General features: G+C 39.3%; 46 protein-coding genes and 4 tRNA genes (1 of these 50 running past the window's edge). 34 read left to right on the top strand and 16 right to left on the bottom strand.

From position 1 onward, the window contains the following. Window positions 1–587: the start of a FecR family protein gene (locus AAW12_RS25275; RefSeq protein WP_156167501.1), read on the bottom strand. The gene continues 604 nt to the left of window position 1, outside the view; the window shows 587 of its 1191 coding nt (coding positions 1–587); the start codon lies at window positions 585–587; its stop codon lies off the left edge, out of view. A 79-nt stretch (window positions 588–666) separates the two neighbouring features. Continuing rightward, entirely contained in the window at window positions 667–1272 is a 606-nt protein-coding gene (locus AAW12_RS01605) for an RNA polymerase sigma factor (RefSeq protein WP_046671877.1), read from the bottom strand. Between the two features lie 268 nt (window positions 1273–1540). Between AAW12_RS01605 and AAW12_RS01600 the strand changes: the two genes are divergently transcribed. Further along, window positions 1541–2611, top strand: a complete 1071-nt coding sequence (locus tag AAW12_RS01600; protein ID WP_156167500.1) for a hypothetical protein — start codon at window positions 1541–1543, stop codon at window positions 2609–2611. A gap of 11 nt (window positions 2612–2622) precedes the next feature. On the opposite strand, the gene AAW12_RS01595 is transcribed toward AAW12_RS01600, so the two are convergent. Both AAW12_RS01595 and AAW12_RS01590 read right to left on the bottom strand, forming a co-directional pair. Next, entirely contained in the window at window positions 2623–4548 is a 1926-nt protein-coding gene (locus tag AAW12_RS01595; protein ID WP_046671875.1) for an LTA synthase family protein, read from the bottom strand. Window positions 4549–4552: 4 nt separating this feature from the next. Further along, window positions 4553–6433 (bottom strand): LTA synthase family protein, encoded by a 1881-nt coding sequence (locus AAW12_RS01590; RefSeq protein WP_046671874.1) that lies wholly within the window; start codon window positions 6431–6433, stop codon window positions 4553–4555. Between the two features lie 287 nt (window positions 6434–6720). On the opposite strand from AAW12_RS01590, the gene AAW12_RS01585 reads away from it, so the two are divergent. The 7 genes from AAW12_RS01585 to AAW12_RS01555 all read left to right on the top strand — a co-directional run bounded on the left by AAW12_RS01585 (window position 6721) and on the right by AAW12_RS01555 (window position 20569). Beyond that, complete coding sequence (locus tag AAW12_RS01585) at window positions 6721–9357, top strand: valine--tRNA ligase (RefSeq protein WP_046671873.1); 2637 nt, start codon at window positions 6721–6723, stop codon at window positions 9355–9357. A 435-nt stretch (window positions 9358–9792) separates the two neighbouring features. Next, entirely contained in the window at window positions 9793–10134 is a 342-nt protein-coding gene (locus tag AAW12_RS01580) for a DUF4342 domain-containing protein (RefSeq protein ID WP_231585181.1), read from the top strand. 19 nt (window positions 10135–10153) lie between these two features. Next, on the top strand, window positions 10154–10528 hold the full coding sequence (locus tag AAW12_RS01575; protein WP_046671871.1) for a DoxX family protein: 375 nt from the start codon (window positions 10154–10156) through the stop codon (window positions 10526–10528). 377 nt (window positions 10529–10905) lie between these two features. Next, window positions 10906–16191, top strand: coding sequence for a translocation/assembly module TamB (locus tag AAW12_RS01570; protein WP_046671870.1), 5286 nt, complete (start codon window positions 10906–10908; stop codon window positions 16189–16191). Then, on the top strand, window positions 16163–18487 hold the full coding sequence (locus tag AAW12_RS01565) for a BamA/TamA family outer membrane protein (RefSeq protein WP_231585180.1): 2325 nt from the start codon (window positions 16163–16165) through the stop codon (window positions 18485–18487). The genes AAW12_RS01570 and AAW12_RS01565 overlap by 29 nt, the downstream gene beginning before the upstream one ends. Before the next feature lie 374 nt (window positions 18488–18861). Continuing rightward, window positions 18862–19800, top strand: coding sequence for a malate dehydrogenase (locus AAW12_RS01560; RefSeq protein WP_046671868.1), 939 nt, complete (start codon window positions 18862–18864; stop codon window positions 19798–19800). 325 nt (window positions 19801–20125) lie between these two features. Next, the gene (locus tag AAW12_RS01555) at window positions 20126–20569 is read left to right on the top strand and encodes a retropepsin-like aspartic protease (RefSeq protein WP_046671883.1); all 444 of its coding nucleotides are present in this window, start codon (window positions 20126–20128) and stop codon (window positions 20567–20569) included. On the opposite strand, the gene AAW12_RS01550 is transcribed toward AAW12_RS01555, so the two are convergent. Then, window positions 20555–21775, bottom strand: a complete 1221-nt coding sequence (locus AAW12_RS01550; protein WP_046671867.1) for an MFS transporter — start codon at window positions 21773–21775, stop codon at window positions 20555–20557. The genes AAW12_RS01555 and AAW12_RS01550 overlap by 15 nt on opposite strands. Before the next feature lie 181 nt (window positions 21776–21956). Here AAW12_RS01550 and fsa point away from each other — a divergent pair, with 181 nt between their 5' ends. The 3 genes from fsa to rnr all read left to right on the top strand — a co-directional run bounded on the left by fsa (window position 21957) and on the right by rnr (window position 25701). After that, window positions 21957–22616, top strand: coding sequence for a fructose-6-phosphate aldolase (fsa, locus tag AAW12_RS01545; RefSeq protein WP_046671866.1), 660 nt, complete (start codon window positions 21957–21959; stop codon window positions 22614–22616). 266 nt (window positions 22617–22882) lie between these two features. Then, entirely contained in the window at window positions 22883–23311 is a 429-nt protein-coding gene (locus AAW12_RS01540; RefSeq protein WP_046671865.1) for a Fur family transcriptional regulator, read from the top strand. A 257-nt stretch (window positions 23312–23568) separates the two neighbouring features. Beyond that, complete coding sequence (gene rnr, locus AAW12_RS01535) at window positions 23569–25701, top strand: ribonuclease R (RefSeq protein WP_046671864.1); 2133 nt, start codon at window positions 23569–23571, stop codon at window positions 25699–25701. A 121-nt stretch (window positions 25702–25822) separates the two neighbouring features. On the opposite strand, the gene AAW12_RS01530 is transcribed toward rnr, so the two are convergent. Next, window positions 25823–26239 carry a GntP family permease gene (locus AAW12_RS01530; RefSeq protein WP_231585178.1) on the bottom strand — a complete coding sequence of 139 codons (417 nt, stop codon included), beginning with the start codon at window positions 26237–26239 and terminating at the stop codon, window positions 25823–25825. A gap of 586 nt (window positions 26240–26825) precedes the next feature. Between AAW12_RS01530 and rpsL the strand changes: the two genes are divergently transcribed. From rpsL to rpsJ, 4 genes are all read left to right on the top strand, one after another. Continuing rightward, the gene (gene rpsL / locus AAW12_RS01525; protein WP_002993550.1) at window positions 26826–27239 is read left to right on the top strand and encodes a 30S ribosomal protein S12; all 414 of its coding nucleotides are present in this window, start codon (window positions 26826–26828) and stop codon (window positions 27237–27239) included. Window positions 27240–27258: 19 nt separating this feature from the next. Beyond that, entirely contained in the window at window positions 27259–27726 is a 468-nt protein-coding gene (gene rpsG, locus AAW12_RS01520; protein ID WP_046671863.1) for a 30S ribosomal protein S7, read from the top strand. 131 nt (window positions 27727–27857) lie between these two features. Continuing rightward, window positions 27858–29981 (top strand): elongation factor G, encoded by a 2124-nt coding sequence (fusA, locus tag AAW12_RS01515; RefSeq protein WP_046671862.1) that lies wholly within the window; start codon window positions 27858–27860, stop codon window positions 29979–29981. A 78-nt stretch (window positions 29982–30059) separates the two neighbouring features. Beyond that, a complete protein-coding gene (gene rpsJ / locus AAW12_RS01510; RefSeq protein ID WP_028070501.1) occupies window positions 30060–30365 on the top strand; it encodes a 30S ribosomal protein S10 in 306 nt (101 codons plus the stop codon). Window positions 30366–30375: 10 nt separating this feature from the next. Here rpsJ and AAW12_RS01505 read toward each other — a convergent pair whose 3' ends face one another. From AAW12_RS01505 to AAW12_RS01495, 3 genes are all read right to left on the bottom strand, one after another. Further along, the gene (locus AAW12_RS01505; RefSeq protein WP_084823038.1) at window positions 30376–30867 is read right to left on the bottom strand and encodes an outer membrane beta-barrel protein; all 492 of its coding nucleotides are present in this window, start codon (window positions 30865–30867) and stop codon (window positions 30376–30378) included. A gap of 263 nt (window positions 30868–31130) precedes the next feature. Beyond that, window positions 31131–32267 (bottom strand): AI-2E family transporter, encoded by a 1137-nt coding sequence (locus AAW12_RS01500; RefSeq protein ID WP_046671861.1) that lies wholly within the window; start codon window positions 32265–32267, stop codon window positions 31131–31133. 116 nt (window positions 32268–32383) lie between these two features. Beyond that, a complete protein-coding gene (locus tag AAW12_RS01495; protein WP_046671860.1) occupies window positions 32384–32992 on the bottom strand; it encodes a porin family protein in 609 nt (202 codons plus the stop codon). 448 nt (window positions 32993–33440) lie between these two features. Between AAW12_RS01495 and AAW12_RS01490 the strand changes: the two genes are divergently transcribed. Next, window positions 33441–33511, top strand: a tRNA-Cys gene (locus AAW12_RS01490). A gap of 33 nt (window positions 33512–33544) precedes the next feature. Then, a complete protein-coding gene (locus tag AAW12_RS01485; RefSeq protein WP_046671880.1) occupies window positions 33545–33724 on the top strand; it encodes a hypothetical protein in 180 nt (59 codons plus the stop codon). Between the two features lie 33 nt (window positions 33725–33757). Here AAW12_RS01485 and AAW12_RS01480 read toward each other — a convergent pair whose 3' ends face one another. Beyond that, window positions 33758–34504 carry a copper homeostasis protein CutC gene (locus AAW12_RS01480; RefSeq protein WP_046671859.1) on the bottom strand — a complete coding sequence of 249 codons (747 nt, stop codon included), beginning with the start codon at window positions 34502–34504 and terminating at the stop codon, window positions 33758–33760. A 249-nt stretch (window positions 34505–34753) separates the two neighbouring features. On the opposite strand from AAW12_RS01480, the gene AAW12_RS01475 reads away from it, so the two are divergent. Together AAW12_RS01475 and AAW12_RS01470 are read left to right on the top strand one after the other, a co-directional pair. Further along, entirely contained in the window at window positions 34754–35152 is a 399-nt protein-coding gene (locus AAW12_RS01475; protein WP_197083956.1) for a hypothetical protein, read from the top strand. Between the two features lie 45 nt (window positions 35153–35197). Further along, the gene (locus AAW12_RS01470; protein ID WP_046671857.1) at window positions 35198–35491 is read left to right on the top strand and encodes a Smr/MutS family protein; all 294 of its coding nucleotides are present in this window, start codon (window positions 35198–35200) and stop codon (window positions 35489–35491) included. 40 nt (window positions 35492–35531) lie between these two features. Here AAW12_RS01470 and AAW12_RS01465 read toward each other — a convergent pair whose 3' ends face one another. From AAW12_RS01465 to AAW12_RS01455, 3 genes are all read right to left on the bottom strand, one after another. Then, the gene (locus AAW12_RS01465; RefSeq protein WP_046671856.1) at window positions 35532–36512 is read right to left on the bottom strand and encodes a DUF1080 domain-containing protein; all 981 of its coding nucleotides are present in this window, start codon (window positions 36510–36512) and stop codon (window positions 35532–35534) included. A gap of 167 nt (window positions 36513–36679) precedes the next feature. Next, a tRNA-Pro gene (locus tag AAW12_RS01460) sits at window positions 36680–36753 on the bottom strand. Window positions 36754–37085: 332 nt separating this feature from the next. Continuing rightward, window positions 37086–37159 (bottom strand) — tRNA-Pro (locus tag AAW12_RS01455). A gap of 439 nt (window positions 37160–37598) precedes the next feature. On the opposite strand from AAW12_RS01455, the gene AAW12_RS01450 reads away from it, so the two are divergent. Next, the gene (locus AAW12_RS01450) at window positions 37599–39974 is read left to right on the top strand and encodes an ABC transporter permease (protein WP_046671855.1); all 2376 of its coding nucleotides are present in this window, start codon (window positions 37599–37601) and stop codon (window positions 39972–39974) included. A gap of 46 nt (window positions 39975–40020) precedes the next feature. Here AAW12_RS01450 and AAW12_RS01445 read toward each other — a convergent pair. Next, window positions 40021–40094, bottom strand: a tRNA-Pro gene (locus AAW12_RS01445). A gap of 342 nt (window positions 40095–40436) precedes the next feature. Here AAW12_RS01445 and rplS point away from each other — a divergent pair. The 5 genes from rplS to AAW12_RS01420 all read left to right on the top strand — a co-directional run bounded on the left by rplS (window position 40437) and on the right by AAW12_RS01420 (window position 46668). Further along, window positions 40437–40784: a 50S ribosomal protein L19 gene (gene rplS, locus AAW12_RS01440; protein WP_046671854.1), complete on the top strand. Its 348-nt coding sequence runs from the start codon at window positions 40437–40439 to the stop codon at window positions 40782–40784. A gap of 294 nt (window positions 40785–41078) precedes the next feature. After that, a complete protein-coding gene (locus AAW12_RS01435; RefSeq protein WP_046671853.1) occupies window positions 41079–42164 on the top strand; it encodes a carbohydrate-binding family 9-like protein in 1086 nt (361 codons plus the stop codon). A 123-nt stretch (window positions 42165–42287) separates the two neighbouring features. Beyond that, window positions 42288–43898 (top strand): CTP synthase, encoded by a 1611-nt coding sequence (locus AAW12_RS01430; RefSeq protein WP_046671852.1) that lies wholly within the window; start codon window positions 42288–42290, stop codon window positions 43896–43898. Window positions 43899–43937: 39 nt separating this feature from the next. Continuing rightward, complete coding sequence (yidC, locus tag AAW12_RS01425; protein WP_046671851.1) at window positions 43938–45764, top strand: membrane protein insertase YidC; 1827 nt, start codon at window positions 43938–43940, stop codon at window positions 45762–45764. A 118-nt stretch (window positions 45765–45882) separates the two neighbouring features. Continuing rightward, a complete protein-coding gene (locus AAW12_RS01420) occupies window positions 45883–46668 on the top strand; it encodes an META domain-containing protein (protein WP_046671850.1) in 786 nt (261 codons plus the stop codon). Between the two features lie 115 nt (window positions 46669–46783). On the opposite strand, the gene AAW12_RS01415 is transcribed toward AAW12_RS01420, so the two are convergent. Then, window positions 46784–48133 (bottom strand): acyl-CoA dehydrogenase family protein, encoded by a 1350-nt coding sequence (locus AAW12_RS01415; RefSeq protein ID WP_197083955.1) that lies wholly within the window; start codon window positions 48131–48133, stop codon window positions 46784–46786. Window positions 48134–48460: 327 nt separating this feature from the next. Here AAW12_RS01415 and AAW12_RS01410 point away from each other — a divergent pair, with 327 nt between their 5' ends. The 4 genes from AAW12_RS01410 to AAW12_RS01395 all read left to right on the top strand — a co-directional run bounded on the left by AAW12_RS01410 (window position 48461) and on the right by AAW12_RS01395 (window position 51159). Further along, complete coding sequence (locus AAW12_RS01410; RefSeq protein WP_046671848.1) at window positions 48461–48685, top strand: hypothetical protein; 225 nt, start codon at window positions 48461–48463, stop codon at window positions 48683–48685. 147 nt (window positions 48686–48832) lie between these two features. After that, window positions 48833–49057, top strand: coding sequence for a hypothetical protein (locus tag AAW12_RS01405; RefSeq protein ID WP_046671847.1), 225 nt, complete (start codon window positions 48833–48835; stop codon window positions 49055–49057). A 125-nt stretch (window positions 49058–49182) separates the two neighbouring features. Then, the gene (purB, locus tag AAW12_RS01400; protein ID WP_046671846.1) at window positions 49183–50532 is read left to right on the top strand and encodes an adenylosuccinate lyase; all 1350 of its coding nucleotides are present in this window, start codon (window positions 49183–49185) and stop codon (window positions 50530–50532) included. A 72-nt stretch (window positions 50533–50604) separates the two neighbouring features. Next, on the top strand, window positions 50605–51159 hold the full coding sequence (locus tag AAW12_RS01395) for a NifU family protein (protein WP_046671845.1): 555 nt from the start codon (window positions 50605–50607) through the stop codon (window positions 51157–51159). Window positions 51160–51281: 122 nt separating this feature from the next. On the opposite strand, the gene AAW12_RS01390 is transcribed toward AAW12_RS01395, so the two are convergent. Then, the gene (locus AAW12_RS01390) at window positions 51282–53699 is read right to left on the bottom strand and encodes a glycoside hydrolase family 3 N-terminal domain-containing protein (RefSeq protein ID WP_084823037.1); all 2418 of its coding nucleotides are present in this window, start codon (window positions 53697–53699) and stop codon (window positions 51282–51284) included. 169 nt (window positions 53700–53868) lie between these two features. Between AAW12_RS01390 and AAW12_RS01385 the strand changes: the two genes are divergently transcribed. From AAW12_RS01385 to AAW12_RS01365, 5 genes are read left to right on the top strand one after another with little or no spacing between them, the layout of a single operon-like run. Then, window positions 53869–54717: a transketolase gene (locus tag AAW12_RS01385; RefSeq protein WP_046671843.1), complete on the top strand. Its 849-nt coding sequence runs from the start codon at window positions 53869–53871 to the stop codon at window positions 54715–54717. Window position 54718: 1 nt separating this feature from the next. Further along, entirely contained in the window at window positions 54719–55672 is a 954-nt protein-coding gene (locus AAW12_RS01380) for a transketolase family protein (protein ID WP_046671842.1), read from the top strand. 21 nt (window positions 55673–55693) lie between these two features. Further along, window positions 55694–56239, top strand: coding sequence for an RNA polymerase sigma factor (locus AAW12_RS01375; RefSeq protein WP_046671841.1), 546 nt, complete (start codon window positions 55694–55696; stop codon window positions 56237–56239). 33 nt (window positions 56240–56272) lie between these two features. Beyond that, window positions 56273–57229, top strand: a complete 957-nt coding sequence (locus AAW12_RS01370) for a hypothetical protein (RefSeq protein WP_046671840.1) — start codon at window positions 56273–56275, stop codon at window positions 57227–57229. Further along, complete coding sequence (locus tag AAW12_RS01365) at window positions 57229–57648, top strand: hypothetical protein (protein ID WP_231585177.1); 420 nt, start codon at window positions 57229–57231, stop codon at window positions 57646–57648. The genes AAW12_RS01370 and AAW12_RS01365 overlap by 1 nt, the downstream gene beginning before the upstream one ends. The last annotated feature ends 23 nt before the right edge of the window (window positions 57649–57671 follow it).

The following is a 57671-nucleotide window of genomic DNA, read 5'->3' as shown; positions in this document are numbered from 1 at the left end:
TGATATTGTCCGCCTCTTGGAATGCTGATAACAATCTTTTGAGCCACGCTGGGGGAAAGTGCGGATATACGCGTGCCATCCGCATAGCTCAGGTTTACGTCGTTGATAAATAGCCCATTTTTAGCAGAGTCGAGCCTGATCTCTTGACCACCGATTCTAACTATTGCTTTCTCATTGCCAGGCGAAATTCTATTTGGATCCATTAAAACAATCTCACGAGTATGTTGGAAACTGTTCCTTTTAAGCAATAATCCGGCGATTGTACAAAAAAAGAGAAAACACGCAGCAACCGCTGCCCATTTTCTGAATGGATATTTTTTTGATCGTGGCAATATTGCCGAATTCGAATATCTTTCATCTTCATCTATTGCATGATTTAGCTGCTGATGAATAGTTTCTAGCTTAAGTTTTTGGATTGCTGTCAAACTTGGTGGATCAATCAGTGCACTCGCCTGATCGAATAATTCCGCCAAATCATGATCATCCATTGCACCCATTTGATCCAATAACCAATTAAATTCGCTTTTCGAAATAGTATTATTGAAATAGCTAACCAATAAACTTAATAGCGCAGTCTTGTTTGCCAATTTTATAGTTGATTATGGTACATCTTTGTCTTTTATCAGTGCTATATACGAACGACAAGCATAAACACACTAGTAGATTCTATATTTTTCTAGCTACATAACTTAACATACAGATAATCAAATACATAAATTTATCATCGGAGTAATGTTTTTTCAAAGCCAGCTTAACTTCTTTGACAGCTAATACCAAATGATTGCTAACTGTCGAAACAGATAAGCCCATTTGTTCAGCAACTTCCTTGTAACTCCTATCCTCCAGCTTGCATTTCACAAATATCTCCCTTTGGCGTGGCGTTAATTGCGCAAGCGTTTCTTCAATGATATTTCTTTGTTCACGTTGATCCAGTATTTGGTCTAACTCTTCATAGTGCGAATTCAACTGATACCATAGCTCCGTCCTCATTTTACCGTCTTTGATTGTTTTACGAAAGACATCAATGGCAAGATTATCTGTTATTCGTAAGAGGAAGGTTTTAAAGCCTTTGGAATGATCTATCTCTGATCGCATCAGCCAGATTTTTAAAAATACATCCTGTAGGAGCTCCTCGGCAACTCGAGAATCTTTTAAAAATTGTAACAGACGACTATAAATAATAGGAGAATATTTTAAATAAAGTACATCAAAAGCCTTCCGATTTCCTCTTTTAAGATCTAAAAGGATCTCGATATCATCAGAATAATTCATAGATTGCAGTAATTGGTCAAAAACGTCGCGTTAAATTAAGCACTTTTTTCTAATTTACCGTTCTTCGTAAGCGTATTGGAAATTTACGAATATTTATCCATTGATTCGACTTTCCCTTGCAGAAGGCTATCTGACAGTGGTTTTGAAGGTTTGCAGCGGCAAATTTAAATCAGGATTTTTTTTCTTCTATTTAATTCATATTTTCAATTCAATTCCGCTAGATTATGGATAAATGGGGATTAATGGAATTTTTACGAAAAATACGGTTATGAAAACCAAAATAACAGGTCTATCAATTATTCTTTTATTCTTCGTGCAAATGGTCGCTGCCAACATGGCAAATCCAATGAGCCCCCATAGCATAACAGGGCAGCTCGTTCCCGCAGGGAAAGTGAGAGTTACCAGCGAACGTATTGACATTCGTCTTTTGGCGGACACTTCGGATGATCATGCGGACTATCGTAGTCACTTCAGCATTGTCTATAACATCCATACAGAAGAGGCAATTGAATTGCCGCTTGTATTCCTTGCTTTAAATATGAACGGACTGGATCGCGTCCTTGTCAATCAGAACGAAATTGAAGGAAAAAAAATGGATCAACCCGGTTCAAAATTCCCCTTTTTACGTTTAAAGGATGGCTATTATGAGATCAGTTACGACAGCGATGAATGGAAGCGTATTTCGCTGAATGATGCCTTTTATTTTACCGCGAAGCTTCACAAAGGTGATAACAGCATTCAGGTTCAATACAGCGCTTATATGGGCTATGACCGACGGGATATTCGGACCAGATACAAAATTGATTATCTCTTATTCCCCTCCAGATACTGGTCGTTCTTTGGCCCGATTGAACTGTATCTGCACCTCGATGGGAAGATGGAGGTACTTACACAGGATCTAGGAACCGCCAAATTACAGACAGATTCCATTGTTCACTGGAGAATTGATCAGGTAGAAAAGAAAGAGCGTTTTCATATTGAAGTTGTCTTAAAAACCTCCTTGTTAGCGAAAGTAATTCTTTGGATAAGTCCAGATGTACTTGCGCTGATCGGATCATTATTTTTGCTATACCTACATATCCGGTATATTTATCTAAAATACAAAACTGGCAAATACCGATATGCACTGCTGATCGGGAATCTAGTCATTCCAAGCTCTTTCTACTTCTTCATTTGGTTTTGGTCCAGTCTGGCCAACTATTTTGTCAATGGACTCTTTGACGAAAAATCCCGTGGTTTTATCCTGTTGGTCATCTTCACCTTACCCTTGATCTATCTCGTCTATGATTTGGTTTTACTTATTATCGATAGAAGCATTCGCGCTAGATTAAGCAGGTAGAAAACCGGCTGTTATTTTTTATAGGTCAGCTTGTTTTCAATCATACGATTGTTATATTGCTGGATAAAAGCTTTCATCTTGGTTTCCATCGTATCCAATACCGCTGGATGCTGTTTTAAAAGGTCCTGTTTCATCAAGCGGTCCTTCTTAAGATCATAAAATGAGGTCACTTTCAGTCCATCATAAGACATCATATAATCTTTATAATAGAGGTTGTAGCTCCCTGAATTATTATTGAGCACAAAATTATCCTTGCCCGGTTTAAAGGCATCTGAACCAAAGGCGAAATAAGGCTCATCATAGTGCAGATAATTCAGCACTGTCGGCATGATATCTATTTGCTGCACCAATTTATCCGCTTTGCCCACCAGATTATCACCAGGTGCATAAAATATAATAGGGATTTCAAATGCTCCTGCTGTGGTTTGATATTCCGGCAGGTAGCTTACAGTAGCATGGTCGGCACAGATAACAAATACGGTATTCTTGTACCAAGGCATTTTGGACGCTGTAGCAAAAAATTCACGCAAGGCATTATCGGTATATCCAATAGGCTCCTGCACGGGCAAAGGTCCCTTAGGGAATTTCCCCTGATACTTTTCAGGCACCTTAAATGGATGATGTGATGATAAAGAGAAGAAACTAGCAAAAAATGGCTGATGAAAGGTATTGATCTTGTTTGCTACAAATTGCAAAAATGGTTCATCCCAGATTCCCCATATCCCGTCGAAATCAGCATCATTGTTATACTCATTTTTACCAAAATAATGTTGGATACCTGCCAATTTCATATAGGCAGAGAAGCCCATGCTCCCATTTGGTGCGCCATGAAAAAAAGCAGTCTCATATCCCTTTTTCCCTAAGAGCTTCGCCAAGCTGGTGGTTTCATTTCCAGAATAGATGGAAAGCACAAAAGGCTCACCTATCGAAGGAATGCCCGTAATGACCGACGGTAGCGCATCAATTGATTTACGGCCGTTGGCATAAGTATCTGTAAAGGTGTAAGCATTGCGGATCAAGGAATCCAAAAAAGGCGTATAACCTTTGTATTTTCCACCTTGGATATCTTTATTCAATTCTCCAAAATGTTCTTTTGCAAAACTCTCCAAAATCAGAACAACGACATTTTTCTTTGTAAAGGGCTTGTCTGATTGCGGTACATGAATGGGATTGTATAACTGTTCAAGCTCTGTTTCGGAAAAATAATGAACGGGTTTGAGGCTCACGGCCTTTAATGTTTTCAATATACTGAATGGCGTATTGAGCACAATATTCATTTCTTCCGGTGTCTCCACATAATCACCCGCATTGCTCAATGTTATGGGACGGGTGCTATGCGCCCAACCGCCACGCACTCCACCAATAAAAAGGAAGGCTGTCAGTAAAAACAAAGGCAATTGGATCAAAAATGACTTCCAGCTATATTTCGAGTTTTTTTCAATCTGAATAAGTTTATAGGATTTAATCAACCCATAGACAATCAGCACCAATAGTATAATGAGATACCAATAATCCAAACAGAAATCAAAGGTCAGCTTGATCAAGTTAGATTCATTGGAGAACTGGTCAATTACCGTTCCAGTGGTCCTTTTGAGGGTAAATGGGTAGTAGGCAAAATCAATCAAATTTAACGCTATGCCAATTGAATTGGTCACGATGAAGATCCATTTCGCAACATTTTGATAGGGTTTATTCAATTTAAATGGTCCTGGAATAGTCTGCATAACAATATACAGGATATTTAAATAGAGGAGTGCCACAATGTCAAAGCGTACGCCACCGGCAAACATAACCAGAAGCTTACCGGCATCGACATGGGGGAATAAGGAAGCATTTATGCCATAAAAACCCAATCGCAATAGTGCGTAGATGAGCAGAAGAAAGACAAAACGAATTGCGACAGCAAAATAAGGTGCAAATACTCCTTTTAATTTCATAGCCCTAATATTTTAAAAATTCACGGTATACGTCTTGATAGTACGCTTTGGCAATATTCAATAAGCTATCTGTTTTGCCAACCGGATATTCCTTATTGGCTCTATAGTTAATGATCCTTCCAACGTTATCAAATGAAACGGCTTGTTTTGGTGTAATTACACCGAAGGCGTCTTTAGAATTATAGAATGCTATTTGTGGTGTTGTGGGATTAAACAGATCACGGCTCCAGTGATAATGATCTGTCGGAAGCTTCAATTGTGTCAATAAAGTTGCCGCCAGATCCGTTTGGTTACCGATTCTATTGAATATTTTGCCGCGATATTCAGGTTTGATCACATCGCCGAAAAAGATCAGCGGAATATGAAAGCGATTGGGGTGAAACAGCTCCCATTTTTCTGAAGGAAGGCGATGTCCATGGTCAGCCACTATAACGAAAAGGGTATTTTTATACCAAGCTTCCTTTTTGGCTTTATTAATAAAATCAAAAACAGCCGAATCTGTATAATTTGCCGTACTTCGGAATTTATCTGCATTGGTAGCATTCCCAAATTTATAGCCGTGTTTTAATTCAAATGGTTCGTGATTAATTAAAGTAAAGATCGTCGAAAAGAAAGGTTGTTTTTCTTTTTTAAAATCCTTGATCATCTGATTAAAGACGACATGGTCATAGACACCCCATGAGGCACGTTCCGCATCTAAGCCAAAATTGGCATTATCCACCACCCTAGATATCCCGTGTGTCAGCATATACGATTTAAAATTGTAAAACTCGCTCTGACCACCGTGATAAAATGATGTTTCGTAGCCGGCATGATCGAACTCCTGTCCAATGGCAGGCATATTTTCATGCTTGTCGATATATTTGATAATACTCTCGGGCCCCTGCGCCGGAAAACCGCTCAGCACCGCTACCATGCCTTTGTCGGACCGATCAGCTGCAGAATAAATATGGTCAAACAAAATACCACCCTTAATCAATTCTTCCATGTGTGGCGTAATTCCCTTTTCCCCTCCGAGAGACTGAATGAGATCGCCAACAAAGCTTTCCAGCATAATAATAACAACATTTGGACGAGTGGTTGACAGGACCTCAACAGCAGAATCAGGCTGACTTTGAAAGGCGGGCCGTAGCTTGTCCTGAATGTCCTTCTGATCACCATAATAAGTATAGGGATTTTTAAGCTTGGTGCTTTTAGCAAAAAAATCCCGCAAAAGCGACCATTGTGTATTGACTGCTGCGTGGTTGTAAAATGTTTCCTCGGAATAATAGGCTTTACTAGGGTTTAACGTTGCTCTTCCGTAACCACCACGGATAAACGTGAAGAGTACAAATACTCCAATTGCCAGTTTGAGAAAATTACTGACAGGAGACTTGAGATTGAAAAAAGAGACTTTTTTAAACATCCAACGGTACAGAAAATAACCGCAGAATATACCGATCAACATCCCAACGATGGGGAGAAACACCGGCGTGGATTCAGCCGAAGCGACGGCACCCGAAGGCGAAGCAAAAAATGCATCAATGGCACGTTTAGAAATCTTGTCGCCCCACTCCCGATAAATATTGACATTGATAAAACTTGTCACAAAGAACAATACCAGGACGATAATGGTATAAATATCGAGGATCTGTCTTTTGGGTTTCAGTTTTGGAAAGAAACTTAATAGGCAATACACCAGAAATGGTAATGCACAGATATAGGAGACTGCAGAAAAATCCAGATTCAGACCATGGTAATAAATCCTGAAAATTTCTGTGAAATTAGAAAAACCTATCTTTTCAAAAAAAGCAATAACAAAAATCAATCTATCTATAAAACAGATAATTAACCAGAACAGAAAATACTGTGTTAAAGCTCTAAGCTCATTAGCAAATCGTTGCATCCCTTCGTGTAAAAATAAAACAGGCAAATTTACATTAATTTACATGAAATAAGGGCTAATTACTTAGTAATATGAAGAAAAGATTAAAAAAGTATAAATCCTGCGTTATGCTTTACCTCACTGCAATAACCGCCACTTCTGCTAAGGAGGATCCTCATTAAACTTATTGCTTAGCCATTAATCATAACTTCTTTTTGTTTGAGAACAAGATCAATGGATTACTAAGGAAAATAACATAGAATTCCTTACTTTTGTGTTCCTTAAAAGTTTGAATACAAAAATTTAAAATGAGCATAGCGAAAACTTACAATCCAAAAGAAGCTGAAGAAAAATGGTACAGCTATTGGAAAGCGAATGGATTTTTCCGTTCCACCCCGGACGAACGTGAACCTTACACGATTGTGATGCCCCCTCCGAATGTCACGGGAGTATTGCACATGGGGCATATGCTGAATAATACCATTCAAGACGTTTTGATTCGCCGGGCACGTATGCAAGGAAAAAACGCTTGTTGGGTACCGGGGACCGATCACGCCTCCATTGCCACTGAAGCTAAGGTCGTCGCTATGTTGAAAGAACAAGGAATTGATAAACGATCTTTATCTCGTGAAGATTTCTTAAAACATGCTTGGGAATGGAAGGAAAAATACGGTGGTATTATTCTAAAACAACTCGAAAAACTTGGCGCTTCCTGTGACTGGGATCGTACACGTTTTACCATGGATCCAGAATTATACCAATCTGTTATCCGTGTATTCGTCGATCTATACCATAAAGGATTAATCTATCGTGGTTACCGCATGGTCAACTGGGATCCTGAAGCAAAAACAAATATCTCAGACGAAGAGGTTATTTATAAAGAGAAAAACGGCAAATTATACCACTTGAAATATCAGGTTGATGGAACAGATCAATACATTGTTGTGGCGACTACCCGTCCTGAAACCATCTTTGGTGACACAGCCGTGTGTATCAATCCCAATGATGAACGCTATACCTGGTTAAAAGGAAAGCAAGTCATCGTTCCAATCGTTGGCAGAAAGGTGAACATCATCGAAGATGAATATGTCGATTTGGAGTTTGGTACTGGATGCCTTAAAGTTACTCCAGCACACGATGTGAACGACTACGCACTAGGTAAAAAGCACAACCTGGAGTTTGTCGACATCTTTACCGACGAAGCGAAACTAAACGACAATGGCCTGCATTACGCGGGTATGGACCGTTTTAAAGTACGTAAAGAAATCGAGAAAGAGCTTGAGGAAAAAGGATTATTGGAGCAAGTGGAAAACTACACCAATAATGTGGGAACTTCGGAGCGAACTGGTGCTGTTATTGAGCCAAAAATCTCCAATCAATGGTTCCTAAAGATGGAAGATCTTGCAAAACCGGCCTTGGATAATGTGATGGATGATACCATTAAATTTCATCCGACAAAATTCAAAAATATCTACCGCAACTGGATGGAGAATGTTACCGATTGGAACATTTCAAGACAATTGTGGTGGGGACATCAGATACCGGCGTATTTCTATGGCGACGGAAACGAAGACTTTGTGGTTGCACAAACGGTTGAAGAAGCCCTTGTTCTAGCGCAAGAAAAATCAGGTAATACAGCGCTTCAATTGACAGATCTACGTCAAGATGAGGATGTGCTTGACACATGGTTTTCAGCTTGGCTATGGCCAATTTCGGTATTCAATGGCATCAACGAACCAGAAAATGCAGAAATTAACTACTATTACCCTACGCAAGATTTAGTCACTGCCCCAGATATCATTTTCTTTTGGGTAGCACGCATGATCGTTTCAGGATATGAATTCCGTGGACAATTGCCTTTTGAAAACGTTTATTTCACAGGTATAGTACGCGACAAACTGGGACGCAAAATGTCTAAATCACTGGGCAACTCTCCTGATCCGATAGATTTGATGAACGAATATGGTGCAGATGCAACGCGAATGGGTATGTTATTGACTGCTCCAGCAGGTAACGACCTTCCATTTGATGTAGAACTTTGTGTGCAGGGCCGTAATTTTGCCAATAAGATCTGGAATGCCTTCCGCTTGGTTAAAGGCTGGGAAATTACAGCTACTCCGGCTTCAGATTCAGATAAGATTTCAGCATCTTGGTTTGAGGCAAGGTTAAATCAAGCCTTGGTCGATATCGAAGAAAACTTCAAACACTATCGTTTATCAGATGCATTGATGACAACCTACAAATTGGTATGGGATGACTTCTGTGCTTGGTACCTTGAATTAGTGAAACCAGCTTATGGCTCCCCTATTTCTAGCGAAACCTTAGAGACAGTAAAATCTTTTTTCCAACGTATACTCACTTTAGTACACCCTTTCATGCCTTTCTTGACAGAAGAATTGTGGCACGACGAACTGTTCGGTGTGAAAGACGAGAAAGATTGCATTATCGTAGCCGCTTATCCGACGGCGAATGCTTTTGACGAGCAGCTTATCAAAGATTTCGCTGTCGCTCAACAAATTATTTCGGAAGTCCGCAATATTCGCAATTCCAAAGGTATCTCACCTAAGGTGGCATTGCCATTAGCAATTAACCAACAATCGGATATCAATCTGGAACAGTATATTGACATCATTACCAAAATTGCAAACTTGGAAGGCGTAACTTTTGTTTCTGAGAAAGTAGCCGGAGCCGCAAGTTTCCTTGCTGGCAAAGACGAATGTTATGTTACTTTGGAGAACAATATTGATGCAGATGCTGAACGTGAGCGTATTGAAAAAGAATTAGCATACTTGACGGGCTTCTTAGTTTCAGTAGACAAAAAACTGTCCAATGAACGGTTTGTCCAAAATGCAAAACCTGAAATTGTCGAAAACGAAAAAAGCAAAAAAGCGGACGCAGAAGCTAAGATTAAAATTCTTCAAGAAAGCTTAACAGCATTGGGTTAAGATCTATGCTATAGAGCTAATAAATTTTGTAAAAAGTCCAGTGCCCTGCGCGGGACTTTTTTTATGTTTCAAGATGATCAAATTCGGAGATCATTCGGTGCTTCTTCGGTGCTTGTTCGGTACTTCTTCGGAGCTTATTCGGTCGCAACCGAATAAGCTCCGTCCTATATCCGTATCATTTACGTTAAATAACCGTGTAAATGACGAAGTCAGTTCTAGCTTTTACACATCGAAAATCGGTTTCTGCGAAATGCTAAACAGGCGGTTCAAAAGAATTTCGGTTCGCCATTCACAGGTAACCTATATGTTAAGGATGCACGATATAAACTTGTAAAGTAAAAATGCAACAGGAAGTTCTCCCGTTTTAAACAGTGCACTTTATAATTGCTCAGCAACAAACAATGCAATTAACTTTATACGGATTCCTGTAAAAAAATGAATAACTTTATAAGAGCGAACTTAAATTATAGCATTATGGGATTCAAAGAAACATTTCAGATTAACGGTGAAAACCTTTTACAGAAAATCAAGGAAATCATTGCCGAGGGCAATGTGAGCAAAATCAGCATTGCGGACAAACATGGTAAAGAAATCATGAGTTTTCCGGTGACTATCGGCGCAATAGGCTTGATCTTAGCACCTGTTTTTGCAGCAATTGGTGCTGTCGCAGCATTGCTTACAGAATGTACCATCACTGTAGAACGAAATACAAACAAGGAAGAAAAAAATGAAGAGGATAACAGTACTGATCCGCCAACAACGATAACAGTAAAATAATAAACTAAAATTGACCGTTATGAAGATTTTTAAAAATATACTTTGCATTTTATTTGCCTTGCTTTTCATCAATGCGGGGCTAGATAAGCTTTTTCATTATATGCCTACGCCACCTATGGATATGGACATGAAAAAAGTATTTGAGGCTTTTGCCACAATAAAATGGTTAATGCCACTGGTTGGAATCATCGAACTTCTGGGCGGCTTGTTGTTCATTTTCCCAAAAACAAGAACGCTGGGGGCATTGGTCATCTTCCCGATACTCATTGGCATTTTTACCCACAATATGATTTTTTATAGCCAACAGGGATTAATTATTTGGGCTGTACTCTTCATTATATGGTTATGGGTAGTATTTGAAAACTGGGGCAAGTATAAAAAACTGATGGAATAATTACCTCGTTCTTCCAGTGATGAACATTCAGCAAGATACGGCGGCTATTAAATACCTATTTTTTTGACAAATTAATAGGTATTTAATGCTTTTATTAACATAAAATTAAAAAACAAAAAACTTTGTACGGCTAGAATGGTTTGGTCAATTATTTGATGTGTTTTTATAACATTCCCCAGATAAAATGACTATATATAAGGGAAATGAAGAATAGTCTACTATTTGCTAGTAGGTATAATACATAAATTGGGCTTGCATTTACAGGCAAATTTATCTTAGTTTGCTGAAATAGTGGCGATATATGTTAATATATGAAAACTCAGCAAACTTTTTTCCGTTTTAATTTTTATTAATAGATACTTAAATCAAATTATACGTTGAACAGATTTACCCGAATTGCTTTCAAAACAATATTGTGGATTATTGGAGTCATCCTTGCGCTGGCTATTCTAATCGTATTTCTAATCAGATTACCATCCGTTCAGAATTATATTGCCGGAAAAGTAACGCAATATGTGGAAAACAAGATTGGTACTCCCGTTAAAATTGGCTACATTAATATTGATTTTCCTAAAAAACTGGTGTTGGAGGACATCTATCTAGCAGACCAAAGTAAAGATACCTTAGTTGCGGGAAAAAGCATAACTGTTGATATCAATATGCTCAAACTGCTTAAAAACACAGTTGAAATACAGCGTCTTGAAGCAGAAGGTATTACCGCAAAAATTCACCGGACACTCCCCGACAGTTCGTTTAACTTTGATTATATTGTCAAAGCGTTCGCCTCTCAAAAAGAAAGCAAACCGACTGCAGATAGTAGCTCCGCCCTCTTATTTAACCTCGATAAAGTCAAATTTGACAAATTTCATATTGTTTATGCCGATGATGTTATCGGAACAAGCGCCGACGTTTATCTGAACAGCCTAAATACCAACATCAAGAAGTTCGACCTTACAAAAAACATGGCCTTCAATCTACCTAAAGTGAAGATAGATGGTCTGAGCGCCACAGTGAAACAATGGCGGCCGGTGGTTGAGGGCACTGCACCTTCGGTGAAAGATTTTGGTATCACCGATAAAACCGCACAAACAACCACCCTGCTCCCTGAGGTTGGTATACAACTGGCTGATCTGACCAACATCTTAGTGCGGTACGAGGATCAATCCAGCCTGTTGAATACCAAGTTTTATATCAAAAACCTTCATGCGGACATTAACAAGATCGACCTTAACAAAGAGCTTGTCGATATTCAGACGATCAATCTTGACGGTTCAGACAATACTGTGCTCTTTGGAAAGATCCCGAAAAAAGTAAACGCAGCAGCGAAAAACACCGCGGATACCACCAAAATAAACTGGGTTGTCTCTGCCAAAGAAATCCAAATCAATAAGACAAGCTTAGCGTATAGAGACGATAATCAGGCCCGTATGAAAGGCTTTGATTACTTCAACATTAAGATCCCTGGGATGAAAACCAGTTTAAATGATCTTTACTACAGTGCCGATTCCATCAGTGGATCACTAAAAGAGCTTGTAGCCGCCGATCAATCGGGGTTTGTGATCAAGCAATTGAGGGGGGATTTTAAGTATACAAATACCGGCGCGGAGATCAAAAATCTATATGCAGAGACGCCACGCACCCTGCTGCGTGATTACTTAAAAATAACTTATCCCTCTTTGGATATTATCGCTAAAAAACCGGAACTGATCTACGTCAATGCAACGATCAAAAAGAGCCGCGTGGATATGCGTGACATCTACTATTTTGCTCCATTTTTGGATACTATGCAGGTGATGAAACCACTGATGGATAAAAAATTTACGATTGATGGTCGCGTTGTCGGTAAGCTAAATGACCTTAATATTCCGGCAATTGATTTTCAGACCCTGTCCAATACGCGCGTCGTTGCAAGTCTACATTTAAAGGGACTTCCCAATGTCGACAAAATGTCCATGGATCTTAATTTAAAGAAATTGACTACCGGGCGCTCGGATATCGAAAAGCTGGTTTCAAAAAAAATGTTGCCGAGCGGAATAGAATTGCCCAATACGATCGGACTCACCGGAACTTTTAAAGGTGGAATGAATGCCTTTAACACCAATCTTTCGCTGGTAACCGAAAAGGGAACGGCCAAGTTTAATGGTAAGGTGGGCATGATAGGCCGCGACACGACCTACGATGCTTATGTGAGTATTCGTGATTTTGACATTGGTAAAATCATGAAAATGGACAGTACCTTAGGTATACTTTCATTTGAGGGGAAAATTAAGGGCCATGGAACCGATCCCAAGAAGCTTGTCGCCAACTTTGATGGCAAAGTAAACCGGATGGACGCCATGGGCTATCGCTACCAAAATATTGATATGAATCTTACGGCAGACAAAGGGGACATAAAAGCCGCTGTTGTTAGCCCTGATCCAAACATCCAATTGAGGTTAAATGCGACAGCCAATATGAAATCCAAGTACCCACAGGTGGATTTTGAGCTGATGGTAGATACCATTAATCTTAAAAATTTAAAGTTGATGGATGACGAGTTCAAATACCACGGTAAACTCGTCGGAAATTTCAGTTCAGCCGATCCAAATTTTTTGAACGGAGAGGCACATATTACCAATTCATCCATTCTTTACAATGATGCATATTACTCTTTAGACAGTATTTCCCTTGTTGCAAAGGCCGACACAAGTCGCAATTTACTGCTATTAAAATCGGACTTTTTAAACGCCCATTTGGTCGGAAAATACAAAATTTTAGAGTTGCAGAATGCTATTCAAGATATCCTACAGGTATACTACCAGCCGGGAAAAGCTGTTAAAGTGTCCAAATACGAGCCGCAGAACATCGAGTTTTCGGCCCAATTGACCCGAACGAAGTTTATCAAAGATTTCTTGCCAGAACTGACAGAGATGTCGGATATCACGTTGGATGGTATGTTCAACAGTCAATCAAAAACGATTCTCGCCAAGCTGGATGCACCGAAAATAATCTATAATGGCACTGAAATAAATAACGTTACCCTAGATATCAACACCCTCGACAGTACACTGTATTACTCGGCATTGATCAATAAAATCAAGGTAAGCAATATCGAACTGGTGAATACCGTATTCAGTGGTAAAGTCATCCAAAACAATTTGGATTTTGGCCTCTGGATAAAAGATAAGAAAGAGCAAGAGCAATATCATTTGGGCGCCAATATGCGCGTTGATAATGGTGCATTCGTTTTTAGCCTCCTTCAGGACGGCTTAATGCTGAACTACGACAAGTGGACGATAAATCCAAAAAACGTACTCAAATTTGGGAGCACGGGTATTCAGGCCAATGATTTTATTTTGAGTAATAAAGGACAGGAACTGAGTATATCATCGCAGGACAGTGTACTCAATTCGCCGCTCAACATTGCATTTAAGAATTTCCGCATTGAAACCTTAAGTAGAATGCTTGAAAGTGAAACCATAGATCTTGGCGGTGGCATTAATGGCCAGGCAACGATATCACGCCTGGAGAGCAGCCCTGTATTTGTCTCCGACCTTGTCGTTGATAAATTCTATATTGGGAAAGATACCGTTGGTAACGTCAACATACAAGTGAATAATCAAAAAGAAAACACCTATAACGCGAATATTAGTATCAGTGAAAATGGCAATAATGTCGTATTAAGTGGTGATTTTATCAGTCCTCCTAAAGGAGAATCAAGCCTTGATTTCACCTTGGATATTGCGCCACTCTCGATGCAGACCGTGCAGGCATTCAGTCTGGGGTATCTAAAGGACTCGAAGGGAAATCTTGAAGGCCAGTTAAAAATAACAGGATCGCCATCAAAACCACGCATTAACGGAGATGTTAAGTTTAAAGATGCCCAGTTCAATATTGCTATGTTGAATGCACTTTTCAAAGCTAAAGATGAAACTATCCACTTGGATGAAAGAGGCATTACTTTCCCAAAATTTGCATTGGAAGACAAAAAAGGAAATATTGCCAAAGTAACGGGATCCATAGAAACCAAAACGTATACTGATTTTGATTTCAACCTCAATGTCAATACAGACAATTTTGAGGTGCTCAATTCAACACAGAGCGACAACGACATGTTTTATGGTAAAATGTACCTCACGTCTAACCTGCGCATTCGGGGGAATCTCGATAAGCCTATCGTTGATGGCACAATCAAGGTGTTAGATGATACGGACTTTACCTTTGTCATGCCAAATGAGGATCCCGGGATGGCCGACCGGAAAGGGGTTGTCGAATTCGTTGATAAGAGTGATACAACAAGAGCCAATGTATTTGCAAAATTAGATTCTATGACTGTTACCCGATTGACGGGAATCGACGTAGATCTGAATCTGCAAACCGATAAGGATGCTAAATTTAAGATCCTCTTGGATGCTGGTTCACAGGATGCACTGAATATCCAGGGTGAAGCGGAACTGAACGCAGGTATTGATGCAAGTAGCAAAATTACCTTGTCGGGTACATTTACCGTAGACAAAGGAAGTTACTCCTTCAGTTTTGGTCCCGTAAAAAAAGATTTTACATTCCGAAAAGGAAGTACGATCACTTGGAATGGAGATCCCCTGGATGCGCAGCTTAATATCACGGCAGCATACACAACCAAAGCACCGACCCTCGAACTTGTAGCGACGCAGCTGGGGTCGGAAAACGCTAATTTGTACAAGCAGCGGATTCCTTTCAATGTCTTACTGAAGATCACAGACAAACTGTTCCAACCGCAACTAAATTTTGATATCGACTTGGACGAAAACAACTCGGTTGTTTCGCAAGATGTGATTAGCAAAGTCAACAATGCCTTAACCACCTTGCGTGAAAATCCATCTGAGCTGAACAAACAGGTCTTTTCACTCATCGTTTTGGGACGCTTTATGTCGACCAATCCATTTGAGAGTTTATCCGGTGGCGGGGGTACGGAAGCCATTGTCAGAAATAGCATCAGTTCATTCCTGAGCGGTCAATTGAACCGCCTTGCCTCCGAGCTTATCAGCGGAGTAGAGCTGGATTTCAACTTAACTTCGGAAGAAGATTACGCAACTGGAGCAGGCCAGACCCGAACAGATCTGAATATCGGTGTGTCTAAAATGCTTTTAAATGACCGCCTAAAAATTACTGTTGGCTCTAATTTTGAAGTTGAAGGAAATACACGTCCGGGAGAAACGGCCAACAACATTGCTGGTGATATCCAATTGGATTATCAACTTTCGCAAGATGGCCGCTATTTTGCGCGGGTATATCGTAAAAATCAATATCAGGTTACACTCCAAGGTCAATATGTAGAAACGGGTATCGGATTTATCATCAATATGGATTACAACCGATTTAAGGAGATCTGGATGAGTTCGAAAAAACTCAAAGAGTATTACGACACCAATAGTAAGGGTTTCAGAAAACGTTTCGATGTAGAACGTATGGAAACCGATTCAGTCTATCGCGACAGTGTACGCACCGTCATCCGAGATAGTTTGATGACCCATAGTCCTGAATACAGAAAGCGTATGGAGGAAAGAGAAAAAGAGAGACGTAAGCAACAGCTGGACTCAACGAAACGTACGCCGAAAAGCGATAGTCCAAAATCAACTATAGATACCATCAGAACGACAGCTATAAAAAATGAAGATGAGGAAAGGAATTACCATGCAAACTAAACTAAAGTATATTGTGGGAATAGTTTCATGCGCTGCATTCATAGCATCCTGCTCTTCCACCAAGAATCTAAAAGAAGGGGAAAGCTTATATGTCAAGGGCAATGTGATAGTCGATTCGGACACGATTTCCAAAGAAAATAAGGAAAAGATTGCGACTCATTTAGAAGCTGCACTGATGCCAAAGCCCAACAAACGTTTGGCCGGCGTGCCATTCAAGCTCTATTTCAACAATATGGCCGGGGACTCTGCGGGGAATAACATCATTAAAAAATTCCTCAAGAAGATCGGTGAAGAACCAGTACTATTGAGCGACGTCAATCGCGAATATAATGAAAACCTATTGCGCAATCGTCTGGAGAATTTCGGATTCTTCAATGCGGAAGTGAAATCGGACACCTTAGTTGAAGACAAAAAAGCAACCATTAATTATACAGCCAAGCCTAATCTGATCTACCGAATCAGATCTGTTCAATTCGACATCGACAGCACAACACAGTTGGGTAAAGATATCCGTTCGAGCTCCGATAAAAGCCTCTTGCAAGTGGGTAAGAATTACAGTTTAGATGTTATCCTCAATGAGCGCGACCGCATCGACAATGATCTCAAAAATAAAGGGTATTATTATTTCAGTCCCGATTACATCCTAGTTCAGGTAGACAGTTCGCATCGGAACAACAAAGTCGATATGTATGTTACGGTGAAAAAGGAGACACCGGCACAGGCAAGGGTACCGTCCAAGATCAATAAAATCTACATTTTCCCGAACTACACGGAAACAAGCTCCGGTTATCAGCGATCCACCCGCAACGCGGAACTATATGATAGCAGTTACTATTTTATAGACCGCCAGCATCTTTATCGAAAGCCTGTTATCGCAAATCATATCTTCTTCCATCCCGGTGACGTCTACAACCGGAATGCGCATAACCAGACCATCAGCCACCTGGTGAATCTCAATAGCTGGAAGTTTGTCAAAAACAACTTTGTCGACAGCAAAGAAGTCCCCAATGCACTGGATGTCTATTACTACTTAACGCCATTGCCTAAAAAATCACTCCGTGTGGAACTTTTAGGAAAAATGGCCTCAGTATACAATGGTACCGAGGTGAATGTCAACTGGACTTTACGCAACGCATTTAAAGGCGCGGAGCAGTTGAGTTTTAATGTATTCGGTGGTTATGAAACCCAGACCGGTGGATCGGCTGACCTCAATTCGAGTTATTACCGCTATGGTATGGAGGCTACACTGACCTTTCCACGGATATTGTCCCCTTTTGGACGGATTTCACCGACACGACGTTTTATCCCCAAGACTTACGTCAAAGGGCGGTATGAGTTTTTAAATCGCCGCAAAGCATATACCTTAAATTCCATCGCATTGGATTACGGTTATATTTGGCAGGAGTCTGAGGAGAAGCAGCACGATCTTGCTCTAATGGAGATTACCTATGTTCAGCCTAAAGGGATTTCAGAAAACTACCAAAAACAAATGGATACCATTCCGGCGTTAAGGCATGCAATAGATCCACAATTTACGATTGGCCCAAATTACAATTTCACGTTTCAAAACACGATGAAGCAGCATTTGAAAAATACCTTTTATTTCAAAGGCAACTTGGACCTCTCGGGGAATATACTCGGATTAATAAAGGGAGCAGATTTCAATAAAGGCAAAACCTTCAAATTGTTCGATGCGTATTTTTCCCAATACATCAAGATCAGTGGCGATGGAAGACATTATCTCAAATTGTCGGAGAATTCGCAGCTTGCCTCGCGGGTCAGTTTGGGCTTAAGTTATTCGTATGGCAACTCGCGGTCACTTCCCTATTTAAAACAGTATTATGTGGGTGGACCTAACAGTATCCGTGCTTTTGGTGCTCGTGCAATTGGCCCAGGAACAGTTGCCCCTGAAAAATTAAGCAATGGGCTTTTCTATGCAGACCAAACCGGTGACATCAAATTAGAGCTGAATACCGAATATAGAGCCAAATTAGCGGGCTTTGTTCATTGGGCAGCGTTCATTGATGCGGGGAATGTGTGGTTGCAACGGGATGACGTCAACAAGCCCGGCGGTAAGTTCAGCAAAAACTTTTTGAATGAATTAGCTGTTGGCGGTGGCGCTGGATTACGCTTCGACTTTACTTTTCTAATCATACGTACGGATATGTCAATACCTTTCCGCATCCCGTATCTTCCCAAAGGAGAACGTTGGGTATTTAAGGATATCGACTTTGGAAGTTCAAAATGGAGAAAGGATAATTTGATGTTTAATTTAGCCATCGGTTATCCATTCTAGGATTTAAAATTTGATTTACACGATAAAAAAAAACAGGCTTGAACGAATTTCAGGCCTGTTTTCTTGGGGGGCATTCCATCAGAATCATACCCTTTGGATGCTATCATTATGCATTATTTGTTCAATGGCATTTGCCCTCTTATCGATTATGTCAAAAAACAAGTTATTCCCACGAAATACATTGATTTACTGACAATAATTGATTAAATTCAAGAATTATTTATTAATCCACATCAATGCACATGAAATATCCATGTAAAAAATACGCGCATTCGTGAAGAGAGACTGGATATTTTATACGGCATAGAAAACCGCCGAAGGCAGCATGAATTCTTAAGCGGAAATTAGCTCATGAATAAACAAATAATTTACATATGAAAGTAACTATTGTTGGTGCCGGAGCTGTAGGAGCAACTACAGCGGACAATTTAATCCGTCGAAATGTCGCCGAAGAGATTGTATTATTGGATATTAAAGAAGGATTTGCGGAAGGTAAAGCGCAAGATATGGCACAGACTGCCGCCTTGTTGGGTTTTGAATCAAAAATAAAGGGAGTAACCAATGACTATCTGTCCACTGCAGGTTCTACCGTTGCCGTCATTACCTCGGGAATTCCGCGTAAACCCGGAATGACACGCGAAGAATTAATTGGCACAAATGCGAATATCGTCAAGTCGGTGGTGGAGAACCTGGTAAAATATTCTCCGGATATTATCATTGTCATTGTTTCCAATCCCATGGACACCATGACTTACCTGGCACTTAAATCAAGTGGATTACCAAAAAATAGAATCATTGGAATGGGTGGCACATTGGATTCAGCCCGATTCAAATATCAACTGAGCGAAAAACTGAATGCTTCTGCGGCCGATCTCAATGCCATTGTCATTGGCGGCCACGGAGATACAACGATGATTCCACTTATCAAGCACTCCACGTGGAACAGTATTCCAGTCACTGATTTCCTTACCCCGGAAGAGCAGGACGAAATTGTACACAAAACGATGGTTGGTGGCGCAACCCTAACCAGTCTAATCGGGACCTCAGCCTGGTATGCTCCAGGAGCCGCAACAGCCGCGGTCGTCGAAAGTATCGTGCGTGATCAAAACAAGTTATTTACCGCATCCGTCTATCTGGAAGGTGAATTCGGCCAAGAAGATATTAATCTTGGCGTACCGGTTATCATCAATAAAAAAGGATGGGATCGGATCGTCCCCCTTCAGCTGGATGAAGAGGACAAAGAAAAATTCAGTAAAAGTGCAGAAGCAGTGCGTACAATGAACAATGTACTAAAAGAAATAAAAGCGCTGTAGCTCATCAACAATATGAAGATAAAAGGGGCATTCTAAATGGACTGTCCCTTTTTTTAGGCGATTTTATAGGGTCCCCCTACAGCGTCATTTTTAAGCTATTCTATTCTTAAGGGGCTTGATTTTACTTTCGCAAACCATCTTTTTATCATCGCCGTAGCACGTAGACGCTTTCAATTGACAATAGATTGGCCACAGAGCACAGCCCAGTCCACCACGCAACCGTGAGTCTTATAGTTATATTATAAGCCAAACCCTTGTCATTTTAAGCGGACCCTGAGGCATTTGAATTTCCTTTTTTTGGGAATTTTTGGTTATGTTTGGCTATATGACAACAGTACCATTTCAATTGCTGGATCTGCAGGGCCAGGGCACACACATTTTAGTTGATGTAGAATTATACAGCCGTTCGTTCAAGATGGTAATTGATACCGGCGCCTCTAAAACAGTATTTGATAAAACGCAGTTGGACCATCTTTTGGAAGACCAATTACAGCTTGAGCCCTCAGAAACATTATCAACAGGACTTGGCACCAATTCGATGGAGAGTTTCAACATGACAATCCCGAGTCTGACCATAGGTGAATGGCGGATAAAAAACTTAAATACGGCGGTATTGGATTTAAGCTCGATCAACTATGCTTATCAGCAAATGGATCTTGAACCGGTGATCGGCGTATTGGGCGGAGATATTTTTGCAGACTATGGCGCCGTCATTAATTATGCCAAGCGCAGCTTAAAATTAAGAACCCGGAAATTAAAACTTAAATAGACGTTTGTGGATATGGAGCCGGAGATAGCCATAGTACACGATTGCAATCAATATACCCAGTCCACCCATGATGTATAGTGTCGTTCGAAGCCCACAGTAACTCGCTAATGAACCTATCATCAACGTTCCAATGGGAAATATTCCCTGAAAAGCCATAACGTAATACGAGATCGCCCGGGCGCGATAGATCGGTATGGCATGTGTCTGAATATAGGTATTGATACTTGAGTTTTGCATCATCATGGCAAAAGATACCAACATCACATAGACCAATGCCATCTGCAGCATACTCGAATGTGCCAAAAACAATAATGCAACTCCCATAAGCGCGGCAGCGCCCATCACCTGATAGCGCAAATTGGTACCCGATTTTAAACGAGCCATATTAAATGCACCAATCATTGCACCCAAGCCGGCGGCACTTTCAAACCAGGAGAACGTACGCTCATCGCCATGAAACATTTCTTTTGCTATGGCAGGCAGCAACGAGGTATACGGAATAACAATCAAGCTGGAAAATGTCATGATAATAATCAGTGAAGCAATATGCGGTGAGCGTTTGAGGTAACGAAAGCCTTCGACCAAGCCTTCCCAATTGCTTCCCTTGCTCAGTTGAACATGCGTTTCATCGACCTGCATCATCAACAATGTAATAATGACAGGAACAAAACTGATAAAATTTAGGGCAAAACAGACGAGTTCACCGTATGTACTCAGTAAAATACCTCCTATTGCAGGTCCCAACATTCGGGCACCATTGAAAATTGTTGAATTCAGGGCTATGGCATTCGGCAGATCTTTACGGTCACCAACCAGATACATCATCAGCGATTGACGTCCCAAAACATCGAAGGAATTAATAACCCCTTGTATAAGACCCAAGATGGAAAGCCATAAGACACTCTCCCATTTCAGATAAACGACCAAGGTCAGGATTCCAGCTTGTATCATCAAACCAATTTGGGTCATCAGAACCAATTTATATTTTTTGTGCTTATCGACAAAACTGCCGATAAATGGAGACAGGACCAAAGAGGGCAATAGGGAGATAAACTGAACAAAACCAAGCCAAAACACAGATCCTGTCAATTCATAGACCAACCAACTGATGGCTATTCGCTGCATCCAGGTTCCCATAAGGGAAATTGCTTGTCCTATAACATGTAAACGGAAATTTCTATAATGGAGAGAACGAAAAACCTGCATATGTAAAGATAATAGTATATTAAAAGTATAACAAAAAATTAGGAGAAGAGATTCCTTTTTGCTAAAATAAAGATACAATAGGTGAAAATCAATGCTTCAATACTGGAATATAATCAATAACTTTGCGTCATTATTTTGAACATTAGAATAATCAAATAATTATCATTCAATAACATATACAATGAAATTTTTTATTGACACAGCGAACCTAGAGCAAATCAAAGAAGCCCAAGACTTAGGCGTATTAGACGGGGTAACAACCAATCCAAGTTTAATGGCTAAAGAAGGTATTAGCGGTGATGAAAACGTAATCAACCATTATAAAGCGATCTGTGCAATCGTTGATGGCGATGTCAGTGCTGAAGTTATTTCTACAACTTATGAAGAAATGATCAAAGAGGGAGAAGCTTTAGCGGCTCTTGACAGCAAGATTGTTGTAAAAGTCCCTATGATCAAAGATGGCGTAAAAGCAATTAAATATTTCAGCAAAAAAGGCATTAAAACAAATTGTACATTGGTATTTACAGCCGGTCAAGCACTATTGGCTGCAAAAGCTGGGGCAACCTATGTATCTCCTTTTATCGGTCGTTTGGATGATATCTCTACAGATGGATTAGCGTTGATCGAAGATATTCGTTTAATCTATGATAACTACAACTACCCTACACAAATTTTAGCAGCTTCTGTACGTCACAGTGCACACATTTTGGGATGTGCTAAAATCGGCGCGGATGTCATGACAGGTCCTTTATCAGCGATCTTGGCTTTATTGAAACACCCTTTGACAGACAGTGGTCTAGCGACATTCTTAGCTGATCACGCGAAAGCTGCGGGCAAATAAGATTCCTATATTTCATATAATAACGAAAACCGATAGGTAAGATGACACTAATCTTAAACTTATCGGTTTTCTTATTTTTAAGAGATTCCGTATTTTTGTACTATAAAAATGATCTCTGAGAAATGAAACAGTCAGTTTCTGTTCCTTACTGGTCTATTTAAAGGGAAAAAATACGATGAATAAATCCGTCTGATCGTTTTTAAACTTGCAAATAAACGTAAATTTCTCTTAGTTTGTATTTGATCTAAGGCTTAACGAAGAAATCCATGGAAGATTCCAACACTGTATATCCAGAAATTCTCAAACGAAATAGTTTAAAAGTTACCCAACCCCGGTTGAAGGTGCTGGAAATCATTTCGCGAAAAGATTCGGCAATTTCGCAGCCAGAACTGGAGAAATTACTGGGCAAGGATATAGACAGGGTCACATTATACCGCGTATTGGCCAGCTTTGAAGAGAAAGGGATTATCCATAAAATCTTTGATCTACATGGTACGGCGACTTATGCCATGTGTTCGACAAACTGTTCAGAACACGATCATCATGATCAACATGTGCATTTCATTTGCCGGGTATGCAATTCTGTATACTGTCTGGAAGATATGACCTTACCAAAAGTATCGATCCCAGCAGGCTTTAGTCTCGAAGCGATTGCTGTAAATGCACTTGGTGTGTGCAATCATTGCAAAAAGTAAATCAGGCTGTACCAATCCAAAACTATTTTTCGGCTAAACTGTCTATACATTGGCTATCGGAAGGTGCTTCGTTTAGCTCTTATTGTCGTGTCAACTGCTGTTTTTTTCGTACCTTGTATTGGCATCGATCTTGATGTATGGCTTACTCATGATCTGCGGTAAAGACTGGTTTTTCGAAATCCATTATCCTAGCCAGTCAAAGGATCTATTGGCCTGTCGAAGACCGATGTATATGAATAATAATAAATAATAAGTGAATGAAAACAAGAAAAGAAAATCCATATAAAGAGGTGTTAACACAGCTGATTATCGATATCTTCGAAAAATCGGGTAATAAGCCGCTCAACTATAAACAAGTTTCTTCTAAATTGAACCTCACGGATAACGACTCAAAAGTCGCTATCGCCGATATATTACATGATAATGTAAGGAATGGGCTTTTTATTGAGGTGGACAGAGGCAAATTTAATTTGAAGCAACTCAAAGTGTATGTCACTGGGAAAGTAGATATGACCGCCGATGGTTCTGCCTATGTAATTCCTGATGACGAATTTGAAAATGATATTTATATCGCTCCACGGAAACTTAGACAGGCACTCCACGGCGATATTGTAAAGGTTCATACCTTCGAAAAAAGAAAAGGCGGCCGCAAAAAAGAGGGTGAAGTCGTTGAAATTCTGCAAAGGGCCAAGACTGATTTCACGGGAACGATCAGCATCTCCAACAATTTTGCTTTTTTTATTGCGGATGACCGCAAGATGCTACACGACATTTTTATTCCTTTGGACAATTTGAATGGAGCCAAGGACAAAGAAAAAGTGGTCGTATCGATTATTGACTGGCCTAACGGGAGCAAAAATCCTGTTGGAACGGTCAAACATGTCTTGGGCACCAAAGGGGAAAATAACACCGAGATGAACGCTATTTTGGCCGACTATGGTTTCCCATTGGAGTTCCCTAAAAAAGTAGAGGATGAAGCGAATCAGATTTCGGAAAAAATAAGCAAGGAGGAAATAGCCAAGCGACGCGACTTTAGAAACGTGACGACCTTTACCATTGACCCCGCGGATGCAAAAGATTTCGATGACGCCATCTCCTTTCAAAAATTAGAGAATGGCAACTATGAAATCGGTGTTCACATTGCCGATGTTTCGCATTTTGTGATACCCGATACAGAATTGGACAAAGAAGCATTTAACCGTGGTACATCGGTCTATTTGGTGGACCGTGTTATCCCGATGCTTCCGGAGCGTCTTTCTAACGGAGTTTGTTCCTTACGTCCACATGAAGATAAGCTATGCTTTTCGGCTGTTTTTGAATTAGACGAAAAAGCCAATGTACACCATCAATGGTTTGGCCGCACGATCATCCATTCCGACCGCCGTTTCAGTTATGAAGAAGCACAGGAAGTGATTGAAACGAAATCGGGCGATTTCAGTGAAGAGATTCTGAAATTAAATGAACTGGCTTATATTCTACGGGAACGTAAGTTTAAAAATGGTGCAATAGCCTTTGAAAGTGAGGAAGTCAAGTTCACCTTGGATGAAAATGGCAAGCCTACCGGGGTCTATACCAAAGTGCGTAAGGATGCGCACAAGCTGATTGAAGATTTTATGTTATTGGCGAATCGTAAAGTTGCCGAGTTTATCGGTAAGCAAGGACGGGGAAAAAACAAGCTTACGTTTGTGTACCGGTTCCACGATGTGCCTAATCCGGAAACGCTGACGACGTTCTCTCAATTTGCGGCGCGTTTTGGCCATAAATTAACCATCAAAACCGATAAGGAAACAGCAAAATCTTTAAATGCGTTGATGACCAAAATAGAAGGCAGCAAAGAGCAAAATATGCTGACTTCGCTTGCTGTACGTTCGATGGCCAAGGCGATCTATACGACAAAGAAGACGAGTCACTACGGATTGGCATTTGATTATTATACCCATTTCACCTCCCCTATCCGTCGTTATCCCGATGTAATGGTACACCGTCTTTTGCAATTCTATTTGGAGGGAGGTACCAAAATCAATGCGGAACATTATGAGAAGATGGCCGAGCATTCTTCCCAAATGGAGAAAAAAGCGGCTGAGGCCGAACGTGCATCGATCAAATACAAACAGGCAGAATACTTGCAAGATCAGATTGGCACTGAATATACAGGTATTGTTTCAGGTGTTACAGAATGGGGTATGTATGTAGAGATTGAAGAGAATAAATGTGAGGGTATGGTCAGGCTGCGGGATATCACCGATGACTTTTACGTACTTGATGAAAAGAACTATGCGATCATTGGTCAAAGGAAAAAAAAGAAATTCCAGTTGGGTGATGAGGTTCAAATCCGCGTAAAGAAAGTGGATCTGGATAAACGGCAGATTGATTTTACGTTATTGTCTTAATATAAAACTACCATAACTGGTCCAACGAGCTTATTAAACGTACCCAATCGGATTTAAGACATGAAAAAGCGGTATTGAATTTAGTCAATACCGCTTTTTCATTTGAATAAGAAACAAAAAGTTATTGTTTCGTTCCGTCAAAAGAATATTCCAACTGTCCTGCTTCAGTTCTTTCTGCTAAAAAAGTCAGCCCTTTATTTTCAAAGGTAAAAATAAATTGACCTTGAGGTTCATTTGGAAGAGCTTGAATCGAAATATTATAGTTATTCGAAACCTGAATTTCTCTTACTGGAAGCTTAAGATCGGTATTTTGAGCGCTAACTTTAACTTTATTATCGCTAACCTTGCTAACCACCAATATTTGATTAAAGACTTCGGCCCCACCAATAATCTTAATTTTACCTTTATACGTACCAATAGCTGCATCAATGCTGCCACCTGTTTGGATGGGTTCATCTTTGTCCTTTGAACATCCAACAAAAGCGAAAGTGACCAAGGCCAATACCACTGCATACATTAATTTCATTTTGATTTTCATAACTTGAATACATTAATTTGTTTCTACTAAATATTTATACGTTTTTATCAAACGCTTTGCCAAACAGAACGCAAAAACAGGCAAAGCAGGCAATATACTCAGAAACCAGTAGAAGAGAAATTTTGAAAAAAGGCTGTTTTTAAAGAATATTCCACAGAGAAAGAACAGCTTACGGCAGATATAAGAAAAAACCTATTCACCCCATTGAGCGGCTATTCGCCCCCCCCTAAAATCGTCTATATTTTTGTACAACCAAGCATAAGGAGTTATCTCTTCGATTTTGGCAACATATGACAGCATAAGTGGCTGACAAATTAGTTTGATAGTGGAAGCGTACAAATGATGAAGATGTTGGACTACAGGCTAAAAATCCCGGAGAGGGCGACCAGGTCATTAGGATAGTGAGATAATAAAGAAGCATGAAGAGGTAATAAAGAAGGGCATGGGTATATTCCAGAAAAGAGCAGCGCCAATTCAAAAAATAATCTAAATTTTATACACTAACTATTTCATATTCAAAAGGGAATCAGTATCTTTGCGAACTTAAAATATTTAAGGTACAAAATTTATAAACAAAAACAGGTAAATGCCTACTATTCAACAATTAGTTAGAAAAGGTAGAGTAGCTCTGGTTGATAAGAGTAAGTCACCAGCGTTGGACTCATGTCCACAGCGAAGAGGTGTATGTACACGTGTATATACTACTACCCCTAAAAAACCAAACTCAGCAATGCGTAAAGTAGCTCGTGTACGTTTAACAAACGGTAAAGAGGTCAACGCTTACATCCCTGGAGAAGGTCACAACTTACAAGAGCACTCGATCGTATTGATTCGTGGTGGTCGTGTTAAGGATTTACCAGGTGTACGTTACCACATCATCCGTGGTGCATTAGATACTTCAGGTGTAGCAGGTCGTAACCAACGTCGTTCTAAATACGGAACTAAACGTCCTAAACCAGGACAAGCAGCTGCAGCTCCAGCAAAAGGTAAAAAGAAATAATTAAACGGAGGAAAGAAAAATGAGAAAGTCAAAACCGAAAAAGAGAATCATTTTACCTGATCCAAAGTTTAATGACGTTCAGGTAACACGTTTCGTAAACAATATGATGGTAGATGGTAAAAAATCTATCGCTTATTCTATTTTTTACGATGCAGTAGAATTAGTAGAACAAAAAACACAAGAAAGCGGTCTTGAAGCTTGGAAAAAAGCTTTGAACAACGTTATGCCTGCTGTTGAAGTTAAATCACGCCGTGTTGGTGGTGCTAACTTCCAAGTTCCTATGGAAGTTCGTCCAGATCGTAAAATCGCTTTGGGTATGAAATGGTTAATTTCATACGCTCGTAAACGTGGTGAAAAAACAATGTTCGAAAAATTAGCAGGAGAAATCATTTCAGCTTCTAAAGGTGAAGGTGCTGCTGTTAAGAAGAAAGAAGATACGCACAAAATGGCGGAAGCTAACAAAGCGTTCTCACACTTCAGATTCTAATTTTGAAGACATTCAAAAAAATATGATTACACCGACCTCCGATAAAAACAATCTTTTATCAAGGTCGGTGTACTTATTTAACATTACATTTAAACACATAAGACCATTAAGGTCCGCTGCTTAAAAATATTATGGCAAGAGATTTAAAATTCACTAGAAATATCGGTATCGCTGCCCACATTGATGCTGGTAAAACTACAACAACTGAGCGTATCCTTTACTACTCAGGTGTAAACCACAAAATTGGTGAAGTTCACGAAGGTGCTTCTACAATGGACTGGATGGAGCAAGAAGCTGAGCGTGGTATCACGATTACTTCTGCTGCTACAACAGTATTCTGGAACTACCGTAACAACAAATACCAAGTAAACGTAATCGATACTCCTGGACACGTGGATTTCACGGTTGAGGTAAACCGTTCATTACGTGTACTAGACGGATTAGTATTCTTGTTCTCAGCTGTTGATGGTGTTGAGCCTCAATCTGAAACAAACTGGCGTTTAGCTGATGGGTATAAAGTACCTCGTATCGGTTTCGTTAACAAAATGGACCGTTCAGGAGCTGACTTCTTGAAAGTTGTAAAACAAGTTAAAGATATGTTAGGTTCTGATGCAGTTGCTTTGCAATTGCCTATCGGTGCTGAAGATAGTTTTAAAGGTGTAGTTGACTTGATCAACAACCGTGGTATCGTTTGGAACGAACACGACAAAGGAATGACGTTCACTGAAGTTCCTATTCCTGATGATATGTTGGACGAAGTTGCTGAATACCGTGAGAAATTATTGGAAGCAGTAGCTGGTTATGATGAGACTTTGATGGAGAAATTCTTCGAAGATCCAGATTCATTGACTGAGCGCGAGATCTTAAATGCATTACGCGCAGCTGTATTGGATAACTCTATCGTTCCTATGGTTTGTGGTTCATCTTTCAAAAACAAAGGTGTTCAAACTATGTTGGATTTGGTCATGGAATTATTGCCTTCACCGCTTGATGTAGAAGCTGTAAAAGGTACTAACCCGGATACAGGTGAAGAGATTTTCCGTAAACCATCTGTAAACGAACCTTTCGCAGCTTTAGGTTTCAAAATTGCGACTGACCCATTCGTAGGTCGTTTATGTTTTATCCGTGCTTACTCTGGTAAGTTAGATGCAGGTTCTTATGTATTGAACACACGTTCAGGAAACAAAGAGCGTATCTCTCGTATCTTCCAAATGCACGCGAACAAACAAAACCCGATCCCTTTCATCGAGGCTGGTGATATCGGTGCTGTTGTAGGTTTCAAAGACATCAAAACTGGAGACACTCTTTGTGACGAAAAAGCACCTATCGTTCTTGAATCTATGACTTTCCCTGAGCCAGTAATTGGTTTGGCGATCGAGCCTAAAACTCAAGCTGACGTTGATAGATTAGGTATTGGTCTTGGTAAATTGGCTGAAGAGGATCCTACATTCGTTGTAAAAACTGACGAAGAAACTGGTCAAACAGTTATCTCTGGTATGGGTGAGCTTCACTTAGAGATCTTGATCGACCGTTTGAAACGTGAATTTAAAGTTGAGGTTAACCAAGGTGCTCCTCAAGTATCATACAAAGAGTCTATCAACGGTACTACTGAGCACCGTGAGGTATTCAAAAAACAATCCGGTGGTCGTGGTAAATTCGCGGATATCAAAGTTGTTATTTCTCCAGCGGACGAAGATTTCGATTTAACAAAATCACCGCTTCAATTCGTTAATGAAATTGTTGGTGGTAAAATCCCTAAAGAATTTATCCCTTCAGTTCAAAAAGGATTTGAAACTTCAATGAAAAATGGTGTATTAGCAGGATTCCCATTATCAGGAATGAAAGTTCGTTTGATTGATGGTTCATTCCACGCTGTCGATTCAGATTCATTGTCTTTCGAATTAGCTGCTCGTCAAGCATACCGTGAAGGCTTGCCTAAATGTTCTCCAGTGTTAATGGAACCAATTATGAAAATAGAGGTTTTAACACCAGAAGAAAACATGGGTGATGTAATGGGTGACTTAAACCGTCGTCGTGGTCAAATGCAAGGTTTGGATTCACGTAACGGTGTACAGGTAATCAAAGCATTGGTTCCACTTTCTGAGATGTTCGGTTACGTAACGCAATTACGTACAATCACTTCAGGTCGTGCAACATCTACGATGGAATTTGATCACTTCGAAGAAGCTCCTCGTAACGTTGCTGATGAGGTGATTGCAAAATCAAAAGGTAAAATCAAAGGTTCTGTAGAATAATATAGAACTCAAAAATAAACCGACCGCTGGTTGTTAATAGCTCTAATCAGCGGTCATTTTTAAATAATATCATATACTATGAGCCAAAGAATCAGAATTAAATTGAAATCTTACGATTACAATTTGGTTGACAAATCAGCTGAAAAAATCGTAAAAACAGTAAAACCTACAGGTGCAGTTGTTAGTGGTCCTATTCCATTGCCTACTGAGAAAAAAATCTACACGGTATTACGTTCACCACACGTTAACAAAAAAGCACGTGAGCAATTCCAATTATGTGCTTACAAAAGATTGTTGGATATCTATTCATCAAACGCTAAAACTGTTGACGCATTGATGAAACTTGAATTACCTTCAGGTGTTGAAGTAGAAATCAAAGTGTGATAGATTTCAGTCACTGAAAAAAAGAAGGGGCCTTTCGCAAGAAAAGCCCCTTTTTATATTTTAGCCCCAGATTATAGCTGATAACCGATTCCAATTGAAAAAACGCGATTCTAGCAGAACTATCCTCGACTCCTTTTACTATATTCGTCAATCCTAAACCGTACCCACCATTAATCAAGAAACCGTTTGTCAGTTTGAATCCTGGTAAAAAGTTTAAACCAGCATCAAAGGTTTTAAGACCAGCATCGTTAAAACTACCACTATCGCTCTCATTACTTCGAGTAGCTTTAGCATGTATACCAACACCAGCATAAGGACCTGCCCCTAAGAAAACACTACCAGAATTACCCGTTGGTATGCTGTATACAAAATTGACCGGAACTTCAATATACATCAACTGACTTTTTGAGTCTTCTATTCCTAAACTGCCACCAGTTACCTCCGCCAAGTCTTTGACGTTAATTTTATTTCCTTTCCCTTGTAAAGAACCCCCAGGTTGGATACTTAAATTGTATTAAATAACCCAGCATATTTTGACAACATAATTCAAACTGAGATCCTCAAGATGTGGAAGTCATCCTTTCGCCAAGTCGAAATCTAGAAATTTGTAGGTTACGGTATGGCCTTGTCGATGCATTCTTACTGGAATATCCGAACCTTATCCCGAAGATTTAGCCTCACTATACAATCTGAAGTTAGTTCAAATTTCAGTATTAGACTTCAAAATGATCATACCTTTCTGTTACACTTTCAATTCTAGGAAAACTACGACTTCTGCTCATTTTCCTCTATAATCTTCTTTTCAAGAGGATTTAACGTACCAAATAAATCCTTATACACCTCATCTTTACTATCTTCTTCCCCTAAAAGAAAGCCCCATGGTTTAAGTTCTTTGATCCTGTCCATCACAATCTTAACGATAGCCAGAATTGGAATGGCCAGAAACATTCCCGAAATTCCCCAGATCATTTCACCAATGATAATGGAGAGCATAGCAAACAGCGAATTAACTTTAACCTTAGAACCAACAATCTTCGGCACGATAAAATTACTGTCTATCATATGCACAACAATAAGGGCTATGATCACCAAGACAACATGGGTAAAAGAGGATGTAGCAAACGTCAGAATGGCAATGATAAGCATTGAGGAGAAAATACCAACATAAGGCAGCACATTGAATACGCCAGTGATCAATGCCAAAAGCAAACTATATTTTACCCCAATCAAGGAAAGGACAATAAAGACCAAAAGGGAAACCAAGCTCATTTGGATCAGTAGGCCAATCAGATATTTTTTGACGACATACTGAACCTGTTGAACGACGTCCAGAACAATAGGCCGGTCCTCTACGCGGTTGACAAATAAAAGAAACTTGACAATATGTCCCCTATATATTAGTAGGAAGAATGTGTAAAGAAAGGTAAAGACAAACAGAATAAACATCGATGAAAGGGAAACCAATGCAGTTCCTAAAAACAAAGTTCCCGAATCAACGGATTTTGAGGCTGTTTTATTGATAAAATCAATCTGATCTTTATGCTGAATTCCGAACTGTTGGCTCACCCAGGTCTGTAAATTGCCCACGCCGTCCATAATCTGTTGCTTAAAGGCCGGGAAATCCTCCTTAAGAAGCGTAAGCTGAGAAGCCAATAGAAAAAGTCCATAACCTAGCACACCGAAAAATAAAATAACACTTATGATACCGGCAAGTGTCCTTGGAAACCGCAGCTTCCGCTCCAAAAAATTACTGAGCGGAATCAGCAACAACGAAAACAACAGGCCCAAAATCATGGGAATAACTATGGTATCACCTATTTTAGCCAAATACCCCAATAAAAGGATACTGATGAGTACGCAGGCCAACTTAACATAAAAGGGTAAAGGGAGAAATCTTTTCATGCAGCAATCTTTTGAATAAAAATAACAATTTCGGACGACTTAAGTTTAATGCAATAAAAAAGTCCCCACAAATGCAGGGACTCTTTCCTCATAATAAGTTTAAGTACTTATATTTCTTATAGTCCGAAGCCGATGCCTACAGACCAAACACGGTTTTTGATCGAACCGCTGTTAGGTGCTAAGTTGGTTAAACCTAAACCATAACCAGCATTGATCTGAAAACCATTCGTTAATTGATAACCTGCAAGGAAGTTTACACCAAAATCGGTAGATTTTAAATCTTTACCTTCGCCACTACCAAATTTTAAGTCTCTTTCGCCGCTAGCATTACCAAAATTTCCTTTTTGTTTTCCACTTAGGCCAAATCCAACATAAGGTCCTGCGCCAACAAAGAAACTACCAGATTCACCAGTAGGCAATTTTGCTACCAAGTTAACTGGAATATCCAAAGACATAACGCTCTCTTTAAGTTCTCCATTGGAGGTTTCAACCCATTTTGCACCTTTATTCTGTAGGGACAATCCAGGTTGTACCGAGAAATATGGTGAAACTGGCGCATCTAGATACCCCGTGACAAAGAAACCAGTATTTGATTTCGTATCGCCTAAGCTTGTTGAATATTTAGGAATGTTTACACCCGCACGTAGTCCGTATCCCAATCCACCTTGTGCAAAAGCTCCTAATGAACCAAATAAAATTGCTGCAGATAATAATAGTTTTTTCATGTTTCCTAATTTAATTTACTTTCTCTTTTATCACTTCATCTCATAATTTCCTGTATGAGATTTATTACATTCCCATTTGCAATATCTATTCCAAAATCCATAAATCATTAATTGCCAAAGTAAAACACTATAAAAATCTAACGGCAGACTATTGGACATTGTCCAATAAAAGATACAGTAAATGGAGTTCATCTACGCTACGGCCTCATCAGCAAAGATTTAAAGGAGCTGATGTCTTCCGAAATATCTCATCACAAAATAAGCTCATTTTCCAATGTCGAAAACTACACGATACATCCGTGCTGGAAATTCCCAAAGGATCTGTCAATGTAAAATACCAGCTTGGTTTTCAGTCGGATGCTTAAAAACGAAAAAGTTTTATCATAAAGATTTTTTAATTCCAATTATAAGTTTTATTTTTGCAGACCTTCAAAAGGAAAAAAAATAGGGTCGGATGGCCGAGTGGCTAGGCTGAGGTCTGCAAAACCTCCTACAGCGGTTCGAATCCGCTTCCGACCTCGTTTTATTTTAAACAATAAAAATATTATCAAAATGGGAGTTACACGTTTAAAAAGAAAAGATAGAAGAAATAAAACTGTTTCACGTGTTGAAGTTCAGTTTTTGAAATTAGGAACTAACGTTGAGTTAGGTTCTAGATCAAAAATGAAAGCTAGCAACCAAATCGTTAAAAACGATGCTATCTTAAATCAATTAGCTTCAGAAGCTAAATAGTAAGAAGAATTTAATAGCCTTTAAAGTACTACTTTAAAGGCTTTTTAATAGGTCCACCATTTGGTGGACTTTTTCTTTTGAGCTCATCCACTGTGCTTCATCCATTCCATTGACCTGAGTCTGGTTAAACATCATCTTTGAAACATGCAACTCTTTCGCCGAGCTATGTATTGCAACTGCACCAGTTTGTGCTAAAATATGAGCTATATTTGCTGCATCTACACCTGCACCAGGCATAATCACAATACGCCCATCAGCTTGTTGAACCAACTGTTTGAGTAACGGAACTCCAGCTAAAGCAGAATTTTGCAGACCAGATGTCAAAATACGGTCTATCCCCAGTTCAATAACATCTTCTAAGGCCTGAAAAGGATCTTTCACACGGTCAAAGGCTCGATGAAAGGTAACGTGCATGGGACGCGCAGCCTCCACCAATCTTAGGGTATTCACTTTATCGACTGTACCATCTGCGCTCAGAATACCGATTACAACACCATCTATTCCCAATTCTTTGCACAACTGAATGTCTGCTATCATTTCCAAGATCTCGGTCTCTGTATACAGGAAATCACCACCACGTGGCCTGATAAGCGCATGAATACCAATACTCACCAACCCTCGCACTAGCTGCAACTGACCAAACGAAGGTGTAGTCCCTCCATTTTCCAGATTTTGACAGAACTCTACTCGTGTCGCCCCCCCTTGTTCGGCTTCAATTGCTGATGCTACGGAATTTGAACAGATCTCTAATTGGTAATTTCCAATTGCCTTTTCCTTCATTATATTATATCTTTAAGCTATTTTTCATTTACGCGAATAACGTAAAAAAAAAGCAAATAACCTACTCTCTTCCTTTCGATAAGATCAGTACAAGGCTCTACAACGTTTATTCAGATCACGACCGAATTTTAGACCGATAAAACATTCGGCTGACCTATTTGTATATACCTTACATGCTTTTATTTAAATAACTAAAAACCAAGCGTATACATTATTAAGTAAAATATCATGGCAATTATATCAAAAAACATGGAGACCCAAGAAAAGATCATCAGTACTTTTGAAGAGCTCCAAAAGACTATATATGACCTTAAGCACCAAATTGTTGAATTTGAATTGCTTTTTAATCAGGCTTGCAATAGACATATTGATTCCAATTTCCAAAAGGAATGGCTGCTGGACCGAATATCTTCACGTCATGATATGATTACACTTCGACATGATGCCATGTTGCTTATCCGGGACACAGTGTCTGCGTTCCGGGATTTCGATGGTTATTTTCTAGATCTCAAACAGCTCCTCCAATCGGTCGAGTTACTTATGCTCAACCATGCTGATGAGGAAGAATATGAAATTGCAGCTATTATCAAAAAATGGCATGAAAAATTTGCCCATGCGATTTATTTCGTTGGCGACTTGACCTATTAAGTCGCTCTTTTATTCTACTTTTGCAGCATTGTAAAATATGGAGAAATGCGCAAACCACCAGCTATCGTTGACTTACACACCGACGCCTTCCTTGAAGATTGGGAAGACTATTCACCAGAGGAGCTCTTACAGGAATCCATGGATTTTATGCGTTCTAACCTAGACGCAGCTATTTATTGGGAAATGAACGAAATAAAGTTTATTCACGGCAAGGGAAAAGGAATGTTAAAAAAATTGGTTTTTGAAGAGTTGCAAGAGTACAAGGCTCAGGGTGCCATTGAACGATATTATACTTCTTACCAGAATGAAGACATTGTAGTCGTTGTCATAGGGATTTAAAAAAGGCTACCTTTTCAGATAGCCTTCGCATAATATTATGTTATTTAATAGCTGGAGTAATAATTACTTTTCGGAATTCCACTGGACCGTGATCCCCTTGGAAATAAATTGGCCCCGGCTCTGCCTCTTTGCTATCTAATGCACCACCGGTTATACCGGGAATCTCTTGGTTACTGATCACCGTCTTACCGTTTGCCACAACTGTGACAAGACGGCCCACTAACGTAATATCATAGGTTTGCCATTCTCCGGCTCCCTTGTTGACCATTTCATTTGCAGCCAAGAAGCCGTATACCCCCGCAAAAAGTACTGCATTAGGATGTGCGTCTTTAGGACTATCCTCTATCTGAACCTCATATCGGCCTCTCAAGTAGACACCACTGTTGCTTCCCGCTGGAATTTTAAATTCAACATGTAATTTAAAATCTTCAAATTTTTGCTCAGAGACCAAATTAGAACCAGATTGCGGACTGGTCAGGATACCGTTTTTCACCACCCATTGATTCGTTTTACCAGTAGCTTTCCATCCGGTCAGGTCCTTGCCATTGAAAAGTTGAATAGGTTTACCCCATTTTACTGCAGCTGTTCGTTTCAGCTCTGGAGCACGAACACCTTTAAAGCGATATGTTTTTCCATCAGGTTCTGTTATCGTCCCTTGCAATACACCATTAACGATCTCGCCTTCCACGCTCAGGTTCATCTTTCCACCTTCCCATTGCGGTGGGATGGCAAATTTGAACTTCCCTTTCTCATAAAACACCTGAGAAACTGGGCGGGCACTTCCGGAAGTACTCACATAATGACCGACTAAAGTTCTATAACCCGACAATTTCACCTCAAGCCACGATGGTGCAGGAGTACCATTAATATCTACTTCGATATCCCATCGGCCAATCAGCTCTTTGCCTTCTACGTCCTGTTGATAATAAATAGATTCTCCAGTGGAATGGTTAGCAAATGTAACTTGCGGTAATGCACAAGAGGCCAAAATTCCTAAAAGAAATGCCGCTTTTCTGTTCATATTATTTATGTTTATATTCTAGTTGATAATAAATTTCAAGCAATTTAACTGTTTAACAGCGGGTTTACAAGGATATAATGTTAAAAAACACAAAGAATGTACCGGGTCGCAGGTCGGTCCCTACCCTGAAACAAAAAAAGCCCTAACTTTCGTCAGAGCTTTTCTAGTCGGGGTGGCAGGATTCGAACCTACGACCTCCACATCCCAAATGTGGCGCGATACCGGGCTACGCTACACCCCGAAAAGGTATCACCTTTGTTTTGTGTGGCACAAAAGTACATTAAAAATATATTTTTTTCAAAAATATTCTTCACAAAGAATCTAACAGATTGATTTATTGCAAAATAATTTACAAAGCATTAAAAACACGTGTCCTTTTCGATCTAAAATAAGTATAAGAACCAGTTTGACCAGCCTGAAAAGAGAAGTTAACACTTAGCTAGCTAAAATAGCGGGATTGATTGGTCTTGGCTGAGTCTCCTACAGGTCGAACCTCTTAGTATCTTAAAAGTCGCAGGTGCTCACCCTGCTATGAAACAAAAAAAGCCCTAACTTTCGTCAGAGCTTTTCTAGTCGGGGTGGCAGGATTCGAACCTACGACCTCCACATCCCAAATGTGGCGCGATACCGGGCTACGCTACACCCCGAAAAGGTATCACCTTTGTTTTTGTGTGGCACAAATATACGGTTCTTACAAATTATTTGCAAATGAAAAACATAAAATAAAACTAACAAGTTGTTACATTGCGACATAGCCTTTGTGTATTACACATCGCTCTCCCTATACATCAGAATCCAATGCTATTCCCAATATTGGCTACTTCGAGGAAGCACTCACCTACAAATAATATCGTTTTAACCGCTCAACCTTAATCCGAGCATGTTCGGATATGAACATGAAGTGTTCGAATTCAAACACTTAAATCACAAAAGCAAAGAACACAATCTACTGATTAAAAACACGTTAACCCTTTGGCAGCTTTTTTGAAACCGCCCCCTTGAACATTCATTTTTTTATAGTACTCAGACTATCCTAAAACAGGATGGATTACGATAAGGTCAAAATGAACACTTATAACGAAAAGTATGATAAAGAACTATTTCCAAATCGCCTGGAGAAATCTTATTAAGAACAAGGTTTTTTCCTTTATCAATATCCTTGGCTTAACAATAGGCATCACCGTCTGCGCGATGATATTTCTATTTATCGCCAATCAGTTTAGCTTTGACAGGTTTCACAGCCAAGGAGACCACATCTATCGGGTCATGCGTGGTTTTGACAACACCAAGGACCGTGCTCCTTATTTATCTGCCCCCTATGCCACGGCCTTATTAACCGATTATCCCGATGATATCAAAAAAGCTGTACGGGTAATGCCTGCCAATGGCTTATTCTCTGTTGGCAACATTGCATTTAATGAAAAGAAACTCTTTATTGCAGATGACGATTTCTTTGAACTATTTAGTTTTCCGCTGATCAAAGGGAATCCAACGACTGTTTTAAAAAATCCAACAAGTGTTGTGCTCACGGAAACAACTGCGAAGAAATATTTTGGAAATGAAAATCCGATCGGTAAAATACTGCAGCTTGATAAAAATAAACAATTAACTGTTACTGGGATCGCTAAAGATCTTCCGATCAATTCACATCTGGATTTTGATCTCATTATCCCCTTATCCAATTACCTCGATACCGAACCCTTTAAAGCTTGGCAAAACAACAATTTATTTACTTACCTCTTACTTGACAAACATAAAGATGCTAAGCATTTGGAAAATCAGTTCCCCGATTTCATGAACCGACACATGAAAGCAGTTTCTACAAACATGGGTATTCATTTTGATCTTGCACTAACACCGCTACAAGACGTCTACCTGGAATCCCATAGCGCATTTGACAGTGCAAAACATGGCGATAAAAAGGTCATTTACATTTTTCTATCCATCGCCATACTTATATTGGTTATCGCCTGCATCAATTTTATGAATCTCTCAACAATACGTGCTGTTGACCGATCGAAGGAAGTTGGTTTAAGAAAGGTACTTGGCGCACAGCGTCTGCAATTAATGGGACAGTTTATAGGAGAATCCATTTTATTAACCACCATATCCTGCACACTCGCCATGTGCCTATTGCAATTATTCATGCCTATTTATAATCAGTTACTGGGCTACACCTTGACAGTCCCATGGAATTCTTGGGTGATCTATATTTTTTTAATTGCGGTTATCTTTATAGTAGGCATAGTAGCTGGAAGTTACCCTGCATTATACCTTTCAACCTTCTCCCCTATACAGGCATTAAAAGGTAAATTACGTTTAGGCAAAGGCGGCGTCCTGTTCCGCCATATTTTAGTGGTGTTCCAATTCAGCATCTCTATTTTACTGATCATCGGCACCCTTATTATCACTAAACAGATGAAATATGTAAAAGAACTGGGGCTTGGTTATGATGACCAACAGACTGTTGTCGTTCCAATAGACAATGAAGAACTGTATAACAACCTTCGCACATTCAAGAACGAATTATCCAAAAGCAGCGACATCGCATCGGTCTCCTTTATGTCCGGCGAACCTGGCGGCTTCTTCGATGGCCACACGTTCGAGGTCGAAGGAAAAAACGGTGAGAAGTGGAAATCAAGGACAGAATTCACTGATTTTGACTATGTAAATACACTGAAACTCAAAATAATTGCAGGCCGAAACTTTTCAACACAACATCCAACCGACTCCACTAGTGCTGTATTAGTTAATCGTACCGCGGCATCAATGCTTGGATTTACCCCCGAACAGGCCATTGGCAAATGGATAAAAAATACAATCAGGGATCAATCCCCCAGGACAATCATTGGTGTAGTAGACGACTTTAATTTCCTTTCCCTAAAGGAAAACATGGACGCGCTCGTGATTTCACCTTCTACTGATCTTAGAGTAGCCCTTATCCGGTTAAATACAAAAGATTTTCCAGTAGCGTTAAAAACTATTAAAACCGCATTTGCGCAAGCAGCCCCATTATATCCGTTCGAATACAGTTTTTTGGACCAAAAATTCGACACATTGTATAAAACCGATCTTCGGCAACAACGTATACTTGGTCTTTTTTCAGGATTAGCCATATTTATTGCTTGTCTAGGCCTATATGGTTTAGCCTCCTTTACGGCCGCTAAACGAAACAAAGAGATCGGAATCCGTAAGGTACTTGGTGCTTCAGTGTCGGGCGTTACTACATTACTGTCTAGAGATTTTATAAAACCCGTATTAATTGCCTTGATAATCGCCTCGCCGATCGCCTGGCTAACCATGAACAAATGGCTGGAAGATTTTGCTTACCGCATCGAAATCCAATGGTGGATGTTTGTGCTAGCCGGACTGTTAACAATAGGTATCGCATTAATTACGGTAAGCTGGCAAGCTATCCGCACAGCGATAGCTAATCCGATAAACAGCTTACGGGACGAATAAAAAGTAGAAACAAAAAAAGCTCTAACGAAAGTTAGAGCTTTTCTAGTCGGGGTGGCAGGATTCGAACCTACGACCTCCACATCCCAAATGTGGCGCGATACCGGGCTACGCTACACCCCGAAAAGGTATCACCTTTTTTTTGTGTGGCACAAATATCGAATCATTTTTTGACTTTGTCAACACCCTATAGAAAATTAATCACTAAACAGCTGATTGATTGCATAATATTTTTATCAAAACAATATATTCTATTGAATTTAGCAATCAAAAACCCGCTCCATATAGTCTACAAAGGAATATTCAAAATATCTTTAGATTATCCATTTCATTTTCATATCTTTGCATCCGATTTGAATATCAGTCAATAGTTTTTTAAAAAAGTATTTTTATATTCAGAAAATAAGTCGTAATATTGCATTCCGATTTTTACAGGATATAAATCGTTAATAATTACTCGAAATCATGGATTTAGTAAAATTTGTAGAAGAACAAGCGGTAGTAAAGAATGAAATTCCCGCTTTCAAAGCTGGAGATACCATCAGCGTTCATTATAAAATTCGCGAAGGAAATAAAGAGCGTGTACAGGTGTACCAAGGTGTAGTAATTCAATTAAACAGCGAAGGTGCTAACGCTACTTTTACCGTTCGTAAAATCTCAAACGGTGTAGGTGTTGAACGTATTTTCCCTGTAAACTCACCAAACATTGAAAAAATTGAAGTAAACAGCTACGGTAAAGTTCGTCGCGCGAAATTATTCTATTTACGCGGCCTTACTGGTAAAGCTGCTCGTATTAAATCGAAAAGAATCTAATTACGACTACCACGGCATAAAAAAAGGCTTTGAAATCATTCAAAGCCTTTTTTTATGCCCTATCGCCCGTAGCTTCCAAAACGCAGGTCATACAAACCACTGCTTCTGTAATAAATTTAGGACAATTATATATTGTTTCCTAAAATCACACCCTCCTCTTTGCCGCGCTAAAACATTTTACTTACTTTTAGCTTCGTATCTGAAAGGTAGAATAGTAGATGATCACAATAGTAAAAAAATCCTAATTTTGTTCCATCTTCACTTTGCTGCCGTTAAAAATCAAACTGTATCTTGATGAGAATTATAGCTTTTATCCTTGCTTTTATAAGCTATCCGACCTTTACTTTTGCACAACGGAATCTGAATGAATTTCTTCAGTTACAGTCGCGCCCTGAAACCTATTATGTACACCCAGCAACAGATGCAATCACGATTGACGGAAAGGACGATGAGGCTTCCTGGTCAAAAGCGCCATGGACAGATTCTTTTAAGGATATTGAGGGATTAAATAAGCCTGTTCCTACTTTTAAGACGCAAGTCAAGATGCTTTGGGATAAAGAAAATCTTTATCTTTTTGCCAAGCTTCAAGAACCTCATATCAAAGGATATTTAAGACAGAAAGATACAATCATCTATCATGACAATGATTTTGAGATCTTTCTCAAGCCAAATCTATTCTCTCCGGAATATATAGAGATTGAAATAAATGCATTAAATACAGTTATGGATCTTTTGATGACTAAACCTTATCGCTTTGGCGGTAGGGCTAATCTAAATTGGGACACAAAAGATATTGAAACTGCAGTCTATCATGCCGGGTCCATCAACAATCCACAAGACAAGGATGAATTTTGGACTGTGGAAATGAAAATACCTGTAAAAAGTCTAAAATACTTTGGCGAAGGAAATCAGATCAAAGCAAATGAAACCTGGAAGATAAACTTCTCACGCGTTCAGTGGCATTATGACAATACCGAAACTATCTATAGCAAGAGAAAAGACAACAGGGGTAAGACGCTCGCGGAAGAAAACTGGGTATGGTCTCCAATCGGCCTCGTTAATATGCATTACCCTGAGCGATGGGGACATATAAAATTTGTTAACGACACAAACCATCAACCTATCGATGAGCAATTCCTCGCGCTCGAAAAAGTTACCTGGAATATCTTTTACCTGCAACAGATCTATCGAAACGATAAAAAACGCTATGCAACGTCAATTCAGGAGTTAAGCAAATTATATCCTGAAATTATAAATGAGCACAAAAATTATGAGATTGTATTTTCAAATAGTACTAATTTCTATCGTATTGAAATTAAGTCAAAAGCACAGCCTACACTAAAGACAACAATCGATAGCCAAGGTAACATCTATTTTTAATTTAATTATTCGAGCGATCTTCAATTCTGATTTTGAATAAAAATTGCTATCTTTGTATCCCGTACATAAAGCAACTATTATTGGTCATTTTGACCACATAAAATTGAAAATCCTTTAATTGTTATGACTAAATATATTTTTGTTACGGGCGGCGTTACTTCGTCGTTGGGGAAAGGTATTATTGCTGCCTCCCTTGCTAAACTTCTCCAAGCGCGTGGCTATAAAGTTACCATTCAAAAATTCGACCCTTACATTAACATCGACCCAGGAACATTAAATCCATATGAGCATGGAGAATGTTATGTTACGGAAGATGGTGCTGAAACAGACCTTGACTTAGGTCATTACGAGCGCTTCCTGAACGTCCCTACCTCACAAGCAAATAACGTCACGACAGGACGCATCTATCAACACGTTATCCAACAAGAACGTGAAGGTGCCTATTTAGGAAAAACCGTTCAAGTCATTCCTCATATCACAGATGAGATAAAACGCAGAATGCAACTCTTGGGTGAGTCTGGTGAATATGATATTATCATCACTGAATTGGGTGGAACCGTGGGTGATATTGAATCCTTACCATTTGTGGAAGCTGTAAGACAACTTCGCTGGGAATTAGGAGCCAATAATTCGCTGGTTATCCATTTGACTTTAGTCCCTTATCTGGCTGCTGCTGGTGAGCTTAAAACTAAACCTACGCAACATTCAGTAAAAACATTATTGGAATACGGTGTACAACCTGATATTCTAGTATGCCGTACTGAACATAAATTATCACAGGAAATCCGTAAAAAATTAGCGCAATTCTGTAATGTCAACATCAACGCCGTCGTAGAGTCTATCGATGCATCAACAATTTATGATGTGCCTTTATTGATGCTGAAGGAGAATCTTGATAAAACAGCATTAACCAAACTAAAACTTTCCAACAAAAATGAGCCTGATCTAGAAAATTGGAAGAACTTCCTTGGCAAGCTCAAAAACCCAACTAGTGAAGTTAATATTGCCTTAGTCGGAAAATATGTTGAACTACCAGATGCTTACAAATCCATTATCGAAGGATTTATCCATGCAGGTGCGACAAATGAATGTAAAGTAAAAGTAAGTTATATTGCAGCTGAAAGTGTTACCAAGGAAAATGTCGCTGAAAAGTTAAAAGGCATGGACGGTGTTTTGGTTGCTCCAGGATTCGGCGAACGCGGTTTGGACGGTAAGTTAAATGCTATTCAATATGTACGTGAGAACAATATTCCGTTCTTTGGCATTTGCTTAGGTATGCAATGTTCGGTCATCGAGTTCGGAAGAAACGTATTGGGTCTGAAAGACGCTAATAGTTTCGAGATGGATGCCACTACGAGCAATCCGGTCATCAATTTGATGGAAGAACAAAAAAATATCACCAATATGGGCGGTACAATGCGTTTAGGGGCTTACGACTGTGAAATTAAAAAAGGAACTAAGGCCTTTGCCATCTATGGTAAAACAAAAATTTCTGAAAGACACCGTCACCGTTATGAATTTAACAATGACTATTTAAAACAATATGAAGCAGCTGGAATGATTGCTTCAGGATTCAATCCGGAGACTGGATTAGTTGAAATTGTCGAATTGAAAAACCATCCATTTTTCGTTGCCGGACAATTTCATCCAGAATTAAAGTCAACTGTTGCAAATCCTCACCCACTTTTTGTTAGCTTTGTAGCCGCTGCTTTGGCCAACAAAAAATCAAAGTAGTAATAGAAGGATACGATTAATTAAGTTTAATTATTAAAAATGGATAGAAATACCCTAATTGGTTTGGTCCTGATGTTTGCTATCATCACTGGTTCTTTTTACCTGATGAAGCCTTCAGAATCAGAAATCAAACAAGAAAAAGCGAGGCAAGAAGCTAAAGCGCGTACCGAAAAAGGACTGCCTGCCGAAAGTGACTCTACCGCTAAAGCCAAAGCAGCACAAACAGCAGTGATTGCTGATTCGGCAGAACTGAAAAAGCCTTTTGGCGCGACAAAATTTGGAACGGAGAAAGTCATTACGATTGAAAACGAGAAAATCATTGCCAAAATCAGTACAAAAGGCGCCAAGGTTCAATCCGTAGAACTAAAAGGTGAAAAGAATTTCAATGGAAAACCGTTGATGCTTTTTGATGGCGACGACAACAAGTTTGGTTTTCAATTTAACGCAGCTGGTCAAAATGTGTCAACAAATGATTTATACTTCAGTACAGAGTCTTCGGATATCCAAGTTTCTGCTGAAGGTAAACAGTCTGTGAAATTCCGACTAAATTACAGTGCCGATCAATATATTGAATATGTGTACTCGATTGCTGGAAAAGGCTATAATGTTGGACTGGACATTAACACAAAAGGAATACAGAATTTAATTCCGCAGAGTCAAAAAACGTTGACCCTGAACTGGAACACTACGCTGAGACAGAAAGAGCAAAACATAGAATCTGAAAGACAGAAATCTACCCTGTATTATAAAGAAGATAATAAAGTAGATCACCTTTCCGAATCAAAAGATGCAGATGAAGCATTGGAGAAAAAAGTACAATGGATTGCATTCAAGCAGCATTACTTCTCTAGTATCCTAAGCACTAAAGATGGTTTTGTCAATGCAAAAGTGGATGTAAAACATGCGTCAGAAACCGACATTGTCAAATTCTATAACACAAACGCGGAATTAGCATTTGATAATCATAAGGACAATAATTATTCCCTAAACTTCTTCTTTGGACCAAATCAATACAATGTATTGAAAGCCGAGGGAAATGACTATCAATCGATTATCAATATGGGTTGGGGACCTATGCGTTGGATCAACCAATGGATTACAGTACCTGTATTTAACTTCCTGGATGGTTTCCATATGAGCTATGGTATCGTTATCCTTTTATTGACATTGATGTTGAAATTGATTCTTTCGCCAATGACCTACAAGTCTTATGTCTCTATGGCGAAAATGCGCGTATTAAAACCGCAGCTGGATGAAATCAAAGCAAAAGTAGGTGAAGACAATCAAATGTTGATGCAACAGGAGCAAATGAAACTGTACAAACAGGTTGGCGTGAATCCACTTGGTGGATGTCTTCCGCTTGTCTTACAGATGCCATTTACCATTGCGTTCTTCTACTTCTTTCCAAATTTATTTGAATTGAGAGGACAGAGCTTCCTCTTTATGAAGGACATGTCAACCTATGATACGCTATTTACATTTGCCCCTATTTTTGGATCATTCAACCACATCTCTTTGATGTGTATCTTGATGACATTAACAACATTGTTAACGACTTGGTATAACAACGCTACATCTGGCGCTACAGGGCAAATGAAATATATGGGCTATATCATGCCTTTGATTTTCTTCTTTGTTTTGAATAGCTTCCCGGCAGGTTTGAACTACTACTATTTCTTAAGTGCGTTATTTACGTTCTTGACTCAGTTGGTTATTCGCACCATGGTGAATGATGAAAAAATCTTGGCTAAATTGGAGGAAAATAAAAAGAATCCTAAAGCGGATAAAAAATCGAGCTTCCAAACAAAAATGGAAGAAATGATGCGTGCACAACAGCAAGCACAACAAAATAAAAACAAATCGTAAGATTTATTCTACTGATAAAGAAGGCTTCCAAATTGGAAGCCTTTTTTGTTTGTGAACTTTTGTAGCACTTTGTCAAACCAAACGTTAAAAAAGGTGTTAATAGGTTAAAATTTAAAATATGAACTTTAAAAACATCGCCATATTGGCCATCTTAAGCGTTGGTCTTGGAAGTTGCTCCGTAATCAAGAAGAACGCGAATGAGCAGAAGGCAGACAGTAGCCAATCGTCAGTAATTGGAAAAAAATGGCAATTGATCGAAATCAATGGACAGCCTGTAGCGGATCAGATCAATGGCAAAATGCCTTACCTCCAGCTGGACGAAAAAAGTTATAGTGCAAGTGGAGGATGTAATGGCATCGGTGGGGAATTGACTTTATCAAAGAATGGAAAGGTTAAATTTGCTCAGGGTATGTCTACGATGATGGCCTGTCCGGATATGTCTATTGAACAAGCCCTATCCAAAAACCTGATTGCTGCAGATAATTATACCGTTAAGGATGGTATTCTTAGTCTGAACAAAGCGAAAATGGCTCCCCTGGCAAAATTTAAGTTGATTCAGGAGAATAAGCAACAACTTAGCGGAACTTGGGAGCTTGATTATATATCCGGCCCACGGATAGCTTTCGACGGCCTATATCCCAATCGTAAACCAACCATGATATTTGATGCATCCAGTGGTAAAGTAAACGGAAATAGCAGCTGCAATAACTACAATATGACATTTAAAACGAATGGAAACACCATTAATTTTGGCCCCATTATGTCGACAAAAATGGCCTGCGAAGGTAATGGTGAAGCAACCTTCTTTTCGACCTTAGAAAAGGTAAATACCTTTAGCATAAGCGAGAATACGTTGACATTTATCATGGGAGATATTGCTATTATGCGATTCAAACGGAAATAAAAAAATTAGCTTTTTGCTCCAAATGAAGTAAAAAGGGCGTTGTTACGAAACAAGGCCCTTTTTATGTATTAAGCGATATTTGGCGACAGGATTGGAAAGACCAGCCAGATCCCCCCTAAACAAAGGCACTGAATCCAGTTATACTTCTGCCAACAATGAGTGAATTGATTTCCTTTGTTCCCTCATAGGAATAAATTGCTTCAGCATCGGCCAAAAACCGTGCGACATTATATTCCAACAGAATACCGTTTCCGCCCATAACCTCTCGAGCCTTGGAAACAATATCTCTCGTACGTAAAGAACAGAAGACTTTGGCCAACGAGGCATGTTCATCTCTTAGCTCACCCTTATCCTGTAATTCAGATAATCTGAAGACAAGCGTTTGCATGGCCGTTAAATTGGACAACATTTCAACCAGGTGATTTTGAATAAGCTGAAAAGAAGCGATTGGTTTACCAAATTGCTTTCTTTTACGTGTATAATCCAAGGCATTTTCATAGGCACCTCGCGCACATCCTACAGCCATCCAAGCGACACCTGCTCGCGTCATTTGAAGAACCTTTCCCGTATCTTTAAAGGAACTTGCATGTTGCAGGCGATCACTTTCTGGAACAATACAATTCGATAAGGTAATAAGACCATTCTGTACAATACGCAAAGCCATTTTATCTTTAATTTTTTCTACGGAAAAACCTGGGTTATCTTTTCGTACGATAAAACCTTTAACCTCTCCATCATCAAGATCCCTAGCCCAAATAATGGTGATATCCGAAAAGGTGGAGTTCCCGATCCATTTTTTCTGACCATTTAACACCCAGCCTTCGGCGGTCTTCTTACAGGTTGTGGTCAATCCGCCCGCTGCTCCCGACCCTACTTCGGGTTCGGTTAGACCAAAAGCACCAATCACTTGCATTTTCTGCATGTTGGGCAACCACTCCTGTTTTTGTTCTTCGGATCCACAAATATAAATTGATCCCATGGCCAAACCACTCTGTACACCAAAGAAGGTTGCAACAGATGCGTCGACACGAGCTATCTCGGCCGCTATGATTCCTTCCATTAAAGAACTCCCCCCCATACAGCCATACCCATCATAGGTATAGCCACAAATATTTAAAGCGGCTAGTTTCGGTATAATTTCAAACGGAAATTCATCTCTTAACCAATATTTATTGACAATTGGCTTGACTTCGGTCTCCATAAATTCCCTCACCTTCAATTGCAATGCGCGGTCTGAATCGTTTAATTTACTATCCATAGCATAGAAATCACCATTAATAGGCGGTAATTCCTTTTTTTCTTTTCCTGCACTCAGCATTTTCATTAAACCATGCAGCTGCTTATCATCCATTTTTGATACGGCATCCATTACTGCTCCCAAATCCACTTTCTTCGATATTTCCTCCAATTTGCCAAAGTCTATTGATTTTGCCAAATCCATTATATTCTTTACTTTATCAAACATAATTGCAATTTCTTTTTAAGTGTTTACTTCTTAAAATAAGAAAAATAATCGAAAATTGTTTGGAAACGGCATGATACAAATTGACAATATGGAATTCTCCGGTAAATAAACGAATGGACAGCAACTTACCTTATATCGCACGATATCTTATCAATAAAATATTGGAATCAGGGAAGTTTCGAATAAAATAAACAACTATAAAACACTTAAAAACAACCTGTTAATAATATTTTCAAAAAAATATTATTTTTTGGGTTACCTTTTTTGGTTACGTGTATTAAGAGATGAAAAAGAAAATTATTTCAATTTAAATTAGAAAATTAGAAAATGAAAAACGCATTAAAATTCGGTTTCTTAGGTTTAGCTTTAACTGTAGCTTTCGCATCTTGTAACAATTCAGAGAAAAAAGCTGAAGGTGCTGCAGATTCAGCTTCTGCTTTAGTTGATTCAGCTGCTAACACATTAGATTCAGCTGCTACTAAAGTTGATTCAGCTGCTGCTAAAGTTGATTCAGCTGCTGCTAAAGTTGATTCAGCTGCTACTAAAAAATAATTTAGGACTGAATAGAGCTTTTGGAAGGCCTTTTTTACGAAAGGCCTTTCTTTTTTTTTCAAAAAAAGAAATACCGGGGTTACCTTTTTTGTTTAATGGTATTAACTCCTAAATAACAAGATTTAAAAATATTTTAATTTTAATAAAATGAAAAACGCATTCAAATTCGGTTTCTTAGGTTTAGCTTTAACATTGGCTTTCGCATCATGTGGTGAAACTGCTAAAAAAACTGACGCTGCTACTGATTCAGCTAACGTTGCTTTAGATTCAGCTAACACTCAATTGGATTCAGCAAAAACTGCTGTAGATTCAGCAAAATCTGCTGTAGATTCAGCTGCTGCTAAAGTTGATTCAACTAAAGCTGCTCACTAATTCTCTGAAAAGAATTTACACCGTATAGAAAGCTTCCTTCAACAAGGAGGCTTTTTTTATATCTACACCAATTAAATTGCTAAGCTCCAAGCATTTTTTTACCTTTGCCAAAAATCATTCAATCTATGGCTTTATCATCTTTAACAGCAGTTACGCCTATTGACGGACGCTATTACAATAATACTAATGAACTTTCAGCATTTTTTTCCGAATTTGCTTTAATCAAATATCGTGTACGCGTAGAAGTCGAATATTTTATTGCATTAAGCGATTCTGGTATCGCTCAATTGCAACAGTTTGACAAAACACTAAATGAAAAATTACGGGATATCTATAGGAATTTTTCTGAAGAAGATGCCATTTGGATCAAAAACACAGAGAAAGTTACGAACCATGATGTTAAAGCTGTTGAGTATTTTCTAAAAGATCAATTTGAAAAATTAGAATTACAGGACTACCTTGAATTCATTCATTTTGGTTTGACTTCACAAGATATCAATAATACAGCCATTCCACTTTCCTGGAAAGAAGCAATTAAAGAGAGTTATACACCTGCAATCGAAGAATTGCTTCATGAATTGAAATCTTTGGCAACTTCGTGGTCAGAAATCCCGATGTTGGCACGTACCCATGGACAGCCAGCATCTCCAACTCGTTTGGGCAAAGAGTTCTATGTTTTCATTGAACGTATTGAACGTCAATTGCAACTATTACATCAAGTACCGTATTCAGCTAAATTTGGTGGTGCGACTGGTAATTTTAATGCACATCACGTTGCATATCCAGCGACAAATTGGATCGATTTTGGAAATAATTTCGTCAACAATATCTTGGGCTTAGACCGTTCACAAACGACCACGCAAATTGAGCACTACGATAACTTTGCGGCAAGTTGTGACGCCTTAAAACGGATCAACAATATTGTCATCGATTTATGCCGTGACATTTGGACATATATTTCGATGGAATATTTTAAACAAAAAATTACTGCCGGTCAAATCGGTTCTTCGGCTATGCCACATAAAGTCAACCCGATTGACTTTGAAAATGCAGAAGGAAATTTAGGTATTGCAAATGCAATTTTCGAGCACCTTTCAGCGAAGTTACCTGTTTCCCGTCTTCAACGGGATTTAACAGATTCTACGGTATTACGTAATATTGGTGTTCCATTTGCACATACCCTAATTGCTATTAAATCAACTTTGAGAGGGTTACGCAAATTGATCTTAAACGAACAGGCGTTGGCCAATGACCTGGAAAATAATTGGGCTGTTGTTGCAGAAGCACTACAAACTATATTAAGAAGGGAAGGCTATCCTAAGCCGTATGAAGCTTTAAAAGACCTAACACGTACCAACACACATGTTACGAAAGAAACGATAGCGACATTTGTCGATAATCTAAATGTATCAGCGGAAGTTAAGGCGGAACTAAAAGCAATCAGTCCTTCGAACTACACAGGTATTACTTTATAAGCTTTTACTTATAGATGACCTTAAGAAAGCTTCTTTTGACCTATATTTGCTTGGAATAAAAATAGATAATACATGGCTACGATTAACGTATATACAGAGTCTACACCCAATCCTTCTACAATGAAGTTCTTGGTCAACAAATTGTTGATCAACGGTAGTGTAGATTATCCAAATAAAGAAGCAGCACAAGATTCACCGTTTGCACTTGAATTATTCAAATTTAACTTTGTCAATGGGGTATTTTTTGCAAGTAACTTCGTGACCATTACCAAAACTGAAGATGCGGAATGGGAAGACATTGAAGCTTTGCTAAAAGACTTTGTAAAAGGTGCTGTAGAGTCTGAACTTGCTGTAAAAACGGTACACCACGATACAGAGGTTAATTTTGAAGGGACTGAAACTGAAGTGAAGATACAAAAAGTATTACATGATTATGTGAGACCTGCTGTTGAACAAGATGGTGGAGCAATCCATTATAAATCCTTCAACGAAGGTATTGTGACAGTTGAACTAAAAGGTTCTTGCAGTGGTTGTCCATCTTCGACGATCACATTAAAAGCAGGAATTGAGGGATTGTTGAAACGCATGGTTCCAGAAGTGACTGAAGTAGTGGCAGAGGCCATGTAATCACAGCTATTTGATACAATAAAAAAGGATTCAGCAAATAGGTTTTGCTGAATCCTTTTTTTATCCCCTAGTCCTAAGAAAGGACTGCCATCCGTCATCTATGTGGTCTGGCAATTTTAAACCTAATTGACCACTTCAAATGAATCCTTAAGCGGAAGATTGACAGAAGAATTACCGATAAATAGTTCAAATTTGCCGGGTTCAACTGTCCAGTTATTGTGCTGATCCAAAAGTTCCAGGTGGGCCGGTAGTATCGTAAACCGTATGGTCCTTTTTTCCCCTGGATTAAGTTCAATTTTTTCAAACCCACGTAAATCCATTTCATAAGTTGTTACTGAAGACAGCACATCTTTGATATACAGCTGAACAACTTCGGCCCCCTTCCTCTTTCCTATGTTTTCAACATCAACCGTAACTGTGAGGGAATCTGATGGTCTGATCTGTTTCTTCGTGAGTTGTAAATTTGAAAAACTAAAATCTGTGTAGCTTAATCCATATCCAAAAGGGTATAAAAAGCCAACAACCCGACTGTTTCCCCACCCATTGGGTCCGACCCCGGGTTGCCCCGCCTGTGCAGCGGGCTTGGTCGGAAAATTCATTTCAACCTGTCCTACAGACTTTGGAAATGAAATGGGCAATTTTCCACTAGGGCTATACCCTCCAAACAGCATTTCGGCAAGAACATTTCCCGACTGATTACTAAGAAACCAACTCTCCACAATTGCAGGTAGATACTTATTTTCCCAATTGACAGTAAGTGGGCGACCATTGACAAGTACCAGCACAATAGGTTTACCTGTTTCTTTCAATTTTATTAAATAGTCGCGTTGCTTGCCTGGCAAATTTAAATCTGATCGCGACCGACTTTCACCGACTTCTCGCTCTGATTCGCCCATTACTGCTATGATCAGATCAGATTCGTTACCGAGACGAACACCTTCGGCCATCTTTTCCAGCTCCTCGCCGGACAAGTCTGTTGGAATAATCTCACTCTCAGGCCAGTTTTTATCCACGACATCTACACCTTTGGTATAATCAACCCGAAGTGCCTTTGTTTTTCCATAGTTTATAATCCCATCTTTGATGGTTGTGATTGGGTTATTGGAAGGTCCATAGCGACTTGTCGTATAATTTGTTGCTTCTGCCATTGGTCCCGTAACCAAAATTCGTTTGTATTTATTCACGTCTATTGGAAGAAGATGCTGTTCATTTTTCAACAGCACAATAGATTCCTTATTCATTTGAAGTGATACTTCTTCATCTGCGGGGGTATGCACCTTTTTATCGGCTATCGCTATATCTTCTCTCAATGGATGATCAAATAAACCCAGTTTAAATTTCACGGTCAGGACTTCGCGAACCCGCTGATCCAATATTTTGGTATCCAGCCCTCCTTCCTCTATTAGTTCCATTAGTGGCGTTAGATATGTACTCGGTGGATCAAAATTTGTCCGCACATTCAAACCCGCCTCCAATGCCTGTTTAATAGCCTCCTTATAGTTTGCAGCAACATGGTGTTTATTGTAAATAAACTCTAGAGCCTCACTGTCGGACACCACATACCCTTCAAACCCATAATCTTTGCGGAGTAAGTCCTGCAAAAAATAACTACTGGCAGATACAGGCACGCCATCATAATCATTATAACTACTCATAATTCCTAAAGGTTTGGCTTCCTTTATGACCCTCTTAAATGGATAGAGGTGAAGCGAATGCATCTCACGAAAGCCAACATGCGGATCCGTTCGTGCATTGCCATCTCTTCCACCTTTGGGCACAGAATAGACCGCATAATGTTTCAACGTGGAGGCGACACCATTTTCTTGAATCCCTAAAACAACTTGTTTCCCCATTTCGACAATATGAAACGGATCTTCCCCATAGGTTTCAACCACTCTTCCCCAGCGCGGATCTCTAGAAACGTCAAGAATAGGGGTATAAACATTTGTATAGCCAAGATACTTGGCTTCCCTACCAATTATATCACCAGCTTTACGTACCAGCGCAGTATTCCATGTACTTCCAATATTGATTGGTGCCGGCAAGGAGGTAGCCCGATCATGGTTGAGTCCATGAATTCCTTCATTGGTAAAATCAACCGGAATACCAAGTCGTGTATTTTCCACAAACCATCGTTGAACATTATTTAAGGCTTGAGCGTGGCGGCTGAAGGGATACGAAAATGAACTTTTTGCCGACTTATTATAAGCTAAGCTATTCAACATTTCGTCCATATTGGCCAAGCCGTATTTCCAAATCTCTTTGTCCCAAGCGGCAGTGGGCTGTTCATCCTTCAAAACCCGCCCATAACCGTAAAGTGTGACAGTCTGATTGGCCTTTTCTTGAACAGTCATTTGACGCAACAGGTCCTCCACACGACTGGCTATTTTCTGATTGCGGTCTTCATAAATATCCTTTTTTCCATTTTTGTTAAAGTCAATCCAATCCTTATGGTAAATGTTGATGTGCTGGGCAGAAGAACGCAAATAAAGGGTTGAGAGCGCTGAAATAATTAGGCAGCTTTTGAGTTGATTAAGCATTATGCTGAAAATTGTTGGTTTTATAAAGTGAAGCAAGGTACAAAAAAATAAAAATCCGCGGATGAAACACATCGACAATCTGGAATAAGTCAATATAAATTCATTTTTTAACAAGCATCTAGATTAAAAATAGTTAACTTTACGACCAATTGTGAAACCAACAAAAAAAATGAGTGCAGATATTAACAAACTAGAACAAATTGCATCACAGGTAAGACGTGATATCGTACGTATGGTACACGCTTGTCAATCAGGACACCCAGGTGGTTCGTTAGGTTGTACAGACTACTTTGTGGCGCTTTATTTCAATGCAATGAAACGCAATCCTTCCTTTGACATGGATGGAAAAGGAGAAGATTTATTCTTCCTGTCCAATGGACACATCTCTCCTGTATTTTACAGTACATTGGCACATGCGGGATATTTTGAAGTGAGCGAATTAGCAACGTTCAGAAAAATCAATTCCAGACTTCAAGGTCACCCAACAACCCACGAAGGTCTTCCAGGTATTCGTATTGCATCGGGATCATTGGGCCAAGGATTATCTGTTGCAATTGGAGCCGCACAGGCAAAAAAATTGAATAAAGACAATAATCTAGTTTATGTATTAATGGGTGATGGCGAATTGCAGGAAGGTCAAGTTTGGGAAGCTGCAATGTACGCACCACACAATAAAATCGACAATTTAATTGCTACTGTTGACTATAACAAAGCACAAATTGACGGATCTACAGATCAAGTATTATCTCTTGGGGATCTTCGTGCAAAATGGGAAGCATTTGGCTGGGATGTGATGGAAATTGCTAAAGGCAATGACATGAATGCTGTTGTTGCAGGTTTAGCAGAAGCTAAATCACGCACAGGAAAAGGTAAACCAGTCATTATTCTGATGCATACTGAAATGGGTAACGGTGTTGATTTTATGATGGGTTCTCATAAATGGCATGGTGTTGCTCCAAATGACGAACAATTGGCGTCGGCATTGAATCAGCTTACAGAAACTTTAGGAGATTACTAGAATGAAAAAATATACTTATACAGAGTCAAAAGATACACGTTCAGGATTTGGTGCGGGGTTACTAGAAGCAGGAAAGCAAGATGAGAATGTAGTTGCATTATGTGCTGATTTAATCGGTTCGTTAAAAATGAACGATTTTATCAAAGAATTTCCAGAACGTTTTTTCCAAATCGGTATCGCGGAAGCTAATATGATGGGGATTGCTGCCGGACTTACGATCGGTGGTAAAATACCATTCACAGGTACATTCGCAAATTTCTCAACAGGACGTGTTTATGATCAGATTCGCCAATCGATTGCATACTCGGACAAAAATGTAAAAATTGCAGCGTCGCATGCTGGCCTAACCTTAGGTGAAGATGGTGCAACTCACCAAATATTAGAAGATATCGGCTTGATGAAAATGTTGCCAGGAATGACAGTGATCAATCCTTGTGATTTCAATCAAACAAAAGCCGCTACAATTGCAGCAGCAAAATATGAGGGACCAGTTTATTTGCGTTTTGGCCGTCCCGTAGTTCCTAACTTCACTCCTGCTGATCAAGAATTTGTGATTGGTAAGGCGGTATTATTAAATGAAGGAACGGATGTTACGATCATTGCTACAGGTCATTTAGTATGGGAAGCTATCCAAGCTGGTGAAAAATTAGCTGAGTTAGGTATCAACGCTGAAATTATCAATATCCATACCATTAAACCTTTGGATGAAGAAGCTATTTTAAAATCTGTTGCGAAAACCAAATGTGTTGTAACGGCGGAAGAGCATAATCGTCTTGGCGGTTTGGGTGATAGCGTTGCTCAAGTGTTAACAAGAGAGTTACCTACTCCACAAGAGTACGTTGCAGTAAATGATAGTTTTGGAGAATCAGGTACTCCTGCTCAATTGATGGAAAAATACGGTTTGAATGCTGCGGCTATTGTGGCTGCGGTTCAAAAAGTAATCAAAAGAAAATAACAAAACTACGCAAGTCAATATATGGATGACGCTTTAATTATAGCAAAATTCGCCGAAGAGAGTACGCGAGAAGAAGCTTTCCGTTTATTGTTGAAGAAATATCAACAGAAGATTTATTGGCATGTGCGAAGAATGGTCATCGATCATGACGATGCGGACGATGTTGTTCAAGATATCTTTGTGAAAGTATGGAAAAACCTTGGGAATTTCCGTGAAGACTCACAATTATACACTTGGCTTTATCGTATCGCAACAAATGAATGTATTACCTTCTTAAATAAGAAAAAGCAAAAGCAGAACGTGTCGTTGGATGACGACACGACTGCTTATTTGGCAGAAACGCTTGCTGATGGCAATTATTTTAATGGTGATAAAGCTCAAATGAAATTACAACAGGCTTTGTTGACTTTGCCAGAAAAGCAAAAATTGGTCTTCAATATGAAATATTTTGAAGACATGAAATACGAAGAAATTTCAGAAGTACTCGGAACAAGTGTCGGAGCGCTTAAAGCCTCTTATCATTTAGCTGTCAAAAAAATAGAGGCATTTTTTAACAACAACGATTAAACCTTTTAGCGAAATTAGGTTCTAACAGATACTATGAAGGAAAATGGCACATATCATGATGGGCTGGAGCCTACAAATCTTCCAGCATCGTTGCGTGAAAATCCATTTGGCTTACCTGAAAATTATTTCAGTGATTTAGAATCAAAAATAATTACGCAAGTCAAATTGGTTGAATGCAAGGAAGAATCCATCTTTGAGGTTCCAGAAGGATATTTTAATAGCTTATCTGACGCCATAATGTGTAAAGTTGCGGAAGATAGTTTAAAAAATCAGGTTACTACAGACGGCTTTGAAATTCCTGAAAATTATGCTTCCGAACTATCTTCAACTATCTTCAACCGAATTTTAGAAGACAAATTAAAAGAAACGATTGCATCGGATGGCTTTACCATGCCTTCTGCTTATAATCAAACCCTTGAAGACTCCATCTTCGCCCATTTAGCTGAAGAGAAATTGAAGGAAACAGTTCCAACAGACGGTTTTACAGTTCCTGTCGGCTACGAAGAAATAGTTGAATCGACAATTTTTGCTCGTATTGCTGAAGAAAAATTAAAAGAAACGGTTGTGACTGCGGGTTTTGCTGTACCACAACATTATTTTGAGATTCTTTCGGACAGCATCATTGATCGTGTTCAAATGCTTGAAAAGGATAATACACCGATCCGTCAGATTGGGAAACCTAAAAAATGGTACGCTCGTTATGCGGTTGCGGCATCCTTTGCGGCTATGTTGAGTGTAGGCGGATATTGGGGTTATCAATATCAACAGCAAAATACGACTCCTGTAGAATCTGTTGCAGAAAAGCAGTTAAGCCAGCATTTGTCAGAAATTCCCAAGCAGGAAATCATTAATTACCTTGCGGAGTCAGCTTCTGGTGACGATATGATCTATATGGCCCAGTATACTGACGAAGCAAATCTCCCTACTAAGGGATTTGGAAGTAATATATCTAAACAAGAAATAGAAGATTATCTAAATTATACCTTATAATGATGTTCAATAAAAAATACATATGGATAACATTGTTCTTTAGTATATTTTCTATTGCCTTGGGCTTTGCGCAAGACAAAAATCGATTTCAAGCTATAGAAAATGAAAAAATAGCTTACATTACTAAAGAACTGGATTTAACTCCGAGAGAGGCTCAGCAATTCTTCCCGCTCTATAATGAGTACAGCCAAACACTTTGGGATATCAGGAAAGAAAAATTGAATGGTGCACCAAAAAATAGTTTTAGAGGTGGTTCCAGAGACGTCTTACAGTATGATGCTAAAGAAGTGGAGATCAAAAAAGAATACCGGGCTAAATTTGCCAAAGTTATTGGCAATGCGCGGGCATCGCAATTTTTTGAGGTGGAGCAGGAATTCAGGGAACATCTATACAAATCCCTGCAGAATAGAAGAAAATAATCCCGAAAATAAAAAAGAAGTCT

The sequence above is a fragment of the Sphingobacterium sp. Ag1 genome (genome assembly GCF_000988325.1).
GTDB lineage: Bacteria > Bacteroidota > Bacteroidia > Sphingobacteriales > Sphingobacteriaceae > Sphingobacterium.
This window is presented reverse-complemented; position numbering and strand designations above follow the sequence as displayed.

Excerpts from the sequence above, each read along its gene's own strand:
- AAW12_RS01605 (WP_046671877.1), bottom strand. The coding sequence starts at position 1,272 with ATGAATTATTCTGATGATATCGAGATCCTTTTAGATCTTAAAAGAGGA.
- AAW12_RS01600 (WP_156167500.1), top strand. The coding sequence starts at position 1,541 with ATGAAAACCAAAATAACAGGTCTATCAATTATTCTTTTATTCTTCGTG.
- AAW12_RS01595 (WP_046671875.1), bottom strand. The coding sequence starts at position 4,548 with ATGAAATTAAAAGGAGTATTTGCACCTTATTTTGCTGTCGCAATTCGT.
- AAW12_RS01590 (WP_046671874.1), bottom strand. The coding sequence starts at position 6,433 with ATGCAACGATTTGCTAATGAGCTTAGAGCTTTAACACAGTATTTTCTG.
- AAW12_RS01585 (WP_046671873.1), top strand. The coding sequence starts at position 6,721 with ATGAGCATAGCGAAAACTTACAATCCAAAAGAAGCTGAAGAAAAATGG.
- AAW12_RS01580 (WP_231585181.1), top strand. The coding sequence starts at position 9,793 with ATGAATAACTTTATAAGAGCGAACTTAAATTATAGCATTATGGGATTC.
- AAW12_RS01575 (WP_046671871.1), top strand. The coding sequence starts at position 10,154 with ATGAAGATTTTTAAAAATATACTTTGCATTTTATTTGCCTTGCTTTTC.
- AAW12_RS01565 (WP_231585180.1), top strand. The coding sequence starts at position 16,163 with ATGAGGAAAGGAATTACCATGCAAACTAAACTAAAGTATATTGTGGGA.
- AAW12_RS01560 (WP_046671868.1), top strand. The coding sequence starts at position 18,862 with ATGAAAGTAACTATTGTTGGTGCCGGAGCTGTAGGAGCAACTACAGCG.
- AAW12_RS01555 (WP_046671883.1), top strand. The coding sequence starts at position 20,126 with ATGACAACAGTACCATTTCAATTGCTGGATCTGCAGGGCCAGGGCACA.
- AAW12_RS01550 (WP_046671867.1), bottom strand. The coding sequence starts at position 21,775 with ATGCAGGTTTTTCGTTCTCTCCATTATAGAAATTTCCGTTTACATGTT.
- fsa (WP_046671866.1), top strand. The coding sequence starts at position 21,957 with ATGAAATTTTTTATTGACACAGCGAACCTAGAGCAAATCAAAGAAGCC.
- AAW12_RS01540 (WP_046671865.1), top strand. The coding sequence starts at position 22,883 with ATGGAAGATTCCAACACTGTATATCCAGAAATTCTCAAACGAAATAGT.
- rnr (WP_046671864.1), top strand. The coding sequence starts at position 23,569 with ATGAAAACAAGAAAAGAAAATCCATATAAAGAGGTGTTAACACAGCTG.
- AAW12_RS01530 (WP_231585178.1), bottom strand. The coding sequence starts at position 26,239 with ATGAAAATCAAAATGAAATTAATGTATGCAGTGGTATTGGCCTTGGTC.
- rpsL (WP_002993550.1), top strand. The coding sequence starts at position 26,826 with ATGCCTACTATTCAACAATTAGTTAGAAAAGGTAGAGTAGCTCTGGTT.
- rpsG (WP_046671863.1), top strand. The coding sequence starts at position 27,259 with ATGAGAAAGTCAAAACCGAAAAAGAGAATCATTTTACCTGATCCAAAG.
- fusA (WP_046671862.1), top strand. The coding sequence starts at position 27,858 with ATGGCAAGAGATTTAAAATTCACTAGAAATATCGGTATCGCTGCCCAC.
- rpsJ (WP_028070501.1), top strand. The coding sequence starts at position 30,060 with ATGAGCCAAAGAATCAGAATTAAATTGAAATCTTACGATTACAATTTG.
- AAW12_RS01500 (WP_046671861.1), bottom strand. The coding sequence starts at position 32,267 with ATGAAAAGATTTCTCCCTTTACCCTTTTATGTTAAGTTGGCCTGCGTA.
- AAW12_RS01495 (WP_046671860.1), bottom strand. The coding sequence starts at position 32,992 with ATGAAAAAACTATTATTATCTGCAGCAATTTTATTTGGTTCATTAGGA.
- AAW12_RS01485 (WP_046671880.1), top strand. The coding sequence starts at position 33,545 with ATGGGAGTTACACGTTTAAAAAGAAAAGATAGAAGAAATAAAACTGTT.
- AAW12_RS01480 (WP_046671859.1), bottom strand. The coding sequence starts at position 34,504 with ATGAAGGAAAAGGCAATTGGAAATTACCAATTAGAGATCTGTTCAAAT.
- AAW12_RS01475 (WP_197083956.1), top strand. The coding sequence starts at position 34,754 with ATGGAGACCCAAGAAAAGATCATCAGTACTTTTGAAGAGCTCCAAAAG.
- AAW12_RS01470 (WP_046671857.1), top strand. The coding sequence starts at position 35,198 with ATGCGCAAACCACCAGCTATCGTTGACTTACACACCGACGCCTTCCTT.
- AAW12_RS01465 (WP_046671856.1), bottom strand. The coding sequence starts at position 36,512 with ATGAACAGAAAAGCGGCATTTCTTTTAGGAATTTTGGCCTCTTGTGCA.
- AAW12_RS01450 (WP_046671855.1), top strand. The coding sequence starts at position 37,599 with ATGATAAAGAACTATTTCCAAATCGCCTGGAGAAATCTTATTAAGAAC.
- rplS (WP_046671854.1), top strand. The coding sequence starts at position 40,437 with ATGGATTTAGTAAAATTTGTAGAAGAACAAGCGGTAGTAAAGAATGAA.
- AAW12_RS01435 (WP_046671853.1), top strand. The coding sequence starts at position 41,079 with ATGAGAATTATAGCTTTTATCCTTGCTTTTATAAGCTATCCGACCTTT.
- AAW12_RS01430 (WP_046671852.1), top strand. The coding sequence starts at position 42,288 with ATGACTAAATATATTTTTGTTACGGGCGGCGTTACTTCGTCGTTGGGG.
- yidC (WP_046671851.1), top strand. The coding sequence starts at position 43,938 with ATGGATAGAAATACCCTAATTGGTTTGGTCCTGATGTTTGCTATCATC.
- AAW12_RS01420 (WP_046671850.1), top strand. The coding sequence starts at position 45,883 with ATGAACTTTAAAAACATCGCCATATTGGCCATCTTAAGCGTTGGTCTT.
- AAW12_RS01415 (WP_197083955.1), bottom strand. The coding sequence starts at position 48,133 with ATGTTTGATAAAGTAAAGAATATAATGGATTTGGCAAAATCAATAGAC.
- AAW12_RS01410 (WP_046671848.1), top strand. The coding sequence starts at position 48,461 with ATGAAAAACGCATTAAAATTCGGTTTCTTAGGTTTAGCTTTAACTGTA.
- AAW12_RS01405 (WP_046671847.1), top strand. The coding sequence starts at position 48,833 with ATGAAAAACGCATTCAAATTCGGTTTCTTAGGTTTAGCTTTAACATTG.
- purB (WP_046671846.1), top strand. The coding sequence starts at position 49,183 with ATGGCTTTATCATCTTTAACAGCAGTTACGCCTATTGACGGACGCTAT.
- AAW12_RS01395 (WP_046671845.1), top strand. The coding sequence starts at position 50,605 with ATGGCTACGATTAACGTATATACAGAGTCTACACCCAATCCTTCTACA.
- AAW12_RS01390 (WP_084823037.1), bottom strand. The coding sequence starts at position 53,699 with ATGCTTAATCAACTCAAAAGCTGCCTAATTATTTCAGCGCTCTCAACC.
- AAW12_RS01385 (WP_046671843.1), top strand. The coding sequence starts at position 53,869 with ATGAGTGCAGATATTAACAAACTAGAACAAATTGCATCACAGGTAAGA.
- AAW12_RS01380 (WP_046671842.1), top strand. The coding sequence starts at position 54,719 with ATGAAAAAATATACTTATACAGAGTCAAAAGATACACGTTCAGGATTT.
- AAW12_RS01375 (WP_046671841.1), top strand. The coding sequence starts at position 55,694 with ATGGATGACGCTTTAATTATAGCAAAATTCGCCGAAGAGAGTACGCGA.
- AAW12_RS01370 (WP_046671840.1), top strand. The coding sequence starts at position 56,273 with ATGAAGGAAAATGGCACATATCATGATGGGCTGGAGCCTACAAATCTT.
- AAW12_RS01365 (WP_231585177.1), top strand. The coding sequence starts at position 57,229 with ATGATGTTCAATAAAAAATACATATGGATAACATTGTTCTTTAGTATA.